Genomic DNA, 57671 nt, shown 5'->3' with positions numbered 1-57671 from the left:
CGATTCAGCGCCGATCCGGCAGAGCGCGACCTACGAGGTGGACGACCATGGCAACCTGCGGAACGAGACCATCGAGACCGAGGGGGGCGTGCGCCGCGAGGTGACGAGGACGTTCGATGTGCGGCCTGACGAATGGCTCGTGGGGCTGGTCGACACGCAGGCAGAGCGCGTGTACGAGGCTGGCTCGACCCCTCCGGCGAAGCTGCACACCGACTACGACCATGACGAGCGCGGGCTGCTCGACGAGGTGAAGATCGAGCCGGACAGCGCGGACGCCGACGTCCGGGAGACGATCACGCTCACCTACGACGAGGCCGGGCGGCTGCGGCAGGAGAAGCGCGAGGCGGTCGGGGAGTCGTCGCGGATCTGGAACTACGAGTACGATGATGTGTCGGGCGAAGGGATCTTCGTCAGCCAGGTGTGGAACGCGCTGGGGGTGTCGCAATGGATGGTCACGCATCCGGCCTACGGGGTGCTGATGGGGGAGAGCGACGCGAACGGCGCGCGATCGACGCGGATTCATGACGACCTCGGCCGCCTGAAGACGGCGAGCTCCGGCACGGGTGCGGCGAGCGAGACGTCGATGGCGGCGCAGGTGGAGGCCGGGAGGACGGCGGGGCTGGTGGTGGAAACGACGCTGGCGACCGGAGGCCGCGCCGTGGCGACGCTGGACGAGCGGGGCCTGGTGGTGGAGCAGGCGGAGCGGGCGTTCGACGGGCAGATGAAGGTGCGCAAGAGGTCGTACGACGTGTTCGGCCGTCTGCTGTCGGTGAGCCGGCCCGGGTTCGGTGCTGCAGCGGAGGAGAAGACCGAGTGGAGGTACGACAGCCTGGGCCGGGTGCTCTCCGAGACGGGGCCGGATGGCGCGCGGCAGCGATACGAGCACAAGCTCTTCCAGACGATCACGTTCGATCCGGAAGGGCGGCGCAGCTGGACGATCCTGGACGTGGAGGGGCGACCGAGCGAGACGGCGGTGGAGGTGGACGGCGTGCGGCAGGCGACGATGTTCGCTTATGGGCCGAACAGCAAGCCGTGGACGGTGACCGATCCGAGGGGCAACGTGACGGAGATGGGTCACGACCTCCGCGGGCGGCGCACGAGCGTGCGTGACCCGGACGCGGGGACGCGGATCACCCGGTACAACGGGTACGGGGAGATCCGGGAGGAGGTGGACGCGCTGGGGCATACGACCGTGGTCGAGCGCGACGCGATGGGGCGGAGGCGGTACGTGACGAACGCCGGCGAGCTGACGACGTTCACGTGGGATACCGCGCCGCACGGGGTAGGGCAGCTCGCCTCGGCGGAGAGCCCGGATGGGACGGTCGTGTCGTATGCGTACGACCCCAGAGGTCGGGTCTCGGAGGTGCGAACGACGGTCGAGGGCGAGGCGTTCGCGGTAGGGGTGACGTACACGCCCGACGGGCTGCGCGACGAGCTCCTGTACCCGAAGGTGCCCGGGCGGGATCGGTTCCGCGTGAAGCACGTATACGAGGACGGATCGCTGTCGGAGCTGCGCGGAACCCAGGAGGACGGGACGCTCCGTTTGCTGTGGAAGGTGAGCGCGAGGAACGCGGACGGGGCGCTGCTGAAGGCGATGCTCGGCAACGAGGTGATCGCGGAGCGGACGTACGAGCCGGTGACGGGGCGGCTGGAGACAGTGCAGGCGAGGAAGAGCGGGCGGCTGCAGGCGCTGACGTACCGGTACTACGATGACGGCCGGGTGCGAGAGCGGCAGGACAGCGCCGCGTCGCGGGTCGAGACGTTCCATTACGACGAGGTGGGCCGGCTGGAGCGGTGGCATCTGAACGCGCACGGGACGAAGTACGGGTATGACGAGCTCGGCAACCTGCGCACGGTCAAGGTGGACGGGGTGCTGGCGGAGGAGAACCACCACGACCCGCTGGGGAGGCCGCACGCGGTCACGGCGCGCGATGGGGTGACGTTTGACTATGACAAGGCCGGGCGCCTGGAAGGGTCGAGCGCAGGGCTACGGATCCGGTACACCGCGTTTGACCTGCCGAGGTGGGTAGAGCGGGGCGGAAAGCGCTGGGATTTCCTGTACGACGCGTTCGGGGCGCGGGTGAAGAAGGCCCAGGACGGGGAGGAGACGGTCACGATCGGCGGGGTGTACGAGCGGCGCGAGGACGCGAGCGGGACACGGCACGTGTTCCGGGTGGCGTCGCCCGAGGGAGAGGTGGCGCAGGTCGTGTTCGCCGGCCCCGGAGACGAGCGGACGCTGTACGTGCACGCCGATGCGCAGGGGAGCGTCGGGCTGGTGACGGACGACGCGGGCGAGGAGGTGGAGCGCCTGCACTACGAGCCGTTCGGGAGGCGGATCGACGCCGAGGGCAAGGCGCTGGGCGCGTCGAAGGGCGAGGTGCGGCACGGGTTCACGGGGCACCGGCACGACGACGAGCTCGGGCTCATCGACATGCGGGGGAGGCTGTATGACCCGAACCTGCGGAGGTTCTTGACGCCGGATCCGTTCGTGACCGACCCGATGTGGGGGCAGAGCTACAACCGGTACAGCTATGTGATGAACGATCCGGTGAACCTCGTCGATCCGACGGGGTGGATCTGGAAGCGGGTCAAGTCCGCGGACGGCGGTGAGGGGTGGGTGGAGTTCGACGACACCACCGGAGCGCTCCTCACGCCTTTCGTGGAGATCATCGATGTCGTTGCACCGGCCGACGCACCGCCCTCCACCGAGGGTAAGCCGCCCGCCGATGGGTGGGACGAAAGAGGGCACCCGGAGTTCGAGAGTGACTGGGCGTCGTTCGTGCATGCCGGAGACGAGTACTTCGAGCAGGGCGGCGGCTCCTCGGTCGGCGACGACTATTCGGGCACGGGGACCACCCTGGCCGCGGTGCTCGAGCACGGCGTCCGGCTGTCGGACATCACGGGCGAGAAGCCGATGGCCGGCATCGTGAGCGGGTCGGTGATGGAGGACCCGGTCATCGTGCCGCGGTTCAACTGGTCCGCGGCCGTGGCTCGGGACTTTCACGTGGCGCTCGAGCTCGGCACGCTGGCGTGGCACGCGGGCGATGACGTGGAGGTGCTCATCCAGGACCTCCGGGCGGCGATGGATGTGCTGGCGCTGGTCGGGGCGGTCGCCGTCGAGAGCGGGGTCGGGGCGGCGATGGTGCTCGGCGCCGTGCTGCCGAAGCTGGGGGGAGGGGCCGCCGTACCGGAGGCGGCAGCGCGAGGAAGAACCACCATCACGAGTGGATCTCAGGTCACCGAGCAGACCATCCGAGAGGCGATGAAGGACGCTCCGTTCGCGTCGCAGCAAGCGCGAGGTGTGTCCCTGCCGATGGTTCAGCGATATGTGGATAAATTGATTGCCGGCGAGGTTGCGCCTGCGATTAAGGTTGACGGCAGGATGATTGTGGACGGGAACCACCGGTACGTCGCGGGTCGGGTTTTCGGGCAGGAGCCGGCAATACAGCCATGGGCTGGAGGGCGCCCGGAACGTCTCGTTCCGTGGGAAAATATTCCAGTTAATCCGGAGATGTGGTGATGATTGTGATCCGCTGCGAAACAGGTGATGATGTGTGCTTGGACGCTGAGAGCCTTGTTGGAGCAAATCTCTCCCATCTGAATCTTCATCGAGCGCTTCTCGACGGACAGGTTCTCCGAGGTGCCGATTTGTCGGGTTCCGAACTGCGGTCGGCATGGCTGGAAGGAGCTTGCTTCGAGCAGGCGAAGCTCACTCGGTCAAGTCTCGCGGCATGTAATGCCTCACGTGCGAGCTTTGCGAAGGCGGACCTCAGGGAGGCAATGATGCGGAGCGGAGGGTTCGAAGAAGCTGATTTCTCGGGCGCAGATCTTCGCGGTGCAAAGGTCGGGGGGGCAACGTTTGCCAGAGCGAAACTTCACGGAGCTGATTTCCGTTGCGAGGGGCTTGAACGTGCCGAACTCGCTGGGGCGAGAGCGGACTCACTCACACGCTGGCCAGATGACTTCGATCCGGTATCACGGGGAGTTCTCATGCAATCAGCTACGTGCTAACCCTACCCGGTTAGGCCAAGCTCAGTCTCCTGATGCGCCTTTCGTCGGATGGGATGAGGATGGCGCCCGGAGTTCGAGAGCGACTGGGCGTCGTTCGTCATGCCGGAGACGAGTGCTTCGAGCAGGGCGGCGGCTCCTCGGTCGGCGACGACTACTCGGGCACGGGGACCACCCTGGCCGCGGTGCTCGAGCACGGCGTCTGGCTGTCGGACATCACGGGGGAGAAGCCGATGGCTGGCATCGTGAGCGGGTCGGTGATGGAGGCCCCGGTCATCGTGCCGCGGTTCAACTGCTCGGCGGCCGTGGCGCGGGACTTCCACGTGGCGCTCGAGCTCGGCGCGCTGGCGTGGCACGCGGGCGATGACGTGGAGGGGCTCATCCAGGACCTCCGTGCTGGCGCTGGTCGGGGCGGTCGCCGTCGAGAGCGGGGTCGGGGCGGCGATGGTGCTCGGCGCCGTGCTGCCGAAGCTGGGGGGAGGAGCGGGGGCGGAGGCCGCAGGGGCTGGGGCTCGCGACCTTCACGGAGAGGTCGTTGCTGCGCGAGATGCGCTCTCGGCAAAGCTTGCACAGACACGGCATCCACCTGCAGCCGTAGTTGGCGCATACGCTCCATCATCTGGGCGGGTGACAGCGGGAGCCAGTCGAGGTCTCGGACTCGGCTGCGCAGAGGGTGTCTGCTCCGAAGCTCTCGGGCATCCGCCCGACATCCGTTTCACGCCGGCCGTGAGACCCCGAACTGGGCAACCGGTCGATGTCTGTCCGAGCTGCGAATCGACGTACGGTCGCAGCGCGTTCCCGGATCTCGCCACACAATTTCGAACTGATCGAGAAGGGCTGTGATGTCTATGACGGGAGCAAAATCCGCCGACGAGATTGTCGGCTTGGAGTTCGACTGGCTAGCTAGCGACGCTGATGGATGTGTTGCACTGTTCAGTACCGCGGGCGGTGGCTATGCCCCGGATGAGTTCCTACGAGACACGGATGCACACGATGCGGCGGTCGATGCAGTCCTCGCCTCACCCGCGTCGACCGTGGCGCGGTTCGCGCCAGAGCTACCGCCGGGGTTGAAGAACACGTGGCGGATGGTGGCGGAGCGCGGGCTGTTCGCGTTCGATTCAGACCCCCATGGAGGGCCCTACCGCATGGTCGCAGCGCCAGCCGATGCCATCAGGGTTGCCGACCTGCCCAGGCTCGTGATCGACGTTGTCGCTCGTCTCAAGCTCCGCCGGGTGCGATTCGCAGATCAGTCGGTCATCCCGACCGAGCTCCTTCAGGAGAGGCGGTAGTCATGCTGGTCACGGCTGCGCCGTCGGGGCGGCTCAGCGGTGGCAGCCGCCGAGCAGGGGCGCCCCGAGCAGGTCGAGCTGCTCGACCGCGCGCTGCGGCCGGCGCGCGCGCGGGCCGGCCTCGGCCTGCGAGGGGGCGCTCCGGGAGATCGCTCGCTGCACGAGCTCCTCGCGGAGCGCCAGGAGCTCGCGCGCGGGCAGGGTGCTCGTGTCCGTCACGAGCCGCGCTCCGTCACGGTAGCCGGTCCACACCGTGTATCCATTCCGTGTGACCTCGATCCCGAACCTTGGGCCATAATCCGTGATCTCGTAGCAGCGGCCCAGGGACAGAAAGCTCCACTTCTTCATGGCGACCGTCTCGCCAGTGTCCATCGAGGCGGCCGGAGCGGCCAACAAACCGAGGGCTACCGACACCCGGGGGGCCGATCCTGCGGGCCGCTTGCCAGCGGCGCCGTCCGGGCGCGACGATCGGCGCTCCATGAAGCGCAGCCTCCTCCTCCCCATCGTCCTCTCCGCCGCGTGCGCTGGCGCGCCGGCCCCCCGGCGCGACCCCGTCGCGCCGCTGCCCCCGGCGGCGCGAGCGGCGGGCGCCGAGCCCGCCCGCGCGGCGCTGCCCGCGGACGCGCAGCCCGCGCCCGCGCCGGCAGGGCTCTCTTCGGTGGTGCGGATCGCCGATGCGCGGCGGACCTGGGGCGACGTCACGCAGCTCCTGGCGGGCACGCCCTTCGGCATGTTCCTGCTCGGCGCGGGGCCCGAAGCGCTGCTCGAGAACGCGCTGGGCCCGGCGCTCGCCGACGTGGTCGACCTCGCCAGGCCGCTCGACCTCGCCGTGTTCGGCAGGAGCAAGGGCGCGCGCATCGTGGCCTCGCTGTCGGTCCCGGAGCGGGAGATGTCACGGCTGCAGGACCGCTTCGTGCTCGAGGAGCACCGGGGCATGCTGCGCGTGAAGGGCGTGCGCGCAGAGGATCCCGACGACCGGGCGCTGCCCCGGGTCTGCGCCTTCGAGCCCGGCGATCGCAGCGGCAGCGCGCGCCTGATCTGCGCCGACGACGCCGAGGATCTCGAGGCCGCCGCGCCGTACCTCGCTCGGGTCGTGGGGCGGGAGCCGCTCGAGGTGGACGCGCGGATCGAGGTCCCGGGGCGAGCCGTCATCGAGGCCATGAAGGACATGCCCGAGGAGGACGACGACAGCCACTCCGGGAAGGTGGGCCAGGGGTTCGCCGAGGCGTTCGTCCGAGACCTCGAGAGCGTCAGCGTCGATCTCACGTGGGCCAGCCCGGACATCGATGTCGGCTTCGGCATGCGCCTCGCGAGCCGGCGCTCGCCCCTCGCGCTGGCCGTGGCGCCGGTGGCGGCGCAGGACGCCGCCACCCCGCCGGCCTTCTTCCGGCTGCCGCGCGACACGGCGCTCGCCTTCTACACCCAGGGCGCGTCGCGCGAGGAGCTCACGCCGCTGCGCGAGGCGTTCTTTCAGGGGCTGCGCGACGACATGGCCGGCGAGGGCTACGACGCGTCGGGGCTCGATCGGTTCATGGATCGCCTCGAGACGCTGACCTTCACGGGAGGCCCCCTGGTGATCGGGTCGGGCGGCGATCGCGCCGCGGCGGAGAAGGCGCTCGCGGACTACAAGGGCGGCAAGGGCGCGGCGCGCTCGCAGAAGGCGGCGCGCCGCGCGCTGCAGAGCTGGTTCCTGGTCGCGGTCGAGGAGCCGGCGCAGCCGTGGATCGCCGGCGTGAAGGAGCTCATCCAGATCGGCGAGGAGCTGGACAGGACGAAGGCGAGCGCGACGGCCGCGGGCAACGCCGCCGCGGGCGCGGGGGCGCCCGGCGGCCCGCCGAAGGGCGACGCGGGCAAGGGCGACGACGACGAGCAGACCACCGATCTCGTGGTCGTCCGCGCGCCCGCCGCGCTGCCCGCGGGGACGCTGCACGTCGAGCTGCGCTCCAGGCCGCTCACGAAGGACGCGCCGCCCGCGCACACGAGCCACCTCTACGTGGTGCCCGCCGGCCAGCGGACGTGGATCGGGCTCGGCGAGGACGGCGCCGCCGTCGTGGACCGGCTGCGCATCGCGGCGGATCCAGGGCGCGACGAGCGCACGCTCGGCGCGGCGCCCGGCCTGGAGGCGCTGCGGCAGCGCGGGACCCTCGCCGGCGGGCTCTTCTCGCTGGCCGGCTGGACGATGCTGGCGGCGAGCGGAGACTCGCCCGGGGCGCTGGACGAAGCCGCCGAGGCGCTCGGCGGGCTCGCGGCGCTGCCCGCGCGCGGCGAGACCGCGATGCCGCTCGCGATCACCTCCGAGGTGCTCGGATCCGGCGCGGCGCGCGTCGACGTGCGCGTGCGGGTGCCCGGCGCGGGGATCCGGGACGTGCTCGCGCTCCTGATGCGCTGACCGCGCGCTGACGCCGCGGGCAGAGCGACCTGCGCGCGCCCGGGGACCGTGGCGCCGACGCCGCGGCTTACCGGCGGCCCCGCCCTCGGCGCCGGGCGCGCAGGAGCGCACCGCCGGCCGCGAGCATGCAGCTCAGGAACGCGCCGGCGCGCCCTCCGCCCGCGGCCTCGCAGGAGCAGCCGCCGCCCGCGCTCGGCTCGGCTCCGCCCGCCGTCGCTCCGCCGGCGCTCGTCCCGCTCCCGCCCGCGGCCGCGCTCGGGGCCCCGGCATCGCAGCGGCCCGCCGCGCCGACGAAGCTCGCCGTCGCCGGCCAGAGCGCCGGGCAGGTCTCGCCGGTCGAGCTCTCGCTCCCGCACGCCGGCGGCGGGCCGCAGAGCCGATCGAGCGTCATCAGCGGCGAGAACGTCTTGCCCTCGTCCGTGGAGACCCCCGCGGTGAAGCCGTCCAGGGACTCGTCGGCGCAGGCGAAGAGGCCCTGTGCGGTCCACGTCAGGCAGCGGACGCCGAGATTCCCCACCTGGGTGAACTCGAGGGTCGCCGTCGGTGCGATCCACAGGCCGTCCACGTCGCTGCCGGCCGCGATCCTCGTCCCGTCGGGCGAGAGGGCCAGTCCGAGGAGGCTCGTCGCCTGGAAGACCTCTCGCCATGTGGCGCCCCCGTCGTTCGACACCAGGAGGGCGTCCGCGCCGTCGCCGTCGCGGCGCACATACACGATGTCGGGGTCGACCGGATCCACGGCGCCGAGGTACGGCAGGTTGCGATCGTCGCTGCCAGGGACGTCGAAGTCCTCCCACGTCGCGCCGCGATCGTCCGAGCGCCTCACGATCCCCTGGAACGTGGGGCCGTTCCAGCGCCCGCTCACGTAGATGCGCCGCGGATCGCTCGGCGCGCTGTCCAGGGTCACGCCGAGGAACGTGCTCGGGAGGTCGGCGCCGGCCTGGGTCCAGGTCCTTCCGTCGTCCTTCGACTCCCAGACCTGGCTCACGATGGTGTCGTCTCCCATGACGCTCGAGACGAGCAGGAGGGCGCCCGCGGGGGCCGCGCGGTCGATCGACAGGTCGACGACGTAGCGCTGGGCGAGCCCGCCTCCGGAGAGCGCCCACTGGCATCCGTCGTCGTGCGTCGCGCTCAGCCCGTCGAAGAGCCCGGCGAGGATGGACCCGTCGCCGGTGACGACCATCATGGGATCCTCGAAGCCGCTGTAGCCGATGGCCGCCTCGCAGATCCACGACCAGCGCTCGCCGCCGTCGCGCGTGGTGAGCACGCCGTACGTCGCGCGCACGACGATGTGGTCGGGATCGGAGGGGTCGACGAGGATCTGCCCGGCGGCGGGGTAACGGCCGTTGGCGAGCGCGGGTGTCGAGGCGGAGAGCGCGACGCACGCCGCGGCGGCCCCGAGCCCAGGAGCGAGGCGGTTCATCGGACGGAGGTTCACCGATCCCCCTGCGCCGCGCAACGCCTCGACTGGACGCCTGCGGAGCTCGGCGCCGTCGAGCCAGGGAGAGCCCCTGGCTCGGGCCGAGCGCGACGTTCGTCAGACGACAGCGGCTACTGCCGCCGGAACTGCTGGTTCGTCCCGGTGTGGCAGGTGTACTGGATGAACCTGCTGCCGTCGGCGGTGCTGGCCCCGCTGACGTCCACGCACTTTCCGCTGTTGACCGAGCGCAGCGAGACGGCGCCGTTGCCGCGATCGACGAACTCCCACTTCTGGCTGTTCTTGCTGGCGTCGCAGTCCCACTGCGTGATGTTCGCCGAGTTGTTGCGGCTGGACCCCTGCACGTCGAGGCACTTTCCGCTGTTCACGTTCTTCACGATCGCCGTGGTGCCGCTGATCGTCTCGACCTGCCACTGCTGGTCGCTCGCCCCGGTGCACGGCCGCTGGGTGAGGGTGGCGCCGTTGTTCAGGCTCGCCGCGTCGACGCTCATGCACTTCCCCGAATGGAGGGCCGTCAGGCTCTGGCCGGTGCCGCCGGTGCCGCCGCCGGGATCGCCGCCCGGGTCGCCGCCCGGGTCGCCGCCGCCGGTGCCGGGGTCGCCGCCGCTGCCGCCCAGGCCGGTGACCTGGACCTGCGCGCCCGTGGCCGACACCGAGACGACCTTCAGCGTCGCGTTCGTCCCGAAGAGCTGGTGGGAAGCGCCGACGGCGAGCGGCGCGTCCCTGAAGTTACCGCCAGGGATCATGTCGAGGAGGTGCGCCCGGCCGCTCTCCCTCGACTGGGTGAAGAACGCGTGGACGAGGATGCCCTTCGTCGAGAGATTGCGCGAGTCGACGACGTTCGTGGACGACGGCTGGCGGAACTCGATCTGGTACATGATGTCGTTCGGCCCCTTGATGCGGAGGAGCTGCGTCCCGGCGCTCGGCTCGGTGATCGGGGCGAGCGTGTACGTCCCATCCGCGCTGACCGTCACGATCTGCGTCGACGGCAGCCACCCCAGGTTCGCCTTGTAGTTGGCGTTGTAGTGCTGCTTCCCGCCGTTGCCCATCGGGTCGAACGGGTCGCCGTACTCGTCGAAGGTACAGTCGTTGCTCATGGTCACCGTCGCCCCGCCGCTGCGGCACGTCCGCGAGGAGGCGTGCCACAGGCCGAAGTTGTGACCGAGCTCGTGCACGACGACCTCGGGCCACAGGCCGGCGAGCCAGGTGGTCTTGCCGGGCTGCGCGCCCATGCCGGCATACCCGCAGTCCATCTTGCCGAAGATCATGAAGTGCTGGTACTTGGTGAGGTCGAAGCCGGCGTTCCGCGCCGCGGCTTGCGCCTCGTTCTGCCAGCGGTTGTAGTCGTCGCACTTGCCGAAGCTGATGTTGAACGGGCCGGCGACGTCGTACTCGAGCTTCATCTTTCCAAAGGAAGAGCCCGCCAGGTGGGTCGCGGCGCCGTCGAGGGAGTTCCGGACCTCCTGCTCGGTGCCGAGCGTCTGGCCGCCGTCGAACTGCACGCGCAGCGCCAGGACGCGCTTCGTCCCGGTCGTGACGACCGCGTTCGTCAGCGTGCCGATGCCCTCGGACGCCCGCATCACGTCGACGTCGATGTTGCCGTCGCCGTCCTCGACGCCGAACACGTCGACCGGCGAGCCGCTGGCCGTGCGCCAGTCGGTCGGGTCGGCGCCTGACGCCTCCGTCATGGAGTCGAGGTTCAGGCGAACGAACGTCCCGTCCTCCAGCTCAAGCATGTACCGGGCCTCGCCGTTGGCGACGGCGACGGTCAGCGTTCCCGAGGCGGTGGGGGTCGGCCCCGCGCCGTCGTCACCAGGGCCGATGCGCAGGCAGCCGGACGCGAGCGCGAACGCTGTGAGGGCAACCGCGGACACGTAGGACTTGAAGCGCTGCATGGTGTCTTCCTTTCCAAGCTCGGTCGATGCGCCCGTCCTCCCCACGTCGGAGAGCGCCGCTCATCCCCCCTCAGGAGCGTGAGCGCGGCGCGACGGGGCGCTGCCAAGGAGAGGCCGCAAGCGCGGCCAGCCTCTCCGCTGCTGATGCAACTTGACGGCTGAGTCGATCGTCGACCGCGTGACCGTCGCTCGCGACCGTCACGCTGCGGTTGCCGTTCAAGCACGCTCGCGAGGAGCCTTGGGCTACAGAGCAAAAGCGCGGCCACTGGCTCGTTGCGGCGATCTCGCCTGTCTCGGTGGAAGAATCGTCCGAGAGCGGCCGGGGAGTCCAATCAGGCCTTATGTTTGCGCGTTTCGCGTGGATCGCGAGAGATCCTGAATGGACATCAAACCACCACCCTGCGTCACCAGCGCTGGGTGCATGATCCCTTGTGTTCGGTCGCTCGAGCGGTGTTGCAAGATATCGTAGGTGCGCTGTCTGGCCACGATGGTGGCGAGCGGTGGTCGGGGGGGACGATGTGAGTCATTGCGCGAGGACGCTGCCGAACGTGCGGGCTTTCTGGCCCGTGCGAGGACGACGGCGGCGCGTGGCCTTCTGATGCCGTGTAGGTGTGTTGAGGGCGTGTGGAGTTCTGATGCCGTGTAGGTCGGCTGGCGGCGTGCGGGCTTGTGACGCCATGTGGGCGGCAGGGACTGTGTAGGTCCTCTGGCGCCGTGTGGAGCCGTCCGCTCCTGTCATGCGGCCTGTCGGCCATCGCTTCTCCGGGGCCCCGAGGGGCGTCACCCGACCGACGGCGCGCGGAGCTCGCGGAACCGAGGCGGGTCGCTCAGGAGGGGGACAGGGGCGCTGCGTCCAGCCAGGCGGCTGCCCCGCGGCGGATCGCGCCTCCGTGGCGCACGGTCGCGTAGATCCCGGCCACCGCCGGGAACACGACGCCGGGGGCGAGGGTCGCGCTCGCGACCGCGTTGTGCCGGGCGAGCGCGCGCAAGATGCCGGGATCACGAGGAAATTCGCCCTGGGCCAGCGTGGGCACGACGCAGCGGGGGCAAGGGTCGATGACGTCGAGCCGGACCTCCGCGGCGATCGCCAGCGTGCGGCCGATCCAGCTGTTCTCGAGGAAGCAGCGCTCGCCCGGAGGGGTCGCGACAACGAGGTTCGGGCGGAACCTGGGGGCCTCGACGCGCCCCGAAGGGTGGAGCTCGCGCAGCCGATCGAGCGTGGCCGTCGTCAGCACGTGCATGGCCGCGACATCGAAGAACGTGCCGGCCGGCGCGGCGAGCGCCATCGGCTCCTCGACGATCGTGGCCGGCGCCGCGGGCGCGTCCACGGGCGACCGATCCGCCTCGCGCGTCGGCGCCTCGGGCGCCCGGCTCACGAGCGCCACGTCGCGGCCGAGCGCGCGCGAGAGCGCTCGATCCACGTCCGGCTGCGCGCTGCTGATCACGGCGCCGTCCGGCAGCGTGATCCAGATCGGCGGCAGGGGCGCCGAGGGGTGCGGCGGCGCCGCGAAGGCCGCGCGACACGCGAGCAGCGCGCCCCACTTGCCGGGGTGCTTTGCGCTCGCGACGTGCCCTGTCTCCCGATCGACGACGGCGTAGGTCCGGTCGCCGAGCACGCCGCGCTCGGTGATCGCCGCGTCGTCGAGCTCCTCTCCCTGCATGGACTTGACGGGATAACGCCACAGCGACACGACCGTTCCGGCGGGCTGGTCATCGGGGTGCATGGCGTCTGCACTATACGATCTCCGCCGGGAACCGCCCTACCGTGCCGGCAGAGGGCGTCTCCGGTCGCGCTCCGCTCCGCCGTCGTCGCTGGTATAGAGGCGCTCATGACCCTCCTGAGAGACGTCCTCACCGCGCTCGAGTCGATCGCCCCGCTCCGGTTCGCCGAGCCCTGGGACAACGTCGGTCTGCTCGCGGGCGACCCGGGGCGGCCCTCGTCGGCGGCGCTCCTCGCCATCGATTACACCCCCGAGGTCGCCCGGGAGGCGCGCGATCTCGGCTGCGACCTCGTCGTCGCCTACCATCCGCCGCTCTTCGAGGCCGTGAAGCGCGTTGTCGCGCCGAGCCCCATCTTCGCGGCGATCCGCGACGGCATCGCGCTGTACTCGCCCCACACCGCGCTCGACGTCGCCGAGGGCGGCACCAACGACGTCCTCGCCGACGCGCTCGGGATCACCGAGGACCGCGCGCCGCTCCGGCGCGCGACGTCGAAGGCATGGCAGCACAAGCTCGTCGTCTTCGTCCCGGAGGATCACGTCGACACGGTCGCCGACGCCCTCGCCGAGGCGGGCGCGGGTCAGATCGGCCGGTACTCCCGCTGCAGCTTCCGGACGATCGGGACGGGCACGTTCTTCGGCGAGGAGGGGACGAACCCCACCGTGGGCGAGAAGGGCCGGCTCGAGCGTGTCACCGAGGTGCGGCTGGAGATGGTCTTTCCCCGCGACCGGACCGAGGCGGTGCTGCAGGCCATGCGCGCCGCGCACCCGTACGAGGAGGTGGCGTTCGACCTGGTCGAGCTCGCCGTCGAGCCGCTGCGGGCTGGCATCGGCCGGATCGGGGCGCTCGCGAGCGCGACGCCGGTGGGCGAGCTGCTCGGCCGGATCAAGGAGCGCCTCGGGGTCGACGCGCTGCTCGTGGCCGGCCCCGAGCAGCGCGCCGTCTCCCGGGCGGCCACGTGCGCCGGCGCGGGCGGCGCGCTCCTCGGCGAGGCGATCGCGCAGGGCGCCGACCTCTACCTGACCGGCGAGCTGCGCCACCACGACGCCCTGCGCGCCGCGAGCGCGGGCGTCACCGTGGTGTGCGCGCTGCACTCGAACAGCGAGCGCGCCGCGCTGAAGCGCCTCGCCGAGCGCCTCCGCGCCGAGCTGCCGTCGCTCCGCGTCGACATCAGCGCGCGCGACCGGGATCCGTTCTCGATCCGATGAGGGCGCGACGCTCGAGCGGGAAGTGGGCGGATCGCCTTGTATTTCAGAGCTCGGCGGTGAGCGCGGGCTCCCCGGGGTCCCCGGCCCGGTTGGAGCCGGCCGTGAACGACAGCGAAGTGCTACGATCCCTACCATGCGGACCGTGAACGAGGCCCTTCCGCCGCCGATCCCCCCTGCCGAGCACGTCCGCAGGCTGGTGGAGGCCAACCGGGTCGAGGAAGCACGCCGCTACGTCCAGGAGTTGCTCGCCCAGGGCGACACGAGCGTGGAAGGCTGGGCGAAGGTCCTCCGTCCGCCCCGCGTCCTGGTCTCGCCCGATCGCGCCCGGAGTGATTTCGCGGCGGACTACGCCTGGCTGCGAGAGAACCGGCAGGCCTACCTCGATCGGTGGGTGGCGCTCCAGGATGGCAAGCTTCTCGACTCCGACGTCGCGCTGCGCGCGCTGATCGAGCGGCTGACGGAGCGTGGACAGATCGAGGGCGCTTTCGTCGTGCAGGTCGACTGATGGCCAGCGGCACGATGCGCCTCGACGGGGCCGCGCAGCCGTGGGCCGATTCATCGGCGCGCTACCGCGTCGCGACAGAGCATGAAGGAACGCTGCTGACGGTCGCGGTCCGCTGCCGGATCGCCGGCCTTCCGTTCGAGACCCAGGCGCTCCTCGACACAGGCGCGGCGTGGTCGATCATCGGAGGCGACCTCGCCGAGTTGCTGCAAGCGCAGCTCGGCGCCTCGGGACAGACGATGATCCTGTCGACGCGACTCGGTCGCATCCGCGGCGCTCTTCACGACCTCGACGTCGTGCTCGTCGCCGAGCGCGGCGAGAGCCTCGCTGTGTCCGGCAGCATCCTCATCGCCCCAGGATGGATAGGGCCGGTCGTCCTCGGCTACCGCGGGTTTCTGGAGCGCCTTCGTTTTGCGCTCGATCCGGGCTGTGACCCGGACGACGCCTGGTTCTTCTTCTCGAGCGCGGGCTGAACGGCCGACGTTCGCTCTCCGCGCCACCCTCGAACAGCGGCCGCGCCGCGGAAGCAGGGCGCTCGCGCGATCTGCAAAGGTGCGCAAAGCCGCTGGACGAGACGGCCGCCCGCGATCAGCCTGCTGGCCCTCATGCGCGACCACGCCACGCCACCCGCCCGCGATCTGCGCGCCGACGCCCTCGCGCCCCCGCCGCCCGCGCCCGGCTCGCGCCGCGGCGCCGGCGTCTGGTCGACGCTCCGCGACGCGGTCCGCGGCGGCGAGCACGACTTCACCACGGGATCCATCGACCGGGCGATCGCCCTGCTCGCGATCCCGATGGTCATGGAAATGCTCATGGAGTCGCTCTTCGTCGTCGTCGACGTCTTCTGGGTGTCGCGCCTCGGCGCCGATGCGGTCGCCGCCGTGGGCCTCACGGAGTCGATCCTCTCGGTGGTGTACGCCCTGGGGATGGGCCTCGCCGTGGCCGCGTCCGCGACCGTCGCGCGGCGGATCGGCGAGGGGCGCCCCGAGGAGGCGGCCGCCATGGCGGGGCAGGCGATCGTGCTCGGCCTGCTCATCTCGCTGCCCCTCGCGGCGGCCGGCGCCCTGCTCGCGCCGCGGCTGCTCGCGGCGCTGGGGGCGTCCGCCGGGGTGATCGCGGTCGGCGCGCCGTTCGCCTCGATCATGCTGCTCGGCAACGCGACGATCATGATGCTGTTCGTCATCAACGCGGTCTTCCGCGGGGCCGGCGACGCGGCGCTGTCGATGCGGGTGCTCTGGCTCTCGAACGCGCTCAACATGGCGCTCGGCCCGTGCTTCATCTTCGGCCTCGGCCCGTTCCCGGAGCTCGGCGTGGCCGGCGCGGCCGTGGGGACGACGCTCGGCCGCGGGACCGGCGTCGCGCTGCAGGTGTTCCTGCTCGCGCGCGGCGGCGGCCGGGTGAAGGTGAAGGCGCGGCACCTCGTCCCCGACCCGAAGGCGCTCGCGGCGCTGGTCCGCCTCTTCGCGAACGGCGCCTTCCAGGCGGTCATCAGCACCGCGAGCTGGATCGGCATGGTGCGCATCCTCGCCCCGTTCGGGAGCGCGGCGCTCGCCGGCTACACGATCGGGATGCGGATCGTCGTGTTCGCGATCCTGCCGGCGTTCGGGCTCGCGAACGCCGGCGCGACGATGGTGGGGCAGAACCTCGGGGCGGGCCGCCCCGACCGGGCAGAGGCCGCCGTCTACCGCGCGGGCCTCTGGACCACGGTGATGCTCGGCGCGATCGGCCTGGTCTTCGCGGTGGGCGCCGGCGCCATCATCGGCGCGTTCACGGACGACGCGGAGGTGCTCCGGTTCGGCACGCAGGCGCTGCGGGTCGTGGCGGGCGGGTTCCTGTTCTACGGCTTCGGCATCGTGTTCGCGCAGGCGTTCAACGGCGCCGGCGACACCTGGACGCCCACGATGCTGCACCTCGTCTGCTTCTGGCTGTGGGAGATCCCGCTCGGGTGGGGCCTGGCGCACGCCGCGGGGCTCGGGCCGCTGGGCGTGTTCATCGCGATCGCGGTGGCGTTCTCGACGATCGCGATCGCGGGCGGCCTCATGTTCCGCCGCGGCACCTGGAAGCAGCGGCGCGTCTGAGGGGCGCCGCCCCGGAGCGGTCGCGGGAGGGCCGGCACGGGGCGCCGCTGCGCCGGCATCACCGCCCCACGGGCCGCGCGAGCCAGGCCTCGATGAGCTTCCGGGCGATGCTGAGCGGCGGCGGCAGCAGCGGCAGCGCGTCGCGGTGAAACCAGCGCGCGTCCTCCAGCTCGCGCGTGTCGACGCGGAGCTCGCCGCCCGCGTAGCGCGCGGTGAAGCCGACCATGATCTGGTGAGGGAAGGGCCACGGCTGGCTGCCGAAATAGGCGACGTCGGCGATGTCGACGCCCGTCTCCTCGTGGACCTCGCGCGCGACGCACGCCTCCAGCGTCTCGCCCGGCTCGACGAAGCCGGCGACGAGGCCGTACATGCCCGCGGGGAACCGCGCCTGCCGCGTCATCAGGACGCGCGGGCCCTCCTCGACCAGCACGATGGTCGCAGGCGTGATCCGCGGGAAGTAGCTGCTGGCGCAGCGGGCGCAGCGCTTGACCCGCTCGTCCTGCCCGCTCTCGAGCTCGGCGCCGCACGCCGCGCAGTACTGGTGGGCCCGGTCCCAGTGCTGCACCTGGTACGCCGTGCCCGCGACGTCGAACAGCTCCGGATCGATGCGCCCGTGGAGGCGCCGCAGCGAGACGTACGCGTGCCCGTCGGGCGCCGGAGCGCCCGGCGCGAGCTCGGCGGAGCGGCACGGGCGCCCGTCGAGCTCCCCGAGCGGCTGGGCGCGCACGACGGGGACGCCGAGCTCGGCGAGGTCGGCGGCGACCGGGACGTCGAAGCGGTCGCCGCCAGCGTCGATCAGCGCGCGGACGAGGAGCTCGTCGCCGCGGAACGCGAACCAGGCGATCTCGCCGGGCGGCGCGCCGGGCCGGCCGAGGCCGGGGCGGAAGCGGGGAGAAGGCATGGCGTCACCGCGCGCGGAGCCGCGCGGGCTCCGCTGCGAGGGGCTGCGCTGCGCGACGGGCGCGCGCCAGAGAGGGGATCGGGTGCATGGGGAGAGCTTAGCGCCTCGGCGGGGGAGCGAGGCCCAGGGCGGTCGCCGCCTCACCGCAGCGCCGACAGCTTCTCCCGGTGGCTCCGCGCCACCTTGAGCTCCGCGCCCCCGGCCAGGACGACGACGGTCTCGCGGCGCCCCTGCGTGCGGAGCTCCTTGATCCGGTCGCGGTTCACGATCGCCGAGCGGTGGATCCGCACGAAGCGCGCCGGATCCAGCTTGCCCTCGACGCTGTTCATCGTCTCGCGGTGGAGGTAGCTCTTCCCGCCGGCGTGGATCTGCACGTAGTAGTCCGCCGCCTCGATCCAGTCGATCTCGTCGACGCTGAGGAAGACCACGCGGCACCCGTCCTTGATCGCGAGCCGCCGCGGGTGCCCGGCGCCCGCGGCGGGCGGCTCCGAGCCGCCGGCGGCGCCCTCCCGCGCGCGGGCCGCGGCCGCCGCCGCCGCGGGGTCGCCGTAGCTCTGCAGGAGCGAGAGGAGGCGCTGGCTCAGATCGCTCATCCGCGAGAGCCGGAGGTGGGCCTTCGCGCGGCGGAGGGCGTCGTAGAAGCGGTCGTCGTCGAACGGCTTGAGGAGGTAGTCGAGGGCGTGGACCTCGAAGGCGCGCAGGGCGTAGCGGTCGAACGCCGTCACGAAGATCACCGCGGGGAGCTCGTCGGGCGGCAGCGACGCCATCACCTCGAAGCCGTTCATCTCGGGCATCTGCACGTCCAGGAACACGAGGTCGGGCCGCAGCCGCCGGATGAGATCGAGCGCGCCCGGCCCGTCGCCGGACTCGGCGGCGACCGCGACCTCGGGGTCGCCCGCGAGCAGCATGCGGATCCCCTCCCGCGCGAGCGGCTCGTCGTCCACGATGACGGCGCGGATGGCCCCGGGGCTATCCATGCGCGCGAAGCTCCTGGCGGGCGTGCGCGTGCGCGTGCGCGTGCGCGGGCCGGAACGGGACCGCCACCGTCACGAGGACGCCCCCCTCCGGGCGGCGCGCGATCGAGAGCCGGTGGTCGCCCGGGTAGAGCTGCCGGAGGCGCGCCCGCACGTTGCCGAGCCCCGTCCCCTCGCTCGCCTCGCCGGCCCAGCTCTCCGAGAGCCCCTTGCCGTCGTCGGTCACCTCCACGACGAGGAGGTCCTCCTCGCGCCGGGCCGCGATCGTCACGCTGCCCGACGAGGCGCGCGGGGCGATGCCGTGGCGGATCGCGTTCTCGACGATCGGCTGCAGGATGAGGTTCGGGATCTCCGCGTCGAGCGCCTCGGCGGCGACGTCGGTGCGCACGGTCAGGCGGTCCTGGAAGCGGGTCTTCTCGATCTCGAGGTAGCGGTCGAGGAAATCGAGCTCCTGCTTGAGCGGCACGATCTGCTTGCCCGCGCTCTCGAGCGCCATCCGGAGCAGCTCGCTCAGGCCGGTGATCATCCGGACCGAGGCCTGCGTCTCCTGCTTTCGTACGAGGACGGCGATCGCGTGGAGCGTGTTGAAGAGGAAGTGCGGGTGGAGCTGCATCTTGAGCGCCTGGAGCTCCGCCTGGACGAGCTTCGTCTCGAGCTGCGCGGCCGCGAGCGCGCGCTCCCGGTACTTGCGGTGGTACTCGGCGGCGTGGACGATCGCGAGGATCCCCCAGTAGATGATCAGCTCGACGTCGAGGTAGACGCTGATGATCTTGCTGAAGACCTCGAGGAACGACGCCTTCACGTAGGACTCCTGGCCGATGAGCCGCCCCGTGAGCGTGCTGATCGCGACGTGGCCCGGGGCCATGGCCAGGCTCGCGATCAGGTGCACCGCGACGTTCTTCGGGAAGGCCCTGCGCTCCAGCGGGTACCTGCGGCCGAGCCAGGCGATCGCTGGTGTCATCAGCGCCCAGAAGAGCCAGGGCAGCCCTTGCCACACGAGCGCGGCGAGGAACGAGAGGTGGCGCTCCTGCTTGTGCTGGAGGAGGAGGTAGGTCTGCGTGCTCGTGACGAGCACCGGGATCATCCAGAGCGCGGCCACGGGCCAGACGCCCGCCCACCTCGGGACGGCGAGCCCGGGCGCGGTCGCCGGGGCGCTCGCCGCGGTGGCGGGGGGCGGGAGCGCGACGCGGGTCGCGCCGGCGCTGCCGTTCACGGTGCACCCGGGGGGTTGAGCTGCCGCGAGGTGTGCATGGGCTCGGCTCGTGCGCGCGGCCTCGTACCGGCGCGGCGGCCCGCAGGAGGCGGGCCGCAGGCGCTCTGCTGATCAGAGCACAGGCGCCGGCCGCGTGGGGGCGCTTTGCAGCGGGCTGCGCCCGCGCTGCAGCGAGCTGGCCTCGCCGGGGCGGGGCGCGTCAGGCGGCCGCGCGGTCGCGCGGTCGCGCCGGCGCGGGCGCCGGACGGCCCCGCGGGGTGCGTGTCGCGGCGTCAGGCGGGGCCGGCGAGCGTCGCGGCCCAGGCGAGCGCGACGTAGGCGACCTCGACGTCGTTCTTCTTCGGCACGAGGCGCTTCGTCTCGATGCCCTCGCCGGCGCGGAGGGGGAGCTGCTCCAGCGCGGAGAGCTCGGCGGCCTGCGCGGCGTGGAGGTCCCGGAGCGCGGCGTCCGCCTCGGTCCATTCCTGCCGCGCGCGCTCGAGCTTCGCGGTGGCCTTGTCGCGCTGGGTCCCGGCGCGCCGGGCGGTGTCCCGGCCGGCGACGAGCCCGAGGAGCGCCGCGCCCACCGCGCCGGGGAGCGCGGCCACCTCGGCCTCGGCCTGGCCGTACCGCGCCTTCGCGGCCGCGATGCGCTCGCCGAGGCGCGCGATCCTCGGCGCGAAGCGGCCGATCACCTGCTGCTGCTCGGCGGCGGCGAGCCGGGCCGCGGCGGCGCGGCAGCGGGCGGCGAACGCCTCGAGCGGCTCACCCTCGGCCTGCGCGAGCCCGAGCTCCCTGTGGACGGCCACGGTGGCCTCGGTGGTGCGGTAGGCGTGCTCCCGGAGCGCGCGCGCCGCCGCCTGCGCCGCGGCGCGCTTCGCGAGCGGCGCGGGCAGCTCGGCGAAGCGGGCGCCCGGCGCGGGGGACGCCGAGAGGAGCGACGGGTCGAGCCGGGTGACGCGCGCGAGGTCCGGCCTGCCGTCGGGCAGGAGCGGGGCGGCGAGGAGCTGGCTCTGGTTCAGGGTGACGCCGAGCTTCGTGTCGCGCAGGTGGGCGACGACCGAGGCGGCCACCCACGGGATGTAGCGAAAGCCCTCCGGGGCGGCGGCGGGGGCGTGGGCGTAGAGGCTCCGCCATCCCTCGGGCGCCGGCGGCGGTGACGACGGCATCGACGGAGGCGGCGCGGCGGCGCTCGCGCCGGCGCGGGCGGCCTCGCTGCGCCGCGCGGCCTGCGGGGCGGGGGAAGGGGGCGGGTGGCGCGGATCCAGGAGCACCGTGCCGCCCGGGCCCACGGCGGCGCGCGGGGGCGGCGTCCTCTCCGGGCCCGCGGCGGCGCGCTGGGCCGGCGCGACCGCCGCCGCGTGCGGCGCCGGGCCCGACGGCCCGGGCGCGGCGGGCGGGGGAGGGGACATGCCCCGGACGAGGCGGCCGATCTCGCGCCGGGTGACCGGGCCGCGCAGCCACGACAGGCTGAACCGCGTCTCGGCCAGGAACGACGGCGGCTGCATGTGGACGTCGCGCACGAAGAACGTGCGCGGGGGCAGCGCCTTCAGGGCGGCCGAAAGCGCCGCGGCGTCGACGCCGCCGGCGCCCCCGTCCGCGCCCGAGAGCCCCTCGACCACGCGCTCGCGGTCGGCGTCGGTCTGGAGCCGGCCCACGAACCACGCGCCGGCGTTGGAGAGCGCCTTGTAGTCGAGATCCATCGGGTTCTGCGTGGCGAGGACGACGCCGACGCCGAAGGCGCGCGCCTGCTTCAGCAGCGCGAGCAGCGGCCGCTTCGTGGGCGGGTTCGCGGGGTGCGGGGGCAGGAAGCCGAAGACCTCGTCGAAGACCACGAGGGCGCGCAGATCGCTCGTGCCGGAGAGGCCGCGCACCCAGGAGAGGAGCTGCTCGAACAGGAGCCCGAGGACGAGGAGCCGCTCGTCGTCCTCGAGGTGCGCGACGCTGACGATGACGGCGGGGGTCTTGCCGCCCGCGGCGCCCTGATCGAGCCACCCCGCGACGTCGAGCGGCGCGCCCTTGCGCCACGTCGCGAACGTGGGGGAGGCGAGCAGGGTGTTGAGCTCGCGCGCGAGCGCCTGCCGCTCCTTCGGGGCGAAGAACGCGTCGACGTCGAGCGCGCCGACGGCGGCGATCGGCGGCTCGGCGAGGTCGGCGAGCAGCTCCTCGAGCCCGGCGGCCCGCCCCTCGCGCAGCCGCCGCTCGGCGAGGTGCGCGAGCAGCACGTGCTCGCGGCTGCGCGCCGGATCCGGGTCGCGGCCGACGAGCCGGAGCAGGAGCGACAGCGAGGCCGAGAGCGCCTCGCGGGCGGCCTCCTCGTCCTCGTCCCAGAGCGGCGAGCGCGCCTCGAGCGCCGACAGCACGTGGATCGGCTCGCCCGCCGTGGTGCCCGGCGTGAGCAGGCGCGGCGCCATGCGGGCGCGGAGCGCGGCGACGTCGGCCGGCCCGAGGCCCGACGACGCGAGCCCCGCGCGCCACCGCGCCGCGAGCTCGGCGGCGACGTCGGCGGTCGAGCGGCCGTCGCGCGCGGCCGCGGAGGGGTCGAGCCACGGCTCGAACTCGGCCGGGGAGAGCTCCGGGAACGTGAAGAGCAGGTTGGGCAGGTCGCCCTTCACGTCGACCATGAGCACCGGGACGCCCGAGCGCAGCGCCTCCTCGACGAGGACCATCACCAGCCCGGTCTTGCCGCTGCCGGTCATGCCGACGACGACGCCGTGGGTCACGAGGTGGTGCGCCGGCAGCTCGAGCGGGCGCGCGGCGGCGGCGCCGGGATCACCCGAGAGGGGGCGGGAGCGGCCCAGCGTGAAGGGGCGGGTCGGCATGGCGGCGGGCTCGTGCCATGGCGAGCGCGACGTCGCAATGCTCGGAGGCCGCGGCGGGATCGAGGCCGCCGCCCGCTGCCCGCGCGGGGTCGCCGCAGACCGCCTGCGCGATGAGGGAGCCCGATGAAATGGGCGTGAGTCACCGGCCATCCGGGCGCTCCCCGACGAGCTCGATCGATGCCCGTGTTGGATGCCCTCCGCGCGCCAGCCCAGGGCTGCGGCGCGCGACGCAGAAGATGCGTGAGCGCGCACGTGCTCGCGCACGCGCCAACGCACGCGACGGACGCGACCGCGGCGACCGCATTCCGCTGCCCCCGCATTTCGCCGGCTCCACTCCCCGGGCCCCGGCGCGCGCGCATCTTGGCATCAAAGTTGATGAGGTTGCGGCTATAGTGCGCTGGATGGAGGTCGGGCCATGAAGCCGGATGCGCCCGAATCGGCCGCAGGCATCCCACGGATAGGTGAGGTCTTCGCGCAGAGATACCGCCTCGAGCGCAGCCTGGGTCGAGGCTCCATGGGCGCCGTCTTCGTCGCGGAGCACGTGTCGCTGCGCCAGCGCGTCGCGGTCAAGTTCCTCCTCCCGCGGGCCAAGGACTTCCCGGGCGCGAGCGCCCGCTTCCTGCGCGAGGCGCGCGCCGCCGCGGCGATCCGGAGCGAGCACGTCGCGCGCGTCATCGACGTGGGCACCGCCGAGATCGGCCTCCCGTACCTCGTCATGGAGTACCTGCGCGGGCGCGACCTCCAGCAGGTGCTCGACGCGCGCGGCCCGCTGCCCGTCTCCGAGGCGGTCGACTACGTGCTCCAGAGCTGCGAGGCCGTCGCCGAGGCGCACGCGCGCGGCATCGTCCACCGCGATCTGAAGCCGGGAAACCTGTTCCTCACGACGGGCGCGAGCGGCGTCCCCCTCGTCAAGGTGCTCGACTTCGGCCTCTCGAAGGCGGCCGACGACTCCGTCGAGGAGACCGGCAAGCTCACCGCGTCCGAGATGATGCTCGGCTCCCCCTGCTACATGTCGCCCGAGCAGGTGCGCAGCACGAAGGACGTCGACGCCCGCACCGACGTCTGGTCGCTCGGGATCATCCTCTACCAGCTCCTCACGGCGCGCTTCCCCTTCGACGCGCCCTCCATCTCGGCGCTGTTCGTGGCCATCGTCACCGAGCCGGCCACGCCGCCGCGGGTGCACCGGTGGGAGCTGCCCACCCACCTCGAGGACATCATCCTGGGCTGCCTCGAGAAGGACGTGCAACGGCGCGTCCAGAGCGTCGTCGAGCTGTCGCGCGCGCTCGCGCCCTACGGCACGGAGCACTCCGCGCGCGCCCTCGATCAGATCGAGGCGATCGCCGCGGGCAAGGCCTTCCCGTCGCTGCCGCCCCCGACGCCCCGGTACGACGCCGCCGCGGTCACCGTGCCCGCCGACGCGCTGGCCCTGAAGGGCGCCTCGTCGACCTGGCCGCACCCCGGCGCGGACGAGGAGGCCGGCGGGAGGGCGAGCCGCCGCGCCACCACGGTCGCCCCGCACGGCGGCGATCACGTGGTCACCATGCCCAGCCCGGGCACGTCGGTCGAGCACCTCCGGGGCCGCGACGCCGCGCGGGTCGAGCGCAGCTCCGTCCCGGTCTCCAGCGACGAGGGCCCCACGCTGACGATGGAGCGCGAGGACGGCCCCACGCTGACGATGGCCCGCGAGGACGGCCCCACGCTGACGATGGAGCGCGAGGACGGCCCCACGCTGACGATGGCGCGCGACGACGGTCCCACGCTGCCGCTGATGTACAGGCTGCTCGGGTCGTGGCAGGCATCCGAGGACGACGAGACCGGCGGGAGCATGCCCGTCGTCACCGAGCGCCGCCTCGGGCAGCAGAGCTCGATCATGCTGCGCAAGCGCCGCCGGGCGGTCGCGCGGATCGCCGCGGGCGCCCTCCTGACCGCCGTGGTCGCGGTCGGGGCGACGCTCTGGTCGCGCAGCGCAGCGAAGTCGCCGGCGGTCGTCCTGCACCCCAGCCCGGCCTCGCAGGCGCCTGCCCAGGCCTCGTCGCTCGCCCCCCTCGGCACGGCCGATCCCGCGCCGGGCACCCCGGCGCCCGCCCCCGCGGACCCCGGGCGCGCAGCCGTCCCGACGGCGTCGGCGCTGCCTCACGGTGCTGCGGCGGCCCCGGAGCACCGGCCAGCCGGCATGGCGCCCAGGGTGATGCGGCCCAGAGCGTTCCCCTCGGCGCACTCGGCGCACCCGATGTCCGCGCCGACCGGCAGCGGCGCGCGCCTGCCCAAGGCGCCGGCGCGCCCTGACAGCACGACGCCGATCCTCGGCGACAGGTAGACCTGCGCATGGCGAAGAAGAAGCTCTCGGCGCGCGCCGCCCGGCGCGCGGGCGACCGCGACGCAGAGAAGCTCACCCGGGACCTCGAGCGCCTCGCGCTGCTCGAGCCGGGCCACACCCCGGGGCGCGCGATCACGCTCGACGCGGCCTCGCAGGTCGAGGTGGCGGCGCGGTCGATCCCGTGCCCGCGCTGCCGCGGCGCCCTGCGCGTCGAGGACCACACGGCCGAGACGGTCGAGGGCGCCCGGCTGCGGGTCGCGAAGGTCGTCTGCAGCGCGTGCGGCGCAGGCCGGCGGCTCTACTTCCGGCTCGGCGGCCCCGCGCTCAACTGAGCCGCGCGCGAGGCGCCCCGCCCGACCGCGCCGCGCCCGCCCGGCGCCCCCGCGCCGCGTCAGTACCGCGGGACGCTCTCGTCGATGTGGATCGACCACGCGTCGATGCCGCCCTGCAGGGACGCGACGCGCCCGTGGCCGAGCTTCTCGAGGATCGCGGCGGCCGAGAGGCTCCGGACGCCGTGATGGCAGTACGCGACGATCAGCGCGCCCTCGCCGGGCGCGACCTCGTCCGCGCGCTCCGTGAGCTCGTTCAGCGGGATCAGCGCGCTGCCCGGCAGCGCGGCGATCTGGTGCTCGCCGGGCGTGCGCACGTCGAGGAGGTACACGGGCTCTCCTGCCTTCAGCTTCAGAAAGAGCTCTTTCACGGAAATCTGCTGGACCATGGCCTGCTCGCGACCTCACCCGCGACGACGCGGTAAAGACGTCTCCCTATCCAAAGATCCCCCCCGGAACAACCCACCTCACGCCCCCGTCCGCCCCCGGACGAGCGCCGCGACCACCCCCACGAGCTCCGCGGGATCCAGCGGCTTGGCCACGTGCGCCTGGTAGCCCGCGCCGAGCGCCCGCGCCCTGTCCTCGGCCCGCGCCAGCGCGCTCAGCGCCACGGCCGGCGTCGACCCGCCGCGCGCCGCGTCGAGGCCCCGTACCCGCCGGATGAGCTGGAAGCCGTCCTCGACCGGCATCCCGAGGTCGCTCACGAGGACGTCGGGCCGCTCCCGCTCCAGCGCGGCCAGCGCCTCGGCCGCCGACCCCGCCGTCGTGACGCGCGCCGCGCACTCCTCGAGTACGCGCTGCGCCACCTCGCGCGCGTCGGCCTGGTCGTCGACGACAAGCACCCGCACGCCGGTGAGCTCCGCGCCCGGGTAGTCGGCCAGCGCCTCGGCCCGCGGCTCGCCGGGCCGCTGCGTGTCGCCCGACACCTCGGCCGAGATGCCGGCGAGCGGCAGCCGCACCGTGAACGTCGCGCCCTGGCCCTCGCCCCGGCTCGCGACCGCCACCGTGCCGCCGTGCAGCTCGACCAGGTGCTTCACGATCGAGAGCCCGATGCCGAGCCCGCCGTACTGCCGCGTCGACGACGCGTCCGCCTGCCGGAAGCGCTCGAACAGGTGGGGGAGGAACTGCGGGGCGATGCCCGTGCCCGTGTCGGTCACCGACACCTCGACGAACGCGCCCGCGCGCCGCAGCGCGATGTCGATCCGCCCGCCCGTCGGCGTGAACTTCACGGCGTTGGACAGGAGGTTCCAGACGACCTGCTGGATGCGGGCCGGGTCGCCCCGCAGCGAGGTCGCCTCGGGGTCGACGCTCGAGGCGACCGTGATCGCCTTGGCCTCGGCCGCGAGCTTGATCGACTCGATCGCGCCCTGGATCACCGCCGGCAGGTCGACCTGCATGACGTCGAGCCGCAGCTTGCCGGAGACGATCCGGCTCATGTCGAGCAGCTCCGACACCATGTCGGACTGGAGCCGCGCGTTGCGCTCGATGACCTCGAGCCCCCGCGCGAGCGTCGGCGGCTCCTGCGCCCGGCTCCGCAGGATGCGCGCCCAGCCGAGGATCGCGTTGATGGGCGACCGCAGCTCGTGCGAGAGCGTCGCGACGAAGTCGTCCTTGACCCGGCTCACGCGCTCCGCCTCGTCGCGGGCGGCGCGCTCGCTCTCGAGCAGCTTCTGCCGCTCCTCCTCGGCCTGCCGCTCCGCGGTGACGTCCTCGCATATCCCCAGGAACGACTCCACCGCGCCGTCGGGCCCGAGCTCGGGGATGTAGCGCGTCCGGTACCTCCGCTCGCCGAGGGTGAACTCGATCCGCTGCTGCTTGCCCGTCGCCATCGCCTCGCGGCACGCGACGTCGCTGGCCTCGCAGATGTCCTCCGGGAGCCCTGTCTCGGCGCCCGTCCTGCCGATGTAGTGCTCGGGCGGCTCCCCCGTGACCGCCTCGATGGAGGACGTGGCGAACAGGCAGCGCATCTCCAGGTCGAGCCGGAAGATCACGTCGGGCGAGTTCGCCATCAGCAGCTCGAGCTGCCGCTCGCTCCGGCGGAGCACGGCCTCCAGGCGTTCGCGCTCGGCGATGACCCGCCGCGCCTCGTCGAGCGCGGCGCGGAGCCGGCGCTCGCTCTCGCGCAGCGCTTCTTCCGTCCGCTTGAGGCGGCTGATGTCCAGGCAGAGGCCGACCCAGCGCGTGAACTCGCCCCGCTCGTCGCGGACCGGCACGGCCCGGTTGAGGGCTTGGTGGACGGCGCCGTCGGTGCCGACGTACCGGACCTCCACCTCGAGCGGCTCACCCGTCCGCACGGCCTCCTCGAACAGCGTGAGCTTGTGCCGGTCGTCGGGGTGGACCGCGGTGATCCACCCGTACCCGGCGCATTGCTCCCGGGTCAGCCCCGTCATCCGGAGGTACGCCTCGCTGGCATAGAGGTTCCGGCCCTCGCGGTCGCTGATCCAGAGACCGTGATCGATGGAGTCCCCGATGGCGCGGAAGATGCGTTCGCCTTGCCGGAAAGCCTCCTCGGCTCGCCGGAGCGCCGTCACGTCGCGCGCGATCACGAAGCCGCCGTCCTCGAAGCGCCCCCCGGGCAGCAGACAGCCGCTCACCAGCATCTGGATCCGCGTGCCGTCGGGCAGCGCATACGCCCTCTCGAAGGGCGTGAACGTCCGCCGGCTCGACAGCAGCTCCGCGAGGGCGCGGCCGTCCCCGGCGCGCTCCTCCGGCAGCACGTCGGAGTCCCAGCGGACCCGGCCGGCCGCGAGATCCTCCCGGCTGCGGCCCACGAGCCGCAGATACGCGTCGTTCGCCTCGACGATCCGCCCGTCGGGCATCCAGAACCCCATCGGGGCCATGTTGCTGTAAAAGAGGTTCTGCAGCGTGGCCTCGCTCTCCACCAGCGCCCGCTCCGCCGCGAGCGCCCGCTCCTGCGCGCGCCCACGGTCGCTGATCTCCTCGATGAACACCACCGCGCGATAAGGCTGCTCCCGGGCGTCACGGACGAACACGCCCGTCACCTGGAGCCGGCGGGCGCTGCCGTCCTTGCAGCGACAGCGCATCTCGAAGGTGATCTCGTCCGCGCCGGCCTCGACCAGAGAGCGCCACGCGGCCGTCGCGCCTGTCCGGTCCTCCGGCAGCGCCAGGTCCGGCAGCCTCCTCTGCAGGAGCTCGCACTCGGAGTAGCCCAGCAGCCGGCAGAGCGCGCCGCTGACGCGCACGAGCCGCCCGGTCGCCGCGTCGATCAGCGCGCTCCCCTTGCCTGGCGCCCGCAGCGCCCAGGCCGGCTCTCCAGCGGTCTCCCCCATCCCTCGTCCGTCCCGGTATTCCGGCCGCCAGCGCGCTCACGTGCCTCCCCCGGACGTGTCGCGCGGCGTCCTCCCCTCGTTCGTCCGGCCACGCTATCACGATCGCGTGGCGGTGCGGGCTGCATGGCGGCCCGTTCGTTTTCCGGTTCAGCGGCTCCGGTTCGCCCTGAAATCCGTTCCGTCCGGGGGGCCGCGAGGGGCCCCTTCCTACGACCGGGACATCGCGGAGTTTGCTTGCATTTTCCTCCGGAACCAGGCTTGTGCAGGGGGCGCCCCCGGAGGGCGCCCTGAAGCCGCCATGGACCTAGCCGCCGCTCCGCTCTTCGCTCGCCTTCCGCCGTCGCCCCACGACTTCACCGCCGACGACCTCCTGAACGGCTTCCTCGACTACGTGGCCGAGCGGGGACTCGAGCTCTACCCGGCGCAGGAGGAGGCGATCCTCGAGATCTTCGGCGGCAAGAACGTGATCCTCAACACCCCGACCGGCTCGGGCAAGTCGCTCGTCGCGGCGGCCATGCACTTCAAGGCGATGGCCGAGGGGATGAAGTCCTACTACACGTGCCCGATCAAGGCGCTCGTCAGCGAGAAGTTCTTCTCGCTGTGCAACGACTTCGGGCCCGAGAACGTGGGCATGTTGACCGGCGACGCGTCGGTGAACCGCGACGCGCCGATCATCTGCTGCACCGCGGAGATCCTCGCGAACATCGCGCTCCGCGAGGGCGAGAAGGCGCTCTGCGACTACGTGATCATGGACGAGTTCCATTACTACTCGGACCGCGATCGCGGCGCGGCGTGGCAGATCCCGCTGCTCGCGCTGCCCCAGGCGAGGTTCCTGCTCATGAGCGCCACGCTCGGAGGCACCGAGTTCTTCCAGGAGGAGATCACGAAGCTGACCGGCGAGCAGACCGCCGTGATCAAGTCGACCGTGCGCCCGGTGCCGCTCGACTTCGAGTACCGCGAGACGCCGCTCCACGAGACCGTCGCGACCCTCGTGAAGACGGGCAAGGCGCCGATCTACATCGTGAGCTTCACCCAGCGGGCCTGCGCCGAGGAGGCGCAGAACCTGATGAGCCAGGATTACTGCACCAAGGAGGAGAAGCGCGCGATCACCGCCGCCCTCGCGGGGGTGAAATTTTCCAGCCCCTACGGTCGGGAGGTGCAGCGGTTCGTCAAGCACGGCATCGGGCTCCACCACGCGGGGCTGTTGCCGAAGTACCGGCTGCTGGTCGAGAAGCTGGCGCAGCAGGGGCACCTCAAGATCATCTGCGGCACGGACACGCTGGGCGTCGGGGTGAACATCCCGATCCGCACGGTGCTGTTCACGAAGCTCTGCAAGTTCGACGGCGAGAAGACGGCGATCCTGAGCGTGCGCGACTTCCAGCAGATCAGCGGCCGCGCGGGCAGGAAGGGCTACGACACGCAGGGGAGCGTGGTGGCGCAGGCGCCGGAGCACGTCATCGAGAACATGCGGCTCGAGGCGAAGGCGGGGAGCGACCCGGCGAAGCGGCGGAAGATCGTGAAGAAGAAGCCGCCGGAGAAGGGCTATGTGCCCTGGGACCGGCAGACGTTCGAGCGGCTGATCCAGTCGCCGCCCGAGCCGCTCGTGTCGCGGTTCCAGGTCACGCACGGCATGCTGGTCAACGTGCTCGGGCGCGAGGAGGGCGGGTGTCAGGCGCTGAAGCGGCTCATCCGCAGCACCCACGACCGGCCCGCGGTCCGGCGCCAGCACGGCAGGACAGCGATGCTCCTGTTCCGCTCCCTCGTGGAGGCGCGCATCATCGAGTTCGTCGCGGCGGACGACTCGCGCGACGGGCCGGGCAAGCGCATCCGCATCAACGCGGATCTCCAGGAGGATTTCTCCCTCAACCACGCGCTCTCGCTCTACGTGCTCGAGACGGTGGGCAAGCTGGATCCCGAGAGCGGCACGTATCCGCTCGATCTGCTGACGCTGGTCGAGTCGATCCTCGAGAACCCCGATCTCATCCTGCAAAAGCAGCTCGATCGCCTGAAGACCGAGAAGCTCGCGGAGCTCAAGGCGGCTTTCGTGGAGTACGAGCAGCGGATGGCGGAGCTCGAGAAGCTCGACTATCCGAAGCCGAACGCGGAGTTCATCTACGGCACGTTCAACGACTACGCGCGCCGGCACCCCTGGGTCGGGCAGGAGAACATCCGGCCGAAGGGCGTGGCGCGCGAGATGTACGAGCAGTACCTGTCGTTCGGCGAGTACATCCGGGAGTACAACCTGGAGCGGGCGGAGGGGCTCCTGCTCAGGTACGTCTCCGAGGTGTACAAGGCGCTGGTCCAGACCGTCCCCGACTACGCGAAGGACGCCGACACGGGCGACATGATCGCCTATTTCCGGGCGCTCATCCGCGGCGTGGACTCGAGCCTCCTCGACGAGTGGGAGAAGCTGCGCGACCCGTCGTACCGGCCGCGCGCCGGTGCCCCGGGCGGCCCCGTGGAGCCGGGCGCGTTCGACATCACGCGCAACGCGAAGGACTTCACGGTGCTCGTCCGCAACGAGCTGTTCTTCTTCCTGCGCGCGCTGTCCCGGCGCGACTACGAGGTGGCCGCCGAGATGGTGGAGGGCGAGGAGGCCCCCTGGACGGCGGACAAGCTGGACGAGGCGCTCCGCGGGTTCTACGCGGAGCACAGCGCGATCCGCACCGACCCGGCGGCCCGCAGCCCGAGCAACACGATCATCCACCCCGCCGAGGACGGCGGATCGTGGGTGGTGGAGCAGATCATCGCCGATCCCGAGGAGGACAACGACTGGATGCTCGACTGCAAGGTGGACCTCGAGCGCTCCCGCGGCGCGGGCCGGCCGGTCATCGTGCTCCGGCGGATCGCGAGCTGATCGCCGCGAGCGCGGGAGACGCGCTCGCGCAGAAGGCCGATCGCGGTTTGACATCCCCGCGGCGACGGGCGAGATCGCGGACATGCGAAGTCCGCTCTCCGCAACGTGGTTGTCGCTCGCGTCGCTGGTCCTCGCCTCGGTCGCCGGGTGCGCCCCGCCGGCCGGCTCACCGCCGGTGAAGGCGGGCGCGCCGGCCGCGCGCGCTGGCGACCAGCCGGGCGGGGGTGGCGCGGCGCCGGCGGCGGGCGACGCGGCGGGCAAGACGGCCATCGCGGGGCCGGAGGCGAGCCGGGTCACGTACGCGCACCTCGGCCGGCAACCGCCGCTCGGCGCGAAGCTGCCGAGGGCGATCCAGCACTCGCCCGACGGCAAGCTGGTCACCTACCTCCAGCGGCAGCCGGAGAGCCCGGAGCAGGCGCTCTTCGCCTTCGACACCGCGTCGCGGGCGGCGCGGCAGCTCGTCGCCTCGGGCGATCTGCTGAAGGAGACGAGGCCGCTCTCGCGCGAGGAGGAGCTGCGGCGCGAGCGACAGCGCATGTTCTCGAAGGGGATCACGGCGTACTCCTGGGCCAGGCGGGCGCCGGTGATGCTCATCCCCTTCGGCGGCGACCTCTTCCTGCGCGACCAGGGGGGCGCCATCGTGCGGCTCACCGACACGGCCGAGCCGGAGATCGACCCGAAGGTGTGCGACGGCGGCGAGCGCGTCGTGTTCGTCCGCGGGCGAGAGCTCTTCATGATCGACGTCGCCTCGCGCCGCGAGACCGCGCTGACCCGGGGGGCGCCAGAAGGGGTGTCGCGCGGACAGAGCGACTTCAACGGTCAGGAGGAGTTCGAGGAGCCGAGCGGATTCTGGATCTCCCCCGGCTGCGACAGGGTGGCTTATCTGGAGGTCGACGAGCGGGAGGTCGGGAAGGTGCCGATCTTCGGGGTCCGCGACGGCCAGGAAGATCTCATGATGCAGCGCTACCCGCGCGTGGGCGGCAAGAACCCCCGCGTCAAGGCGGGGATCCTCGATCTCGCGACGAAGCGGACGGCGTGGCTCCAGTGGAAAGGCGGCGAGCAGGAGCGCTACCTCGGCCGGTTCGCGTGGGCGCCCGACGGCAAGGCGCTCTGGTTCCAGACGCTGACGCGCGACCAGCAGCGCCTCGCGCTCCTGCGCGCGGACGCGCGCTCGGGCGCGGCCGCCGAGATCGTCGCCGAGACCTCGCCGACCTGGGTGGACTTCGGGCACATGCGCCTGCTCGAGCGCGCGCCGAGGTTCCTCTGGGCGACCGCCGCGAGCGGCCATACCCACATCACCGTGCGCGACGCAGGCTCGGGCGCGGAGCTCGCGAAGCTCACCGCGGGCGACTGGGACGTCACCTCGCTCGAGCCGCCGGACGAGGAGCGCGGCGAGGCGCGCTTCGTGGCCACCAAGGACGGCCCGACCGAGCGGCACCTGTACACCGTGCCGCTCGCGGGCGGCGAGGTGAAGCGGCTCACGTCGGATCCGGGGGTGCACCACGTCACCGTGGAGCCGGGGGGGCCGGGGTACGTGGACGTCCACTCGGCCCTGGGTCGCCCGTGGAAGGGCGCGGTGCGAGGGGCCGGCAACGCCGCGCTGGGTGAGCTGCCCGCGCCCGTGGATCCGGAGCTCGCCGAGCTCGGGCTGCGCGCCCCCGAGATCGTGAAGGTGCGCGCCGAGAGCGGCGACACGCTGTACGGCGCGCTGCTCCCGCCGCGGACGATCGAGCCCGGCCGCCGCTACCCGGTCGTGGTGATGGTGTACGGCGGGCCCGGCGTGCAGACGGTCTTCGACTCGTGGTCGCCGCGCCTGCTCTGGAATCACCTCGCGGACCGCGGGGTGGGGGTCTTCCAGCTCGACAACCGCGGCTCGGCCAACCGCGGGCGCGCGTTCGAGGCGCCCATCCACGGCCGGCTCGGCGAGGTCGAGCTGGCGGACCAGATCGCTGGGCTCGAGTTCCTGAAGACGCTGCCCTACGTCGACGCGGGGCGCGTCGGCATCCACGGCCACAGCTATGGCGGCACGATGGTTCTGCACGCGCTGCTCAGGGCGCCGGACCGGTTCCACGTGGGCGTGGCGGGGTCGCCGGGGAGCGACTTCCGGCTCTACGACACGGGCTACACGGAGCGTTACATGGGGCTGCTGGACAGGGCGGCCGCGCGGTACGAGGCGGCGGATCTCACGAAGCACGCGGCCAACCTGCGCGGCAAGCTGCTCCTCCTGCACGGGCTCATGGATGAGAACGTGCATATCGCGCACACGGCCAGGATGATCGAGGCGCTCATGGCCGCCGACAGGCGGTTCGACATGGTCGTGTTCCCGGGCGAGCGGCACGGCTACCGGTCGCCGGTGGCGAGCCGGTTCGCGAACCGCACCGTCGTGGAGTACCTGGTCGAGCACCTCTGACCGCCGCGCCCGCCGACCTGCGATCTCCGCCGCGCGACGGCCTGCGAATCGCATCTGCCCCGGTCGGAGGCATCCATGCAGAAGCTTGCACAGGGGAACAAGGACAAGGCCATCGACCTGCTCAACGAGCGGCTGACGTACGAGCGCGCGAGCGTCAGGCTGTACGACTCCATCGTGGAGAAGGTCGGCCGCTCGGCCGATCCGGGCCTGATGAACCTGCTCGGCCAGCTCCGGGAGTACAGGGACCAGGAGAAGGAGCACGAGGAGTGGCTCGAGGCGCGGATCCGCGAGCTCGGCGGGGACGCGCACGGGGAGACCGAGATGTCGCGGCTGATCACGATCGAGTCGCAGGGCATCCAGCAGGTGGTGCTCGACGGAGACCAGAACCCGGCCCACCTCTTCCACGCGCTGCTGACCGCGGAGCTCGTCGACAACGCCGGCTGGCAGCTCCTGCTCGAGCTCGCCGACGAGGCGGACGACGACGAGGCGAGGGCGTCGTTCAGGAAGCGCTTGCACGAGGAGGAGGACCACCTGCTCCTGACGCGCCAGGTCGTCGAGCGGCTCACGCGCACGGAGCTGCTCGGGTCGCCCGCCGAGGCCATGGCGGCGGCGAACCCGACGTGAGCCGCGGCCGGCGGGCGGCGCGCATCCGGATCAGCCCCGGCGGGCGGTCTTGCCGTCCTTCGCGGCGGGCGCCTTGCCGGGGCTCGCGGCGGGCGCCTTGCCGGGGCTCGCGGCGGGCGCCTTGCCGGGGCTCGCGGCGGCCTTGCTGGGGCTCGCGGCGGCCTTGCTGGGCTTCGCGGCGGCCTTACCGGGGCTCGCGGCGGGCGCCTTGCCGGGGCTCGCGGCGGCCGACCTGGCGGGCTTCGCCGCGGGCGCGACGGCCGGCTTCCGGGCGGCCCACAGCTTCTGGATCTGCGCGATCGCGTCGGGCGTCTTGCAGGCCGTCTCGCCGTGGTCGACCTCGACCCTGCCGATGCGCCGCGCGGCCGTGAGCGCCTTGCCGCGCAGCGGCTCGCTCCGCGCGCCGATGCAGATGAGCGCGCTGTTCATCGCCTCGCGGGCGCGGTTCTTCGCCCTGTGGATCGACGCCTCGATCGCCGCGAGCCGCTCCTCGAAGACGCTGTCGGGCAACGACGGGTCCTCGGCCGCGAGCGCGCCGGCGAGGGTCCAGCCCGCGCGGCCGATCCACTCGTCCTCCGAGGTGGTCCAGCGCTCCATCGCGCCGCGGGCGAACGGGGTCTTCAGGGCGACGTGCTTCACGAAGAGGTCGATGAGAAGCGGGGAGCGCAGGCGGTCGAGCCACGCGTCGAGCGTGTCCCGGGTGAAGCGCCCCGGATCGGCGATCGCCGCCGCCAGCGACATCGCGTCGGAGTTGCCCGTCGCCCAGAGCGCCTCGGCGAGCTCGTGGTCGCGCTTGATCCGCTTCGTGAGCGCGTTCATGTGGGCGAAGCTCACGCCGAAGAGCGGGTCGGTCGCGCCGTGGCGCCGGTAAACCCTCCGGTTCTGCTCGGTGCCGAGCCGCTCGAGCTCGCTCATCACCTCGGTGAAATCCATGGCCTCTAGCTAAGCATCTCGGCCATTACGCGCTCGCCCGAGATTTTTTCGCAGAGCTCTCCCGAGCCGTTGATGCGGCGCCGCGGGGGTCGCGCGCCCGGAGCAGGGTGGCCGCCCGTGTCGAAGCGGCGCGCCGTCGCGACAGGCGTCGCTCCGTGCTAGCGGTGTGCTCCGCGACGCGTTCGACCGCGATGACGGGGAGCGGTATTCTCCTCGAAGGAGCGACGCATGGCCTTTCAGAGCGACACCTCGTTGGTCCCGACCCCGCCGCCGGGGGAGGACGAGCTGCCGTACGATGACGGGGAGCCGATGGAGTCACAGCGGCATCGCAAGCAGATGTACCTCCTCATCGAGGTGCTGGAGCTGCTCTGGAAGGATCGCGACGATGTGTACGTCGGCGGGAACATGGCCATCTACTTCAGCGAGCTCCAGGCGAAGAAGAACGACTTCCGCGGGCCGGATGTCTTCGTGGTGCTCGACACGGTGAGGCGCGAGCGCAAGTCCTGGGTCGTCTGGCAGGAGGACGGCCGGACGCCCGACGTCGTGATCGAGCTGCTCTCGGAGAGCACCGAGAAGGTGGACCGCGCCGACAAGATGCGGATCTACGCCAAGCTCCTGCGCGTGCCCGAGTACTACCTCTTCGATCCGTTCACGGGCGTCCTCGAGGCCTACGCGCTCGAACTCGCCACGATGTCCTACGTGCCCGTCGCGCCCGGCGCGAACGGCGACGTGATGAGCCCGCGGCTGCACCTCGGGCTCGGCGTTCGCCGCGGCTCCTACAACGGCCTTGAGGCCGATTGGCTGCGCTGGCTCGACCCCGAAGGTCGTGCGCTGCCCACGGGTGACGAGCAGGCCCGCGCCGCGGAGGAGCAGGCCCGCGCCGCGGACGAGCAGGCCCGCGCCGCGGACGAGCAGGCCCGCGCCGCGGACGAGCGAGCGCGCTCGGCGGAGGACGAGGCGAAGCTGCTCGCGGCGCGGCTGGCCGAGTACGAGCAGCGGTTCGGCAAGCTGCCCGGCGGCGCGTCGAGCTAGCGCGCGTCGCGCTGGCCACGCCGAGCCGGGCCGCCCCCGTACCGGCCGGCGCTCACCCCTTCAGCCGCGGCGACGAACGCCTCGAGCTCCGGCCCACCGTGATGCCATCGTCGTTGCCCGTGCCGAGCAGCGCCCGGCGCACCAGGGCGCCCCGCTCCTCGGCCGCCCGGACCTTCTCCTCGAAGTGGGCCATCACGTGGAGCTGATTCCGCTCCTCCGCGCGCACCGCCATCCGGCGCGCCAGCGCCGCGGTGTCCTCGATCGTGCGGAGCGCGATCCAGAGCGCCGCCTCGAGCGCCTCCGCCTGGACGTTCTCCAGCCCCTCCGGGGTGTACCGATGGCCGACCTTGCACCGGAAGCTGAGGATCGCGCCGTCGCCGTTGCGGGTCAGGTTGCCTCCGCAGTCCGGACACGTGAACTCAATCTCGGGTGCCTCCACCTTCTCCCCCACCAGTCCATGGGGCGACTCCGCCTTCGCGGGAGCCTCTCCTGTCCTCTGATGCACCAGATCGACGAGCAGCGGCGGGAGGCGCGCCAGGGGGACGCAGTGATCCACAGGCACGTTGTCGAGCGCGCTCTGCGGCATCTCCGGGAACAGGGCGTCCGTCGGGTCCTGCACCACGGCGATGCCGCCGCGGCGCTTGATCTCCAGCAGGCCGGCGGTGCCGCAGTCGCGCATGCCGGAGAGCACCACGCCGACCACCCGCGCGCCGTACGCCTCGGCCGCGCTCCGGAACAGCGGATCGACCGCCGGCCTGTGGCCGTTCTCCTTCGCGGTGCGCGTGACGCGCACGACGCCCTCGTCGAGCATCAGGTGGTTGTCCACCGGCGCGATGTAGATGCGCCCGCGCTCGACCGGCTCGCCGTCGACCGCGGTCCCCACGGGCATCCGGGTCGTCCGCTCCAGGATCTGCGGGAGCACGCTCCGCGCCGTCGGCGGCAAGTGCAGGACCACGAACAGCGACGCCGGCAGATCCGAAGGCAGACCCCCGATGAGCGCGATCAGCACCTCCACGCCGCCTGCCGATGCCCCGATCGTGATGATGTCGTGTCCTGGCACAGTACGCCTCGTCGGAAGATGGGAGTGGGAGAGGAACGTCGCGCCCCGTCGCAGCGCCGCTCACGCAGCAGGGCGAATCACGCGATCCATCGTGGTCAGCAGCGTGTCCATGCTCGCCGGCTTCTGGATGACCGCCGCCGCCGAGAGCTGTGCCGCCGCCCTCCGGAGGTCGTCCGGCACGCGCGCCGAGAAGATCACGAGGGGCGGCCTCTGCGACACCCCCCGGAGCCGCTCGATCAGCTCCGACGTCGTCGCCCCCGTCACGTTCAGATCGAGCAGGGCCGCCCCGTAACGTCGCTCCGTGAGCGCCGCGATCGCCTGGTCCGCCGTGTGGGCGAGCTCCACCTCGTAGTCGGCCATCCCGAGCATTTCCAGCAGCATATCGCTCGAATCACGATCATCCTCGATCACGAGGATCCTCGTTCTGTCTGACATGGTGTCTCCTCCGGTGCTGCTCGCACGAGAGCAGCTTCGTCCCGGTGAATCAATCCTGCGCGCCTCCGTTCGCCCTCAGGGGGAGCCTGAGGGTGAACGTGGCGCCCTTACCCTCCGAGCTGCGCACGGAGATCTGTCCTCCATGCGCCTTGACGATCTCTCTACAGATGAAGAGCCCGAGGCCCATGCCGCCGGACGACGACCCTTTGGGACGCTCCACCTGGTAGAAGCTAGAGAACACGTTCGGCAGGTCGGCCGCGGGGATCCCCGGGCCGTAGTCCACCACGTCGAGCTCGGCGCTGCCGTCGGTCCGTCGCAGGCGCAAATCGATCCTGGTGGAGCCGTCCGCGTGCCGGAAGGCGTTGCCGAGCAGGTTCATGAGGACCTGCTCGAGGCGCGCGGGGTCGCCGTTCATCACCATCGGCTCCGTCGCGTCGGAGGGCAGGTCGAGGTGGATCTTCGGGGTCTGCGCGAGCGTCTGGGCGCTCTCCGCGACGTGCGTGACCAGCGGGACGAGCGCCACCTCCGAGAGCTTGAGCTCGAACTTCCCCGTCTGGATGCGGGTCGCGCTCACGAGGTCGTCGACCAGCCGATCGAGCCGCTCGCTCTGGGTGCGGGCGAGCGACGCGAAGCGGCGCAGGCGCGGGTCGCCGTCCGCGGGGAGGAGGCTGCTCAGCATGTCGAGGTAGCCGCGTAGCGGCACGAGCGGCGTGCGGAGCTCGTGGCTCGCCATGGCCATGAAGCGGTCCTGCAGCTTGCGGATGCTTCGCTCCGTGATGTCGCGGATGACGATCACGCCCCTCGCCACGGCGTCCGTGGCGGGCGCGTCGCTCACGCAGATGGGCTGGCCGGTGGCCTCGAAGTGCCGGATCGTGGCGCCGGGACCGGGGGCGGTGAACTCCATCTGGAAGCTCTCGCCGCGGGCGGCCCGCTGCTCCGGCGTGTCCTGGTGGAGCACCGGCCGGCCCTTCTCATCGTTCACCGTGAGCCCGCCTGCGCCGAACATCACCTGGTATGCGTCGTTCGTGAGCAGCGGCCGCCCCGCGCCGTCGACCACGAGGAGCCTCGGCGATCTCGGTGTGGAGGTTCGCCTCCCGGCCGATGCCTTCCTGGTTCGCCTTCCGGCGCTGCACGGTCTCGGTGATGTCCTCGACCACGACCAGCACGGCCTCGGCCTTGTCCGGCTCGACCTCGGGACGAGGCCCGTGGCAGGTGATCTGGAGGTACGACGGCTGGCCCACGGGCGTCGCCTCGACGGAGACGTCGAGCGGCTCCGGCGGTTCGCCCCGGAAGGCGGCGTCGATTGCGTCGAGCAGCTTGCGGTTCGGGACCGACTGCGCGAGGTGCACGAGATCCTGGCCGATCGCCGTGCCGTGGATGCCCAGCAGGCGCCGCGCCGCGACGTTGATCTCCAGGATGTCGTAGCGGTTGTCGACGAGCACGATCCCCACGCGGAAGGTCGAGAGCAGCACATCGACGGACATGCGGGCGCGCGGGAGCTCCTTGGCGCCGCGCAGGGACGGCATGATGGGGAGCTTGCCGCGGGGCGCGCGACGGGGCGGCGACGGGGCGGCGACGGACGAGGGGGGCACGAGGATGCGCTCCCCGCGGCGCACGTAGGTCTTGCAGTGCATGTCGTGCGGGACGAAGTACTCGCTGAGCGGGCTCGTGGTCTCGGCCTTGCCGAGCACGAGGTAGCCGCCTTCCCGCAGCGAGAAGGCGAAGAGGTGGAGGGTGCGGCGCTGGAGCTCGCTCGTGAAGTAGATGAGCACGTTGCGGCACAGCACGAGATCGAGGTGCGGGAACGGGGCGCGCTGGCCGAGGTCGTGCTCGCCGAAGACGGTGAGGTTGCGGATGCGCTTCTTCACCTGGTACTGGCCGTCGATCGCGACGAAGCAACGCTCGATGAGCTCGGGCGGCAGGTCCTCGACGATGGTCGCCCCGTAGATCCCGCGGCGGGCGAAGGCGACAGCCTCGGGGTCGAGGTCGGTCGAGAAGATGCGGACGTGGAAGCTGTCGAGCTCGTCGCCGAGCAGCTCGCTGATCAGGATGGCGAGGGAGTATGCCTCTTCTCCGGTGGCGCACCCGGCGGACCAGATCCGCAGCGATTTGTTGTCGGCCCGGGCGTGCTCGATGAGGGCGGGCAGGACCACGTCCCGGAGGTGCGCGAAGAGCTCCGGGTCGCGCATGAACTCGGTGACCTTGATGAGGAAGCTGTTGACCAGCCGCTGGTGCTCCTCGGGGTGGTCGGCGAGGTAGTGCACGTAGTCGTCGATGGTCTCGACGTTCGTGGCCGCCATCCTGCGCCGGAGCCTGCGCAGGATGGTGGCCTGCTTGTATTTCTTGAAGTCGATCCCGCTCCGCTCGCGCACGAGATCGAGGAGGGGCTGGAGACGATCGTCTTCCGGGGCGGGCTCGACGTACGAGCCTGACAGGAGGTCGTTAAGGATGCTCCCGATGCGGCCGAGGTCGGCCACGATGTCGACCGTGGTTGGGGCCAGCGACTCTGGCATGCCCCGGAACTTCGCGGTGTCGGGGTTCTCGATGATGACCGTACCGCCGCATTTCTTGACGTGGCGGGCGCCGGCGGTGCCGTCGGAGCCGTTGCCGGTCAGGACGACGGCGATGAGGTTCTCACCGAAGACCTCCGCCGCGGTGCGGAAGAGCGTGTCGACGGACGGCTTGGGCCGCGCGCCGTTCTCCGGAAGGAGCCGGAGCTCATGGTCGGTGATCTCCACGTCGCGGCCCGCGGGCACGACATAGACGACACCGTCGTCGAGTGGGGCGACCGCGGCGACGGTGCGGACAGGCAGCTCGCTACGGCGGCCCAGGACCTCGCCGAGGTGACTCGGTCGCCTTGGGTCGAGGTGCTGGGCGATCACGAGGGGCGCCGGAAAGGGGGCGCGCAGGGTCGCGACCAGCGTGCAGAGGGCCTCGATGCCGCCGGCGGAGCAGCCAACCACGACGAGCTGAGGTTTCGGGCGGGGTTCGGTCATGAAATGTCTCGTGCCGTATTCATGATACATGCCGGAGGGGGGCGATGCTGTGATATGCGCGACCCTACCCAGATTGGGGTTTGACCCGATGCGGGCGGCGCTGGCGGCGGCGAGCCGACCCCGGCGGCGGGCCGGCTGGACCCGACCCGGGTTGAGGTTGGCTGGGCCCGACTGGCTGGGCCCGACCGGGTTGAGGTTGCCGAGGTTGCCTGTTGAGGTCGGCGCGTGACCCGACCCGGGTTGAGCCTATTTGAGCCTAATTCGCGCGTTCGACTCAACCCGCGATGAGCCCGATGGTCGACCCAATCCGGTTTGCCCCCACATGCCCGGTTCGCCTGCCGGTACGAACAGGTCCGTTCAATCCACCCGCAGGCGGGGAGAGCCGACCCAGGTTGGGGAGACCCGGCCCGGGAGACCCTGACCCGGGAGGCCCGACCCAGGTTGGGGCGACAGGGGGAAAATCCGACCCCGGAGGGAAAAACCGACCCAGGTTGAGCAATGGGCGGCGGGAGACCCGACCCAGGTTGAGCGGAAACCCGACCCAGATTGGGAAACGCGGGGACCCCGCGCGACCGAGGTTGAGCTCGGTTCGGCTTGAGCTCGGCATGACCCGACCCAGGCGAGCGGCAATCCGACCCAGATTGCGGCAACCTCAGGTGGAGTCCGCTGGCGAACCGACCCGGGTGAGGGCTATTGTCGAGCCACCCGACCACGGTTGAGCCAATGATTGGTCAGACCAACTCGATCAGTGTCGGTGTCGACCCGAACCGGGGTGAGCCCAGAGCCTTCCCCTTGTCCGCCTCGCTGTAGCGAACCCGCGCAATGACTACCTCGTTGTGAGCACGACGTCGGCTACGCTGGTATGGTCACGTTGACGCCGTGGAATATGCGCATCCACCATGTTCCGGCCGGGAATAGGGCGCTGTGTACACCGGCACGCCATCGTTCGAGCGCCGCGCGGTACGAGGCGCGAAACGTCCGCACCGCGGTGGCTGCGGTTCTCCATGCGCCGCCCTGCTCACGGCCGACCGCGAATGTCGGATTGCGCTCACGTAGGGCCTCGAAGCTCGTGGCACGCTCGTACGGGGAGACGTTGCTGGCCTTCTCGACGCCCAGGAAGCGTAGCCCTTGCCGATGCACCTCGACATGTGCCCGCATTTCATGTCGCTCCAGTTCGGCCGCGACCGCACGGCGGAAGCCGTCCGCGCTGTCCTGCTGGATACCAGGCGGCAGCGCGAGCGGGAGCCCTGCTTGCTGCGGCCACTGCGGGTTCTCCGGATCGAAGTATGCGGAGGGACGGGCAGCGCGCAGCTCGCCGCGGCCGATTTCGCTTACATCCACCTTGGCGCCCGGCCATTCACGCGCGTGCCGGACCAGCCCCGCGGCCACAGGGTTCGCGAGGACGTAGGCGATCTTTTCGACCACCGCTGCGTGCGTCAGCAGCCGCACCACGCTGGTGGCTTCGTGGTCCCATACCGGCCCTTCCCACTTGCGGAGCACCTTCGTGCCGAGCGCGACGACACGATGGAAGAACTGCAGGAAGCGCGGCAGTACGCCATCCGGGTCGGTCACGACGAGGTGCAGGTGCGATGACATCGCGCAGAGCGCGTGGACCTCGATGCGGTAGCGTCGAGCCGAGACCGCGAGACCGTAGACCAAGAGCTGGGTTATGGCGGCGTCGGGGCGGAAGAGGAGGTGCCTGCGGAGGGCGCGACGGGTGATCAGGTAGGTCGCGCCGGGGGTGATATCTCGGGGCTGGCTCATGGCCGCTGGACATCAACAAAGGTCGTGCCGGGTTTCGTGGTGAATCATTTCGAGTACTTGGAGCGAGCCATGGGTGGCGGCCGCCAGGCGGTCCAACGATTCCGCCAGGTGTCCGCCGTCTGGGCTGCTGTCATTCGCCAGACCTGGGTCAGGTCGGATCCTCAACGAGGATCGGTCCCTCAACCCGGATCCTCGACCTGGGTCACTGTTCTTGTGGACCGACCCTGGATGTGACCGATCCTCAACCTGGATCGGGTGACCGATCCTCAACCTGGGTCGGGTGGTCTCAACCTGGGTCCGGGGCCGGCTGGCCGACCCTCAACCTGGGTCGGGTGGCCCCAACCTGGGTCGGGTGGCCCCAACCTGGGTCGGGTGGCCGCAACCTGGGTCGGGTGGCCGGTGACCGATCCTCAACCTGGATCGGGTGGCCCGGTGGCCAACCTGGATCCCGCAGCTCACGCGCTCCCCGGCTCAGCCCCCTCGCGCAGCCCTTCCGGCAGCCCCGACGCCACGGCGGCCCTGCACGCCTCCATCGAGGCGCGCAGCTCCTCCGGCGACCCACCCCGCGGATCGATGGGTGGGTGCACCACGACCCGGATCACCCCGGGCGCCGCGGCATACCGGCCCTTCGGCTGGAGCGCGCCCGCGCCGTCGATGGTCACTGGCAAGACGCGGGCGCCCGCGGCCGAGGCGGTGCGGAAGGCGCCCAGCCGGAAGGGCAGCAGCCGCCCCGTCGCGCTCCGCGTGCCCTCGGGGAAGAACACCGTCGACCACCGCTGCATCACGTTGCGCCGCGCCTCGCCGAGATCCGCGATCGCGCCGCGGGCGCGCCGCCGATCGACAGGCGTGTGGCCGTACAGGCGCATGCCCCAGCCGAGCACGGGCACGCGGAACAGCGCGCGCTTCGCCAGGAAGCGCATCGGCGTGCGCCCCTGCAGCACCACGAGGAGCGCGAGGATGTCGAGCGTGCTCTGGTGGTTCGCCGCGATCACGTAGCGCTCGCCCGGCCGCACGTGCTGGACGCCCTCGGCCTCGACCCGCACGCCGACCAGCCGGAGCGCCCCGCGCGCCCACACGACCGAGAGCCGATCGTGCATCCGCTGCCGGGGATCGAAGGGAAAGCAGAGCAGCCCGACAGGGAGCAGCACGACAAGGAACAGCATGGCCCAGAGGTGGGCGAGCGCTGTGCGCACGACCTCGACAGGACCGGCCCGCGCCGTGGCAGCGCTCGCGCCGCGCGCGTCACGTTCATCGCGCGCGTTGCGTTCATCGCGCGCGTCGCGCTGAACGAGGGGTCGCACCGATCACCATGGTACGATCCCGGAAGCCGCGCCAGGGCTCCTCCAGGACGGCGGGCGCAGCACACAGTCCACCAGCACCCTCGGAGGCCCGCGATGGCCCGCCGCGTCGACTTCTACTTCGATTACATCTCGGGCTACGCCTACTTCGCCTGGCTGCGGATCCAGGAGATCTGCGACCGCCGCGGCGTCGCGCTCGACATCCACCCGGTGCTCTTCGCCGGCCTCCTCGAGCGCTGGGGCCAGCTCGGGCCCGCCGAGATCCCGCCGAAGCGCGAGTGGGCCTACAAGGACGCCTTCCGCCACGCACGGCTCCACGGCATCGAGCTCTCCTGTCCGAAGGTCCACCCCTTCAACCCGCTGCTCGCCCTGCGGCTGTCGCTGCCCGAGGTCGCCGGCGCAGCGCAGCGCAGGGTGGTCTCGGCCATCTTCCGGGCCGGCTGGGGGCAGGGCATCGACCTCGGCTCGCCCGAGGAGCTCGCGGGCGCGCTCGAGCGCGAGGGGCTCGACAGCGCCGCGCTCATCGAGCAGGCCTCGGCGCAGGCCGCCAAGGAGGCGCTCCGGCAGGGCACGGAGCGCGCCGTCGGCAGGGGCGTGTTCGGGGTGCCGACGACCTTCGTGGACGACGAGCTCTTCTGGGGGAGCGACCGCATGGAGTACATCGAGCTCGCGCTCGACGGGCGCGACCCGCTCGACCACGCCCGCGTGCGCGAGGCGCTCGCCCGCCCCAGGGGAGCCGACAGGCGCAAGGTGCGCCCCGGCGGCGACGGCTGAGCGCCGGCGCGCCGCGGTCGCCCACGCGACGCCCCCGGCTGACCCGCGGCGCCTCGCACGGCACGCGCCACGCCTCCCGCCGCCGTCACTTCGCGACCGGCGGCGCCTCCGGCCCGTCGAAGCGCGGGACGAAGCCCTCGACGGAGGCGAGCGTCTCCAGCAACGTCACGTGGCGCAAGCGCGGGATCGCCACGATCGTCGGCGCGCCGATCTCCTCCTCCGGAATCGCGAGCGTCGCCGCCTCCGCGAGCCCCGCCATGGTCGCGGCGACGATCTGCGTCGTGCCCAGGCTGCTCGGCGCCACCGACCGGAGCTCGCGCGGCAGCCCCGTCCAGTACTCCCGCGGGGAGCCGCCGAACGCCGCCTCGGCCGGGGGCCGCGGCCAGAACGTCGGGTCCTTGAGGCCGAGCTCCTCGACGAGCACCGCGCGCTCGGACCGGACGTCGCGCGCCCCCTCCTCGTCGCCGAGCAGGTCGAACGCCTCGGCGCAGCGCTCGAGCGCCATGACGAGCTGCGTCCGGTTGCCCGAGGCGCGGATGAACTCGAGCGTCTCCAGGCCGTACGCCCTGAGCTCGCCGGCGTCGCCGCCCTGGAGCGCCAGCACGTGCATCCGGCCCACCCGGCCGAGGCTCACCGCGTACGCGTCGCCCGTCCCGGCCGACCCGATCTCGAGCGCCCGCTCGTAGGCGGCGAGCGCCTCGGTGAGGTGGCCCTGCACGAAGAGCACGTCGCCCAGGTACCCCTCGGCCCAGCCGCGCCCCATGCCGATGCCCAGCACGCCGCTGAGGTTGCACGCGTTCGCGATCAGCACCCGCGCCCGCGCGAGGTGCCCCACGTGGAACTGGTGCCGGCCCGCGTACATCGTGCCGACGTACAGGTAGAGCCCGCTCAGGCCGTGCTCCTCGGCGTACGAGAGGAGCTGCGCGGTCGACCGGACGCCGAGATCCCAGTCGAACCGGCCCTCGGCGAGCACCGCGTAGTAGAACCACGTGCCGAGCAGCCGCACCGGGTCGCGCAGGCGCTCGGCCAGGCGCGCGGCGTCCGCGGCGCTCTGCTCGGCCTCGGCGTAGTGGCCCGACTGGCTCAGCGCCACGCAGAGGATGCCGCGCGAGTGGCAGAGCTCGACGTACTCGCCCGCCGCCTCGGCGAGCTCGCAGCCGCGGCGGAGCGGCTCGGTCGCCGGGCCGACCTTGCCGGCCGCGCACAGCGCGCGCCCGAGGATGTTCGCGGGCAGGCACTGGTACGGGCGCAGCTCGGGGCTCGCCCCGATCGCCTGGAGCGCCTTGCGGCTGTGCGCCACCGCGTCCGCGAACTCGCCCCGCACGTAGTGCACGCGCGACAGCGCGCTGGAGAGCGCCGCCGTGACGAGCGGCGTCTCCGGCAGCGCGCCCTGCGTGCGGCGCAGCAGATCGAGCGGCTCCGCCGTGCTGCCGAGCAGGCACGCCACGCGCGCGAGCTCGTGCGCGCACCGGGCCCTGAGCTCGACGCGCGCCGGCTCGAGCGGCAGCCGCTCGAGCAGCGCGAGCGCCTGCTTGAGCCGCCGGCTCGCGCCGTGCGGATCCTGGAGGCGGTCGGCCTCGCTCGCCGCGAGCAGGTACGTCGACGCGGCGCGATCGAGATCGCCGGCGCGCTCGATGTGGTGCGCGAGCGTCCCCGGATCGCCGCCGCGCAGCTCGATGCGCCGCGCGATGCGCCGGTGGACCTCGCCGCGATCCTCGGGCGGCACCCGGGCGGCGAGCTGCTCGCGCGCCGCGTCGTGGGAGAACGACGTGAGGCGCCCGTCCTCGCTCAGGCAGACGTGGTGCGCGGCGGCCTCGCGCAGGGCGCCGTCGACCTCCGCCGGGTCGAACAGGCCGAGCTCGACAAGGTCGTCGCGCTGGAACTGCCGGCCGATCAGCGCGGCGACGCCGAGGACCCGGACCGTCGTGGGATCGAGCGCCTCGATGCTGCGCGCGAGCACGTCCGACACCGACGCGGGCGCGCGGTAGTGCGCGTCGGCCCGGGAGAGCTCGAGCGCGCCGCTCCGGCCGCGGTGCAGGAAGCCCTCGGTCTCCATGTTGCGGACGACCTGGATGTTGAAGAGCGGGTTGCCGGCGGCGAGCAGCGGGACGCGGCGCACGAGCTCCTGCACGAGCTCGTCCCCCGCGCCGCGGCCCAGCGCCGAGAGCAGCGCCCGGTTCGCGTCGGGCGGGAGCGGGCCGAGGTCGAGCCGCTCGACGCCCTTCCACGCGAGCCACCCCGCCGTTCGCGGCGTCATCGGCGACGAGCCGGGCGGCCCTGGCGACGCCGACGCGAGGCGCGGCCCGGACGAGCCGGGCGGACCTTGCGATGCCGACGCGCCGCGCAGCGCGGACGAGCCCGGCGGCGGCAGCGAGCTGCGCCCGCCGGGGAACGGCGGCCGGGCGGTCGCGAGCAGGAGGACCGGCATCTCGCCGAGCTGATCCGAGAGCCGCAGGAGCACCTCGTGCGTCGCCTCGTCGGCCCAGTGCACGTCCTCGATCGCGAAGACGACGGGGATCTCCTCGGAGATCGCGCCGAGCAGCCGCTGGATCAGATCGGCGATCCAGCGCGTGCCCCCCGGGCCGATGGCGCCGCCCTGGTCGGCGAGCCCGACCGCGCGGATGAGCTCCGGGACGAGCCCCTGGAGCAGGGCCGCGTCCTCGGCGACCACGAGGCTGACCAGCCGGCGGATGCGCGCCGCGCGGGTGTCGCTGTGCCGCTCCAGCCAGAGCGCGATCTGCGTCAGCGCCTCGCGGAGCGCGGAGTAGGGGACGAGCCCGGAGAGCTCCCGGCACCGACCGTAAGCGACGATCGCCGCGCCCGCCTGCTCCGCGCTCCGCAGCAGCTCGGCGACGAGGCGGCTCTTGCCGACGCCCGCGTCGCCGACCACCACGGCCGGCCGCGGCTCGCCGCGCACCGCGGTCTGGAGGAGCTCCACGAGCCGATTGAGCTCCTGCTCGCGGCCGATGAACGGCGCGTCGTCGAGCGCCTCGGGCGAGGAGGCCTCGCGCTCGTGCGGGCCGTCGTCGGACGGCTGCGCCGGCTGCGCGGGCGAGGCGCCGTGGAGCGTGACGTAATAGAGCTCCTTGAGCCGCGCGCAGAGCCGGGCCGCGCTCGAGAAGCGCCGCGCGGGGTCGCGCTCCATGAGCTCCTCCACGAGCGCGACGACCGGGGCCGGCGTCTCCGGCGCCACCTGGGAGAGCGGCACGAGCGCGCCGTAGATCTTCTGGTTGATGATGGCGTTGACCGTGCCGCCCGAGAACGGGAGCCGGCCGGCGAGCAGCTCGTAGAGCATGACGCCGACCGCGTAGAGGTCCATCCGGGGGCTCGGGCGGCCGAGCGCGCCCTGCTTCAGGCACTCGGGCGCCAGGTAGGCGATGGTCCCCGCGTTGACGCGCGTGTGCTCGGGCTGGAAGCTCACCGTGAGCGTGGCCAGGCCGAAATCGAGGATCTTGAGCCGGGGCTCGTACGGATCGGTGAGGACGATGTTGCTCGGCTTGAGGTCGAGGTGCAGCACGTTGAGCGCGTGGCAGTGGGCGAGCGCCTCGGCCACGCGGCGCGCGATGCGCAGGGCCTCGATCGTGTCGAGCGAGCCCATCCGCGCGAGGTACCGGTCGAGCGTCTCGCCCCGGACGAGCTCCATCGCGAGGTAGAGGCCGACGCCGTCGAGGACGCCGTACGAGCTGAGCTTGACGAGCGACGGGTGGCGCAGCCGGAGCAGCGCCTCGATCTCGTTCTGCTGGGCGAAGAGCTGCCCGACGTTCTGGGCGCTCACGTCCTTGAAGATCTTGATGGCGGCGTCGTTTCCGGCCTCGTCGTGGCCGCGGAACACGGCGCCGAAGCCGCCCTCGCCGAGCGGCTCGTCGATCGTGTACTCGCCGATCCTGGCGCCGCGCTCGATCAAGGGACCGCCGACCATCGCTCCTGCCCTTCCGAGGTCTCCGTCATCACCTGCAGAGGCATCATGATACTCCGGACGCGGCGCCGTGCCGGGCGCAATGGCCCCTTCCGAGGCGCGTCATCGACGCCGGCCTCCCGGAGGCGTAGCGCGCATCAACGACCCTCGCCGCGACTCGCTTCGCTGGACAGGAAACATGGTTGTTACACGGGCGCTGGCGGGTCCGGTGCCTGTCCGGACGTCCGCACGTCCATGTCATGGAGAAAAGGTGAGCTCCCATCCAGAACGGCGCTTTGCGCAGGGTGGCCGCTCCAGGAGCCGCTCCAGGAGTATCGAGGCGACGGCTCCTTCCGGGAGAGGAACGCCCCAAAAGACAACGGCGGCAGCCCCCTCCGGGAGGGGACCGCCGCCGCGTCCGGTCTCAGGCTAGTCCGGGGATCAGGTCCCGCCGCTGGCCGAGCCGCTCGCGGAGCCGCTGACGCTCGCGCTCGCCTTGATGTTCACGTCGATCGAGGCGGTCGCGCTCGCCGACGCGTCCACCGCGGCCGCGACGCAGGCGACCGCCTTGCCGCCGGCCTTGAGCGCCGCGTCCTTGAGGTCGGCGCCGGCCTTGCCCACGCCGGACACCGCCGCCGCGAGCTTCTTGCCGGTGCCGAGCTGCACCTTCGCGATCGCCGGGAGCGACGTGCGGAGCGCCGCGACGAGCTTCTGCGCGTCGGCGTTCACCTTGCCGTTCGCCACGATGCGGACGTTCGGCGGGTCGCACTTCGCCGAGCCGGCGGTCTTCGCCGTGCAGCTCACCTGGCAGCTCGGGTCGACGCTCGGGGGCTTGAACTCGCCCGAGCACTTCGGCTCCTTGATCTCGGCGCTGCAGCCGCCCGAGCAGGAGCCCGTGCACTTCGCCGCCGCCTTGATCTCGCAGGACCCCGAGCAGGAGCCGTCACAGGTGCCCGTGCACGACCCCTCGGCCTTGGCGTCGCACTTGCCCTCGCAGGTGCCCGCGCACGCCGCGCCCTTCGAGTCCTTGCCGTCGCACTTGCCGTCGCACTTGCCGCCGCAGGTGCCCTTGAAGCCGGCCTCGCACTTGCCCGAGCAGCTCGCGTTGCAGGTGCCGGAGCACGCCGCGCCCGCGTCGACGGTGCACTTGCCCTTGCACTCGGCGTCGCACTTGCCGCTGATCTCGCCGCCCTCACAGGACGCCTCGAGCTTGCCGGGCTGCACGGGCGAGCCGCAGTCGCCGAGGCACGCCTGCATCGCGTTGATGTCGGCGTAGCACTTGGGGGGCTCGATCTGGACCGTGATCTTCGCCTCGGCGTTCGCCTTGACGACGGCGCTCACCTTGGCCGAGACCGCGTTGCAGACCTTCTCGGCGCCCTTGCCGCCGCCCGCGTCGGCCTTGAGGTCGGCCTCGCTCATGCCGAGGTCCTTGCCGAGCTTGCCGCACGAGGCGATGAGATCCGCCTCCATGTCCGCCGTGAGCTTGTCGAGCGAGGCCGCGGCCTCGAGGAAGCCCTTGAGCTTGGCATCGACGTCGGCGCCGCCGTCGAACTTGAGGTTGGCAATGCCGCCGTTCTTCAGCTCCTCGCAGCCGCCCGCGGCGGACGCCAGGTCACCGGCCGGCCCGGGGAGGTTGTCCGCCCCCGGGATCCCCTTGCCGCCGCAGTTCATGAGGAGAGGCGAAGCCAGCCCGACCAGGGCCACGGGCATCGCGAACAACTTCCATCGATTGACGCTCATCTCAGAAACCCTCCGGCACCTCGATGGGTACCCCATGGGCGCGGACCCTACACCGGTGACCGCGACCTTGAAAGCTGGGACCGCCGCGATCGCGCGCGGCAGTCGCTCCCACTGCCAAGCAGCCCCGCACTCCGGGCCCCAGCGATGGTGCGCCCTAATGCCCCAAGTCACGATCGCTGTAAAGAAACAAGCTGAGCTTGACGAGGGCTGGGATGCGTGAAGGGACGCGCCCTCACACCCGCTCACCCGTCGCTCACTCGTCGTCTTCGTCGAAGGGGAGGTTGAGCTGCGCGAGCGGCCGCGCGCCGACCGAGGGCCCGCCCTTCTTCTCGAAGAGCGCCTGCTCGCGCGCGATGTCGGCCTCGATGAGGTCCTGGTTGTCGTAGGCGAACGCGAGCGCGTCCAGCACGCGCGCCGGCCCGAGGTTCGGGTAGCGCTTGAGCAGCGTCTCGACCGACGCGCCGCCGCGGTGCCACGCCCAGAGCCGGCGCACCGGGACGCGCGAGCCGAGCACGTGCGGGCTGCCGGCGAGCACCTGGCTGTCGCACCGCACGTGAGGGTGGGGTACGCGGATTCGCGGGAGCACCGGCGCGGCCATCGCGCGGGGACCCTAGTACCGGTCGCGATCGGATGGAAGAGCGCCGCGAGGCGCCGGACGCGCTCGTCGCGCGCGCTCTCGCGCTCGGGCCGCACGCCCGCGCCCCGCCGTGCGGCCGCCCGTCGCGCCGCCTGCCGCCTGTGCGATCCGGGCTACCCTACGCCGCGGAGGCGCGCGAGCATCACGCCCGACGTCGTCACCGACCGGAGCCCATCCAATGACTCAAGCCGAGAAAAACCCGCTTCGCGAAGGAATGCCCGAGGAGCGCACCGCCTCGCCTGCAGCGCTCGTGATCTTTGGCGCCTCGGGCGACCTGACCCGCCGCAAGCTGCTGCCCGCGGTCTACAACCTCGCGCTCAGCCGACTGCTGACCGGCGGCTTCGCCGTGGTCGGCGTCGCGCGGCGTCCGAAGCCGGATTTCGCCCAGGAGATGCGCGAGGCCGTCGCGAAGTACTCGCGGCGCCCGCTCGAGGAGGCCTCCTGGAGCGAGCTCGAGAAGGGCATCAGCTACGTGCAGGGGTCGTTCGACGAGGCCGAGACGTACACGCGCCTCGCCGCGGAGCTCGAGCGGCTCGACGCCGAGCGCGGCACCCGCAAGAACAGGGTCTTTTACCTGGCCGTGGCGCCCGACCAGTTCGCGCCGATCGTGCGCGGCCTGCGCGCGGCGAACCTCGTCGCGCCGCCGTCCCACGAGAAGGACGCGCCGTTCCAGCACGTGGTCGTCGAGAAGCCGTTCGGCGAGGACCTCGCGAGCGCCCGCGCCCTCAACCGCGACCTGCTCGCCCACCTCGCCGAGTCGCAGATCTACCGGATCGACCACTACCTCGGGAAGGAGACGGTCCAGAACCTCCTCGTCCTCCGCTTCGGCAACACCATCTTCGAGCCGCTCTGGTCCCGCCAGCACGTCGACCACGTGCAGATCACCGTGGCCGAGGACATCGGCGTCGAGGGTCGCGGCAAGTTCTACGAGAAGGTCGGCATCACCCGCGACATCGTGCAGAACCACGCGCTCCAGCTCCTCACGCTGGTCGCGATGGAGCCGCCGTCGTCGTGGGACGCGGACGCGGTGCGCGACGAGAAGGTGAAGGTGCTCCGGACGCTCCGGCCGATCGCGGGCGCGGACGTGCTCTCGTCGACGGTGCGCGGGCAGTACGCGTCCGGCATCGTGCGCGGCGAGAAGGTGCCCGGCTACACCGAGGAGCCCGACGTCGCGAAGGACTCGTCGACGGAGACGTACGTCGCGATGAAGCTCCACCTGGACAGCTGGCGCTGGGGCGGCGTGCCGTTCTACCTGCGCGCCGGCAAGCGGCTGGCGAAGCGGGTGGCCGAGGTGGTGCTGCACTTCAAGCCGCTGCCGCACGGCCTGTTCAAGGGCGCCCCCGGCGCCACCGACGAGCCGAACGCGCTCGTGATGCGCCTCCAGCCCGACGAGGGCATCTCGCTCCGGTTCGCGGCGAAGATCCCGGGCAGCGGCATCGCCATCCGCGGCGTGACGATGGACTTCCGGTACGGCGCCGCGTTCGGCTCCAGCACGCCCGAGGCGTACGAGCGGCTCCTGCTCGACGCGCTGCGCGGCGACGCGACGCTGTTCACGCGCGCCGACGAGGTCGAGGCGCAGTGGGGCTTCGTCGACCCGATCTTCGAGGGGTGGGGGACGCAGCGCGCGCCGATCGCGCGCTACGCCGCGGGGACCTGGGGCCCCGCGGAGGCCGACGCGCTCGTCGAGCCGCCGACGGGCGCGTGCGGCGAGCGCAAGGCCTCGGAGCGCGCCTGGAGGCGGCCATGAGCGCGGGGCGCATCGCCGAGGTGATCAAGCGCGTCGAGTCGGAGCTCGCCGAGTTCTGGTCGGCGCCCGACGAGTCGCGCGCGGAGCCGGCCCCGAAGACGCGCGCGTCGACGATGAACTTCGTCGCGGTGGGCAGCCGCGCCGAGGTCGAGCGCCTGCGCGAGCAGGCCGAGGAGCTCGCCGAGACGCACGCGGGCCGCACGCTGCTCATCACGCTCGACGACCGGCTCGACCCGTCGAGCGTCCAGGCCGACTGGTCGGCCACGTGCCGCCGCGCCGGCGAGGTGCCGATCTGCTACGACCGCGTGGAGCTCACCTTCGGCGTGGCCGCCGCCGAGCGCGTCGCCTCGGTCGTCAGCGCGCTGACGATCTCCGACGTGGCCGTGATCGTCGAGCTCGCGCCGGGCGCGCCGAACGTGCTCGGCGACGCGCTCGCGCCGATCTGCGATCGGCTCGTGTTCGACTCGGCCGAGACGAGCATCGAGCGCCTCGCCGAGGTCGCGCGCGGGACGAGGGCGCCGCTCGCGGATCGCGCGTTCGTGCGGACGTTCTCGTTCCGCGAGCTCGTGGCCCGGTTCTTCGACGACATGCCGGAGGCGTGCCGCGCGATCCGGCGGGTGGAGATCGCGCGCAGCGCGGGGCAGAAGCCGGACCCGGCGGCGCTGTTCCTCGGCTGGATGGGCTCGCGGCTCGGCTGGACGTTCGAGTCGCGGGGGCCGGCGCAGGGCGGCGGCGCCGGCGTGGTCGGCCGCGCGCGCGGCGCGGACGGGGCGCCGATCGAGATCGCGCTGGTCGACGGGCCGCCGGCCGAGGAGCTCTCGTGGCGGCGGCTCGACGGCGTGCGCATCGCGACGTCGCTGCGCGGCGAGCCGCTCTCGCTCGGGTGCGTGCGGCTCGACAAGGCGCCCGCCACGGTGCGGTGGACGATGGAGGGGGCGCGGTCCGCCGAGCACGTCCACCCGCTCGGCTACCGCGACGAGACGTGGGTGCTGACCAAGACGATCGACTCGCTGGAGGGCGATCGGCTGCTGCGCGACGCGGTGCTCGCCGCCGCGGACTGGAGCGCCCTCTGAGGAGGGCCGAGAGGAGGATCGAGATGAACGGTGCAGAGGAGACGTGCGTCGCGCAGGACACGGCGGAGCTCGCGCGCCTCGGGGCGGAGCTCATGGCGCGCGCGATCACGGCGGCGATCGAGGCGCGCGGCGTCGCGCGGATCGCGCTCTCGGGCGGGAGCACGCCGTCGGGGTCGTACCAGCGGCTCGCGGCGCTCTCGCTGCCGTGGGAGCGGACCGAGTGGTTCTGGGTGGACGAGCGCGCGGTCGCGCCCGACCACCCCCGCTCGAACTACGGCGCCGCGCGCCGCGATCTCGCGGCGGCCCGCATCCCGGAGGACCGGTTCTTCCGCATGGAGGGGGAGTCGCCCGATCTCGCCGAGGCCGCGGGGCGCTACGAGGAGCTCCTGCGCGCCCGCTTCGGCGTCGCGTCGGCGGCGGCGTTCGACGTCATGACGCTGGGCATCGGCGACGACGCGCACACGGCGTCGCTCTTCCCGGGGACGGGGTCGGTCGGCATCGAGGACCGCCTGGTCGCCGCGATCGCGGCGCAGCCGGACAAGGGGCTCGAGGCGCGGCTCACGCTGACGGCCCCGGTGATCCGGGAGGCGCGCACCAAGCTGCTCCTCGCGTGCGGGGCGGGGAAGCGCAAGGTCCTCGAGCAGGCGAGGCGGCCGGGCCCCGCCGACGAGGTGCCGGCGCGCGTCGTGCGCGGCGGCGCCGGACAGCTCGTCTGGCTGCTCGACGCCGCGGCGGCGCAGGCCGGGTAAGGCCGCGCGGCCGCTCCGGGGGAGCGCGCCACCGGCCGTGCCAGCCGATGTGCGCTGGCTGCCCGGCGCCGCGGATTCACGCGGCGGGAGGGTTGACGTCGTCGTCCGTTGCCCGACAAGGCGCGGGCGCTGATGCCCGCCGGTGAGGCCAAAGCTGAGAACCTCTACAAGCCGTATTCTGCTGTACTCTCTGCGCAGGTAGGGCGGGTGGGATCCGACGAGACGCTGCCGGAGGCGGTCGAGGGTGAGGACGCCGAGGCGCGCCTGTTCGCGGCCGCGATCCTGACGGGCAACTACGTCGCCGCGCGGCGCGCGCTCCACGCCGCGCTCGGGAGCGGGCTCGATCACATCTACGAGCGCGTCGTCGCGCCCGCGCTGGATGAGGTCGGCCGACGCTGGTACGAGAACCGGATCACGGTGGCGGACGAGCACCTCGCCACGGCCGTCGCGCAGGCCGCCGTCGCGTCCCTGTACCCGCTGATCGCTTGGCCGTCGGGAGGCCCGCGGGCGGTGGTCGGCTGCGTCGAGCCCGAGCTCCACACGTTCGGCGCGCGCATGGTCGCCGATCTCCTCGCCCTCGACGGCTGGCAGACGACGTTCACGAGCGGGGGGACGTCGCTCGCGCGCGGGCTGGAGGACGCCGGCCGGGGCGCGGTGAAGCTCGTCGCCGTGTCGATCACCCTCGGGGCGCACGTGCCCGACGCGCGCGCGCTGATCCAGCGCGTGCGCGAGGGCGCGCCCGGCGCGAAGATCCTCGCGGGCGGCCGCGCCGTCGCGGCGCTGCCCGACGCCGCGAAGCTGCTCGGGGTCGACGCGATCGCGGCGTCGGCCTCGCTGGCCGTGAGGATCGCGCGGGCATGGCGGTGACGCAGCCCGACGCGGCGGCGCTGCTCGGCGCCCTCCTCGCGAGCGAGGACGATCTGCTGCTCGTGGTGCAGCGCGGCGAGATCACCCACGCCAGCGCGGCGGCGGGCCGGCTGCTCGGCGGCGCCGCGGCGCCGGGCGGGGACGTCGCGTCGCTGTTCCACGAGAGCAGCCGGGAGAAGCTCGCGGCTGCCCTGGCCCACGGGGCGCCCGCCACCTGGGAGCTCCAGGTGTACCGCGCGCACGGGGGCCAGGAGGCGGTGACGTTCCTCGTGGTCCCCGGGGCGGGTGGGTCGCGCATCCTCCTCGGGCGGGCCTTCCTGCGGGACGAGGCGCGCCGGAGGGAGGCAAGCGCGATCGCGCTGACGAGCGAGCTCGCGAACCTCACCCGCGAGCTCGCGACGAGGGGGGCCGAGCTCGAGGCGGCGCGCGCCGGGCTCGAGGAGCTCGGGCGTCAGCGCGAGGATTTCATGTCGATCGTGTCGCACGATCTCAAGTCGTCGCTGAACGCCATCCGGCTCCAGGCCGCGCTCCTCGAGCGCGCGCAGAGCGAGCCGACGCCGGCGCAGCGCGCGACGATCGCGGGGCGGCTCCTCCGCAACGTCGACAGGATGACGGCGCTCATCTCGGACATCCTCGACGCGGCGCTCGCCGACGCGGGGGAGCTGCGGATCGCGGCGCGGCGCCTGTCCATGGAGGAGGTGGTCGCCGAGGTGGTCGACACGATCGCCCCGATCGCCGCCGAGGTGAGCGTGCAGATCCGCAGCGCGGTCGCGGGCGCCGCGCTCGTGCGCGGCGACGGACGGCGGGTCTACCAGGTCCTCGTGAACCTCGTGGAGAACGCGATCCGGCACGCGCCGCCGGGCACCGACGTCCTCATCGAGCTCGCCGCGGGCGACGGCTGCGTGCGCTGCGCCGTGGAGGACGCGGGCCCCGGCGTCGCGCCCGAGGAGCGCGCGGCGGTGTTCGAGCGCTTCCGGCGGCAGGGCGGGCGCGCGGGCCGCGCCGGCCTCGGGCTGCACATCGCGCAGCGGATCGTCGCGCTGCACGGCGGGTCGATCTGGGTCGAGGCCGGCGCGCGCGGCGGAGCGCGGTTCGTCTTCGAGCTCCCATCGCCCGGGGACGCGGACGGGAGCGCGGATGCGGCCGGGGGCGGGGGCACGGGCGCCCGTTGAGCCGGCGCCTCGCGCCGCCGTCGGGCCCGCGCGGTCCGCGCTCAGGCCTTGCGGGGCGCCCGGCGGGCCGGGGGCTTCTCCGCGGCGGCGAGCTCCCGCGCGATGGCGAGCGCGCCCCGCACGCCGACGAGGGGGTCGGTGACCACCGCGACGGGCACGCCCTCGAGGAGCGGCGCGAGGCGGCCCTTCTTCAGGAAGGACTTCATGAACAGCTCGCGCCGCGCGGTGACGAGGTGCCGCGCGATGTTGCCGAGGACGAAGACCCCGCCGAGCGCGAGCTCGCGCAGGGCGAGGTTGCCCGCCTCGGCGCCGTAGATCTCGACGAACAGGTCGACCGCGCGCGCGGCGGGCCGGAACGCGCGGGCGAGGCCGATCTCCGAGATCGCCGCGTTGCGGTCGCCCTCGGCGAGGCGGCGCTCGATCGCGCGCGGCACGCGGGCGGCGCGCGAGGCGAAGAAGTCGAAGAGGGCGCCGAGCCCGTCGCCCGAGAGGACGCGCTCGTAGCTCACGTGATCCGGGTGGCGCTCGGCGAGGAACTGCCACAGCTCGGCCTCGACCGCGGAGCGCGGGGCGAAGTCGGCGTGCCCGCCCTCGGTCGGGAGCGTGAGGTGGCGGGCGCCGTCCCAGATGAGCCGCGCCTCGCCGAGCCCGGTGCCGGCGGCGATGACGGCGAGGTTGCTCCCCTTCGGCCGGGGCCGGCGCTCGGTGAGCGGCGCGATGGAGCCGCGGGGGATGTGCAGGCAGCCCCGCGCGCCGACGACGAGGTCGTTCGCGAGCAGGATGCGCCCGATCTTGAGCCGGCGCGACAGATCGCGCTCGGCGAGGCGCCACGGCAGGTTCGTGATGGTGGCGACGTGGTCCTTGATGGGGCCGGCGACGCCGAGCACGGCCACGGCGGGGTGCGGGGCGTCGCTGCGCACGAGGAAGGGGAGGGCGATCTCCTCGAAGCTCGCGTGCTCGCGGCTGCGGAAGACGGCCTCGGAGAGCGGCCGGTCGCCGGACGCGTCGTAGAGGGCGAGCCGGGTGTTCGTGCCACCGATGTCGCCGACGAGCAGCGACGGCCCCGCGGAGCTCTTGGTCCTTGCCACGCGGCCGCCCTGCCAGCGAGTCGACTCGGCCGCAAGGCGATCCGTCATCGGGCGGGCGCGGCAGAAGCGATTGTCCCGAGGAGCCCGCCGGCCGCGCGCGATCGAGCCGCGGCCGCGGTCCGGCGGGGCCTCGCGGGCGATCCCCCGGCGCGGCCCTGCCTCCGGCATGGCTTGA

General features: G+C 72.6%; 42 protein-coding genes and 1 pseudogene (1 of these 43 cut by a window edge). 21 read left to right on the top strand and 22 right to left on the bottom strand.

Translation table 11 applies throughout. The features are described 5' to 3' along the window. Positions 1–3520, top strand: the 3' portion of a protein-coding gene (locus WME76_RS19450; RefSeq protein ID WP_437961583.1) for an FG-GAP-like repeat-containing protein. The gene continues 3044 nt to the left of window position 1, outside the view; the window shows 3520 of its 6564 coding nt (coding positions 3045–6564); its start codon lies beyond the left edge, outside the window; it ends in the stop codon at positions 3518–3520. After that, positions 3520–4011, top strand: a complete 492-nt coding sequence (locus WME76_RS19445) for a pentapeptide repeat-containing protein (protein WP_437962128.1) — start codon at positions 3520–3522, stop codon at positions 4009–4011. Before WME76_RS19450 ends, WME76_RS19445 begins: the two co-directional genes overlap by 1 nt. A 151-nt stretch (positions 4012–4162) precedes the next feature. Here the strand turns inward: WME76_RS19445 and WME76_RS19440 are convergent, their stop codons facing one another. Continuing rightward, positions 4163–4390 (bottom strand): hypothetical protein, encoded by a 228-nt coding sequence (locus tag WME76_RS19440; protein ID WP_437961582.1) that lies wholly within the window; start codon positions 4388–4390, stop codon positions 4163–4165. A 460-nt stretch (positions 4391–4850) separates the two neighbouring features. Here WME76_RS19440 and WME76_RS19435 point away from each other — a divergent pair, with 460 nt between their 5' ends. Next, complete coding sequence (locus WME76_RS19435) at positions 4851–5297, top strand: hypothetical protein (protein WP_437961581.1); 447 nt, start codon at positions 4851–4853, stop codon at positions 5295–5297. A gap of 33 nt (positions 5298–5330) precedes the next feature. On the opposite strand, the gene WME76_RS19430 is transcribed toward WME76_RS19435, so the two are convergent. Then, positions 5331–5645 carry a hypothetical protein gene (locus WME76_RS19430; RefSeq protein WP_437961580.1) on the bottom strand — a complete coding sequence of 105 codons (315 nt, stop codon included), beginning with the start codon at positions 5643–5645 and terminating at the stop codon, positions 5331–5333. Between the two features lie 130 nt (positions 5646–5775). Between WME76_RS19430 and WME76_RS19425 the strand changes: the two genes are divergently transcribed. Then, complete coding sequence (locus WME76_RS19425) at positions 5776–7686, top strand: hypothetical protein (RefSeq protein ID WP_437961579.1); 1911 nt, start codon at positions 5776–5778, stop codon at positions 7684–7686. A 67-nt stretch (positions 7687–7753) separates the two neighbouring features. Here WME76_RS19425 and WME76_RS19420 read toward each other — a convergent pair whose 3' ends face one another. The 3 genes from WME76_RS19420 to WME76_RS19410 form a co-directional block, all read right to left on the bottom strand. Continuing rightward, positions 7754–9106, bottom strand: coding sequence for a WD40/YVTN/BNR-like repeat-containing protein (locus WME76_RS19420; RefSeq protein WP_437961578.1), 1353 nt, complete (start codon positions 9104–9106; stop codon positions 7754–7756). A gap of 128 nt (positions 9107–9234) precedes the next feature. Next, positions 9235–11016 (bottom strand): RICIN domain-containing protein, encoded by a 1782-nt coding sequence (locus tag WME76_RS19415; protein ID WP_437961577.1) that lies wholly within the window; start codon positions 11014–11016, stop codon positions 9235–9237. 827 nt (positions 11017–11843) lie between these two features. Then, entirely contained in the window at positions 11844–12740 is an 897-nt protein-coding gene (locus tag WME76_RS19410; RefSeq protein WP_437961576.1) for an MOSC domain-containing protein, read from the bottom strand. 105 nt (positions 12741–12845) lie between these two features. Between WME76_RS19410 and WME76_RS19405 the strand changes: the two genes are divergently transcribed. The 4 genes from WME76_RS19405 to WME76_RS19390 all read left to right on the top strand — a co-directional run bounded on the left by WME76_RS19405 (position 12846) and on the right by WME76_RS19390 (position 16520). Then, positions 12846–13943: a Nif3-like dinuclear metal center hexameric protein gene (locus WME76_RS19405; protein WP_437961575.1), complete on the top strand. Its 1098-nt coding sequence runs from the start codon at positions 12846–12848 to the stop codon at positions 13941–13943. A gap of 133 nt (positions 13944–14076) precedes the next feature. Continuing rightward, positions 14077–14448 (top strand): hypothetical protein, encoded by a 372-nt coding sequence (locus WME76_RS19400; RefSeq protein ID WP_437961574.1) that lies wholly within the window; start codon positions 14077–14079, stop codon positions 14446–14448. Further along, positions 14448–14918 (top strand): hypothetical protein, encoded by a 471-nt coding sequence (locus WME76_RS19395; protein ID WP_437961573.1) that lies wholly within the window; start codon positions 14448–14450, stop codon positions 14916–14918. Before WME76_RS19400 ends, WME76_RS19395 begins: the two co-directional genes overlap by 1 nt. Before the next feature lie 132 nt (positions 14919–15050). Continuing rightward, positions 15051–16520 carry an MATE family efflux transporter gene (locus WME76_RS19390; RefSeq protein WP_437961572.1) on the top strand — a complete coding sequence of 490 codons (1470 nt, stop codon included), beginning with the start codon at positions 15051–15053 and terminating at the stop codon, positions 16518–16520. Between the two features lie 58 nt (positions 16521–16578). Here WME76_RS19390 and nudC read toward each other — a convergent pair whose 3' ends face one another. The 3 genes from nudC to WME76_RS19375 all read right to left on the bottom strand — a co-directional run bounded on the left by nudC (position 16579) and on the right by WME76_RS19375 (position 19470). Further along, entirely contained in the window at positions 16579–17421 is an 843-nt protein-coding gene (gene nudC, locus WME76_RS19385; RefSeq protein WP_437961571.1) for an NAD(+) diphosphatase, read from the bottom strand. Between the two features lie 140 nt (positions 17422–17561). After that, positions 17562–18398 (bottom strand): LytR/AlgR family response regulator transcription factor, encoded by an 837-nt coding sequence (locus WME76_RS19380; RefSeq protein ID WP_437961570.1) that lies wholly within the window; start codon positions 18396–18398, stop codon positions 17562–17564. Next, on the bottom strand, positions 18391–19470 hold the full coding sequence (locus WME76_RS19375) for a sensor histidine kinase (protein ID WP_437961569.1): 1080 nt from the start codon (positions 19468–19470) through the stop codon (positions 18391–18393). The genes WME76_RS19380 and WME76_RS19375 overlap by 8 nt, the downstream gene beginning before the upstream one ends. On the opposite strand from WME76_RS19375, the gene WME76_RS19370 reads away from it, so the two are divergent. Further along, positions 19454–19627, top strand: a complete 174-nt coding sequence (locus tag WME76_RS19370; RefSeq protein WP_437961568.1) for a hypothetical protein — start codon at positions 19454–19456, stop codon at positions 19625–19627. The genes WME76_RS19375 and WME76_RS19370 overlap by 17 nt on opposite strands. 253 nt (positions 19628–19880) lie before the next feature. Here the strand turns inward: WME76_RS19370 and WME76_RS19365 are convergent, their stop codons facing one another. Next, positions 19881–22409 (bottom strand): helicase HerA-like domain-containing protein, encoded by a 2529-nt coding sequence (locus WME76_RS19365; protein ID WP_437961567.1) that lies wholly within the window; start codon positions 22407–22409, stop codon positions 19881–19883. Positions 22410–22824: 415 nt separating this feature from the next. On the opposite strand from WME76_RS19365, the gene WME76_RS19360 reads away from it, so the two are divergent. Continuing rightward, a complete protein-coding gene (locus WME76_RS19360; RefSeq protein ID WP_437961566.1) occupies positions 22825–24726 on the top strand; it encodes a protein kinase domain-containing protein in 1902 nt (633 codons plus the stop codon). Positions 24727–24734: 8 nt separating this feature from the next. After that, the gene (locus WME76_RS19355) at positions 24735–25058 is read left to right on the top strand and encodes a hypothetical protein (RefSeq protein WP_437961565.1); all 324 of its coding nucleotides are present in this window, start codon (positions 24735–24737) and stop codon (positions 25056–25058) included. Positions 25059–25117: 59 nt separating this feature from the next. Here WME76_RS19355 and WME76_RS19350 read toward each other — a convergent pair whose 3' ends face one another. Further along, a complete protein-coding gene (locus WME76_RS19350) occupies positions 25118–25426 on the bottom strand; it encodes a rhodanese-like domain-containing protein (protein WP_437961564.1) in 309 nt (102 codons plus the stop codon). Between the two features lie 96 nt (positions 25427–25522). After that, the gene (locus WME76_RS19345) at positions 25523–28345 is read right to left on the bottom strand and encodes a PAS domain-containing hybrid sensor histidine kinase/response regulator (RefSeq protein WP_437961563.1); all 2823 of its coding nucleotides are present in this window, start codon (positions 28343–28345) and stop codon (positions 25523–25525) included. Between the two features lie 298 nt (positions 28346–28643). Between WME76_RS19345 and WME76_RS19340 the strand changes: the two genes are divergently transcribed. From WME76_RS19340 to WME76_RS19330, 3 genes are all read left to right on the top strand, one after another. Continuing rightward, positions 28644–31202: a DEAD/DEAH box helicase gene (locus WME76_RS19340; protein WP_437961562.1), complete on the top strand. Its 2559-nt coding sequence runs from the start codon at positions 28644–28646 to the stop codon at positions 31200–31202. Positions 31203–31284: 82 nt separating this feature from the next. Further along, on the top strand, positions 31285–33612 hold the full coding sequence (locus WME76_RS19335; RefSeq protein ID WP_437961561.1) for an alpha/beta fold hydrolase: 2328 nt from the start codon (positions 31285–31287) through the stop codon (positions 33610–33612). Between the two features lie 75 nt (positions 33613–33687). Then, the gene (locus WME76_RS19330; protein ID WP_437961560.1) at positions 33688–34236 is read left to right on the top strand and encodes a ferritin-like domain-containing protein; all 549 of its coding nucleotides are present in this window, start codon (positions 33688–33690) and stop codon (positions 34234–34236) included. A gap of 282 nt (positions 34237–34518) precedes the next feature. Here the strand turns inward: WME76_RS19330 and WME76_RS19325 are convergent. After that, positions 34519–35169: pseudogene (locus tag WME76_RS19325) on the bottom strand (DNA alkylation repair protein); the annotation flags it as partial. A 228-nt stretch (positions 35170–35397) separates the two neighbouring features. Here WME76_RS19325 and WME76_RS19320 point away from each other — a divergent pair. Further along, positions 35398–36201 carry a Uma2 family endonuclease gene (locus WME76_RS19320; protein ID WP_437961559.1) on the top strand — a complete coding sequence of 268 codons (804 nt, stop codon included), beginning with the start codon at positions 35398–35400 and terminating at the stop codon, positions 36199–36201. Positions 36202–36253: 52 nt separating this feature from the next. Here the strand turns inward: WME76_RS19320 and WME76_RS19315 are convergent, their stop codons facing one another. The 6 genes from WME76_RS19315 to WME76_RS19290 form a co-directional block, all read right to left on the bottom strand. Next, a complete protein-coding gene (locus tag WME76_RS19315; protein ID WP_437961558.1) occupies positions 36254–37261 on the bottom strand; it encodes a chemotaxis protein CheB in 1008 nt (335 codons plus the stop codon). Positions 37262–37321: 60 nt separating this feature from the next. Continuing rightward, positions 37322–37696 carry a response regulator gene (locus tag WME76_RS19310; RefSeq protein WP_437961557.1) on the bottom strand — a complete coding sequence of 125 codons (375 nt, stop codon included), beginning with the start codon at positions 37694–37696 and terminating at the stop codon, positions 37322–37324. Positions 37697–37745: 49 nt separating this feature from the next. After that, a complete protein-coding gene (locus tag WME76_RS19305) occupies positions 37746–38753 on the bottom strand; it encodes an ATP-binding protein (protein WP_437961556.1) in 1008 nt (335 codons plus the stop codon). Beyond that, the gene (locus tag WME76_RS19300; protein WP_437961555.1) at positions 38668–40692 is read right to left on the bottom strand and encodes a CheR family methyltransferase; all 2025 of its coding nucleotides are present in this window, start codon (positions 40690–40692) and stop codon (positions 38668–38670) included. The genes WME76_RS19305 and WME76_RS19300 overlap by 86 nt, the downstream gene beginning before the upstream one ends. 852 nt (positions 40693–41544) lie before the next feature. After that, a complete protein-coding gene (locus tag WME76_RS19295) occupies positions 41545–42456 on the bottom strand; it encodes a transposase (protein ID WP_437961554.1) in 912 nt (303 codons plus the stop codon). A gap of 455 nt (positions 42457–42911) precedes the next feature. Continuing rightward, on the bottom strand, positions 42912–43757 hold the full coding sequence (locus tag WME76_RS19290) for a lysophospholipid acyltransferase family protein (protein ID WP_437961553.1): 846 nt from the start codon (positions 43755–43757) through the stop codon (positions 42912–42914). 93 nt (positions 43758–43850) lie between these two features. Here WME76_RS19290 and WME76_RS19285 point away from each other — a divergent pair, with 93 nt between their 5' ends. Continuing rightward, positions 43851–44528 carry a 2-hydroxychromene-2-carboxylate isomerase gene (locus WME76_RS19285; protein WP_437961552.1) on the top strand — a complete coding sequence of 226 codons (678 nt, stop codon included), beginning with the start codon at positions 43851–43853 and terminating at the stop codon, positions 44526–44528. A gap of 85 nt (positions 44529–44613) precedes the next feature. On the opposite strand, the gene WME76_RS19280 is transcribed toward WME76_RS19285, so the two are convergent. From WME76_RS19280 to WME76_RS19270, 3 genes are all read right to left on the bottom strand, one after another. Further along, positions 44614–48447 (bottom strand): protein kinase domain-containing protein, encoded by a 3834-nt coding sequence (locus tag WME76_RS19280; protein ID WP_437961551.1) that lies wholly within the window; start codon positions 48445–48447, stop codon positions 44614–44616. A gap of 417 nt (positions 48448–48864) precedes the next feature. Then, positions 48865–50163 (bottom strand): hypothetical protein, encoded by a 1299-nt coding sequence (locus WME76_RS19275; protein ID WP_437961550.1) that lies wholly within the window; start codon positions 50161–50163, stop codon positions 48865–48867. Positions 50164–50416: 253 nt separating this feature from the next. Beyond that, the gene (locus tag WME76_RS19270; RefSeq protein WP_061614556.1) at positions 50417–50761 is read right to left on the bottom strand and encodes a DUF433 domain-containing protein; all 345 of its coding nucleotides are present in this window, start codon (positions 50759–50761) and stop codon (positions 50417–50419) included. A 253-nt stretch (positions 50762–51014) separates the two neighbouring features. Between WME76_RS19270 and zwf the strand changes: the two genes are divergently transcribed. The 5 genes from zwf to WME76_RS19245 all read left to right on the top strand — a co-directional run bounded on the left by zwf (position 51015) and on the right by WME76_RS19245 (position 56408). Further along, a complete protein-coding gene (gene zwf / locus WME76_RS19265; RefSeq protein ID WP_437961549.1) occupies positions 51015–52547 on the top strand; it encodes a glucose-6-phosphate dehydrogenase in 1533 nt (510 codons plus the stop codon). Beyond that, on the top strand, positions 52544–53620 hold the full coding sequence (locus WME76_RS19260; RefSeq protein WP_437961548.1) for a glucose-6-phosphate dehydrogenase assembly protein OpcA: 1077 nt from the start codon (positions 52544–52546) through the stop codon (positions 53618–53620). The genes zwf and WME76_RS19260 overlap by 4 nt, the downstream gene beginning before the upstream one ends. A gap of 23 nt (positions 53621–53643) precedes the next feature. Then, positions 53644–54369 (top strand): 6-phosphogluconolactonase, encoded by a 726-nt coding sequence (gene pgl / locus WME76_RS19255; RefSeq protein ID WP_437961547.1) that lies wholly within the window; start codon positions 53644–53646, stop codon positions 54367–54369. A 207-nt stretch (positions 54370–54576) separates the two neighbouring features. Continuing rightward, positions 54577–55236, top strand: coding sequence for a cobalamin B12-binding domain-containing protein (locus WME76_RS19250; protein ID WP_437961546.1), 660 nt, complete (start codon positions 54577–54579; stop codon positions 55234–55236). Further along, positions 55227–56408, top strand: coding sequence for a sensor histidine kinase (locus tag WME76_RS19245; RefSeq protein ID WP_437961545.1), 1182 nt, complete (start codon positions 55227–55229; stop codon positions 56406–56408). Before WME76_RS19250 ends, WME76_RS19245 begins: the two co-directional genes overlap by 10 nt. Before the next feature lie 41 nt (positions 56409–56449). Here the strand turns inward: WME76_RS19245 and WME76_RS19240 are convergent, their stop codons facing one another. After that, complete coding sequence (locus WME76_RS19240) at positions 56450–57496, bottom strand: glucokinase (protein ID WP_437961544.1); 1047 nt, start codon at positions 57494–57496, stop codon at positions 56450–56452. Between the last annotated feature and the right edge of the window lie 175 nt (positions 57497–57671).

Origin of the sequence: Sorangium sp. So ce119 (genome assembly GCF_051524405.1) — a bacterium.
Taxonomy (GTDB): domain Bacteria; phylum Myxococcota_A; class Polyangia; order Polyangiales; family Polyangiaceae; genus Sorangium; species Sorangium cellulosum_G.
Note: the sequence above shows the minus strand (reverse complement) of the source record. Positions and strands in the feature narration are given on the sequence as shown.

Excerpts from the sequence above, each read along its gene's own strand:
- WME76_RS19245 (WP_437961545.1), top strand. The coding sequence starts at position 55,227 with ATGGCGGTGACGCAGCCCGACGCGGCGGCGCTGCTCGGCGCCCTCCTC.
- WME76_RS19260 (WP_437961548.1), top strand. The coding sequence starts at position 52,544 with ATGAGCGCGGGGCGCATCGCCGAGGTGATCAAGCGCGTCGAGTCGGAG.
- WME76_RS19445 (WP_437962128.1), top strand. The coding sequence starts at position 3,520 with ATGATTGTGATCCGCTGCGAAACAGGTGATGATGTGTGCTTGGACGCT.
- WME76_RS19360 (WP_437961566.1), top strand. The coding sequence starts at position 22,825 with ATGAAGCCGGATGCGCCCGAATCGGCCGCAGGCATCCCACGGATAGGT.
- WME76_RS19270 (WP_061614556.1), bottom strand. The coding sequence starts at position 50,761 with ATGGCCGCGCCGGTGCTCCCGCGAATCCGCGTACCCCACCCTCACGTG.
- WME76_RS19440 (WP_437961582.1), bottom strand. The coding sequence starts at position 4,390 with ATGAGCCCCTCCACGTCATCGCCCGCGTGCCACGCCAGCGCGCCGAGC.
- WME76_RS19280 (WP_437961551.1), bottom strand. The coding sequence starts at position 48,447 with ATGGTCGGCGGTCCCTTGATCGAGCGCGGCGCCAGGATCGGCGAGTAC.
- zwf (WP_437961549.1), top strand. The coding sequence starts at position 51,015 with ATGCCCGAGGAGCGCACCGCCTCGCCTGCAGCGCTCGTGATCTTTGGC.
- WME76_RS19390 (WP_437961572.1), top strand. The coding sequence starts at position 15,051 with ATGCGCGACCACGCCACGCCACCCGCCCGCGATCTGCGCGCCGACGCC.
- WME76_RS19275 (WP_437961550.1), bottom strand. The coding sequence starts at position 50,163 with ATGAGCGTCAATCGATGGAAGTTGTTCGCGATGCCCGTGGCCCTGGTC.
- WME76_RS19320 (WP_437961559.1), top strand. The coding sequence starts at position 35,398 with ATGGCCTTTCAGAGCGACACCTCGTTGGTCCCGACCCCGCCGCCGGGG.
- pgl (WP_437961547.1), top strand. The coding sequence starts at position 53,644 with ATGAACGGTGCAGAGGAGACGTGCGTCGCGCAGGACACGGCGGAGCTC.
- WME76_RS19295 (WP_437961554.1), bottom strand. The coding sequence starts at position 42,456 with ATGAGCCAGCCCCGAGATATCACCCCCGGCGCGACCTACCTGATCACC.
- WME76_RS19420 (WP_437961578.1), bottom strand. The coding sequence starts at position 9,106 with ATGAACCGCCTCGCTCCTGGGCTCGGGGCCGCCGCGGCGTGCGTCGCG.
- WME76_RS19310 (WP_437961557.1), bottom strand. The coding sequence starts at position 37,696 with ATGTCAGACAGAACGAGGATCCTCGTGATCGAGGATGATCGTGATTCG.
- WME76_RS19355 (WP_437961565.1), top strand. The coding sequence starts at position 24,735 with ATGGCGAAGAAGAAGCTCTCGGCGCGCGCCGCCCGGCGCGCGGGCGAC.
- WME76_RS19415 (WP_437961577.1), bottom strand. The coding sequence starts at position 11,016 with ATGCAGCGCTTCAAGTCCTACGTGTCCGCGGTTGCCCTCACAGCGTTC.
- WME76_RS19330 (WP_437961560.1), top strand. The coding sequence starts at position 33,688 with ATGCAGAAGCTTGCACAGGGGAACAAGGACAAGGCCATCGACCTGCTC.
- WME76_RS19430 (WP_437961580.1), bottom strand. The coding sequence starts at position 5,645 with ATGAAGAAGTGGAGCTTTCTGTCCCTGGGCCGCTGCTACGAGATCACG.
- WME76_RS19345 (WP_437961563.1), bottom strand. The coding sequence starts at position 28,345 with ATGGGGGAGACCGCTGGAGAGCCGGCCTGGGCGCTGCGGGCGCCAGGC.
- WME76_RS19300 (WP_437961555.1), bottom strand. The coding sequence starts at position 40,692 with ATGACCGAACCCCGCCCGAAACCTCAGCTCGTCGTGGTTGGCTGCTCC.
- nudC (WP_437961571.1), bottom strand. The coding sequence starts at position 17,421 with ATGCCTTCTCCCCGCTTCCGCCCCGGCCTCGGCCGGCCCGGCGCGCCG.
- WME76_RS19340 (WP_437961562.1), top strand. The coding sequence starts at position 28,644 with ATGGACCTAGCCGCCGCTCCGCTCTTCGCTCGCCTTCCGCCGTCGCCC.
- WME76_RS19380 (WP_437961570.1), bottom strand. The coding sequence starts at position 18,398 with ATGGATAGCCCCGGGGCCATCCGCGCCGTCATCGTGGACGACGAGCCG.
- WME76_RS19335 (WP_437961561.1), top strand. The coding sequence starts at position 31,285 with ATGCGAAGTCCGCTCTCCGCAACGTGGTTGTCGCTCGCGTCGCTGGTC.
- WME76_RS19400 (WP_437961574.1), top strand. The coding sequence starts at position 14,077 with ATGCGGACCGTGAACGAGGCCCTTCCGCCGCCGATCCCCCCTGCCGAG.
- WME76_RS19395 (WP_437961573.1), top strand. The coding sequence starts at position 14,448 with ATGGCCAGCGGCACGATGCGCCTCGACGGGGCCGCGCAGCCGTGGGCC.
- WME76_RS19405 (WP_437961575.1), top strand. The coding sequence starts at position 12,846 with ATGACCCTCCTGAGAGACGTCCTCACCGCGCTCGAGTCGATCGCCCCG.
- WME76_RS19285 (WP_437961552.1), top strand. The coding sequence starts at position 43,851 with ATGGCCCGCCGCGTCGACTTCTACTTCGATTACATCTCGGGCTACGCC.
- WME76_RS19425 (WP_437961579.1), top strand. The coding sequence starts at position 5,776 with ATGAAGCGCAGCCTCCTCCTCCCCATCGTCCTCTCCGCCGCGTGCGCT.
- WME76_RS19410 (WP_437961576.1), bottom strand. The coding sequence starts at position 12,740 with ATGCACCCCGATGACCAGCCCGCCGGAACGGTCGTGTCGCTGTGGCGT.
- WME76_RS19365 (WP_437961567.1), bottom strand. The coding sequence starts at position 22,409 with ATGCCGACCCGCCCCTTCACGCTGGGCCGCTCCCGCCCCCTCTCGGGT.
- WME76_RS19435 (WP_437961581.1), top strand. The coding sequence starts at position 4,851 with ATGTCTATGACGGGAGCAAAATCCGCCGACGAGATTGTCGGCTTGGAG.